At 64.9% G+C, this 54,925-nt stretch carries 60 protein-coding genes and 1 riboswitch (2 of these 61 only partly in view); of the genes, 37 read left to right on the plus strand and 23 right to left on the minus strand.

Annotated elements, in window-relative coordinates; translation table 11 throughout:
• Positions 1–115 carry the 5' end (the start) of a ubiquinol-cytochrome c reductase iron-sulfur subunit gene (petA, locus tag GJ698_RS20100; protein ID WP_154359644.1) on the minus strand. 494 nt of this gene lie to the left of the window's left edge, so 115 of the gene's 609 nt are visible here — the first part of the coding sequence; it begins with the start codon at positions 113–115; its stop codon lies beyond the left edge, outside the window.
• Positions 116–458: 343 nt separating this feature from the next.
• Here petA and mscL point away from each other — a divergent pair, with 343 nt between their 5' ends.
• Genes mscL through GJ698_RS20115 form a run of 3 tightly spaced genes read left to right on the plus strand, consistent with a single transcriptional unit; the run spans position 459 to position 2,797 of the window.
• The gene (gene mscL / locus GJ698_RS20105) at positions 459–896 is read left to right on the plus strand and encodes a large conductance mechanosensitive channel protein MscL (RefSeq protein ID WP_154359645.1); all 438 of its coding nucleotides are present in this window, start codon (positions 459–461) and stop codon (positions 894–896) included.
• 39 nt (positions 897–935) lie between these two features.
• Entirely contained in the window at positions 936–2,099 is a 1,164-nt protein-coding gene (locus tag GJ698_RS20110; protein WP_154359646.1) for a S1C family serine protease, read from the plus strand.
• Positions 2,100–2,107: 8 nt separating this feature from the next.
• On the plus strand, positions 2,108–2,797 hold the full coding sequence (locus tag GJ698_RS20115) for a DUF2461 domain-containing protein (RefSeq protein ID WP_154359647.1): 690 nt from the start codon (positions 2,108–2,110) through the stop codon (positions 2,795–2,797).
• A gap of 66 nt (positions 2,798–2,863) precedes the next feature.
• Here the strand turns inward: GJ698_RS20115 and GJ698_RS20120 are convergent, their stop codons facing one another.
• From GJ698_RS20120 to GJ698_RS20140, 5 genes are all read right to left on the minus strand, one after another.
• The gene (locus GJ698_RS20120) at positions 2,864–3,889 is read right to left on the minus strand and encodes an NAD(P)H-dependent glycerol-3-phosphate dehydrogenase (protein WP_154359648.1); all 1,026 of its coding nucleotides are present in this window, start codon (positions 3,887–3,889) and stop codon (positions 2,864–2,866) included.
• Between the two features lie 39 nt (positions 3,890–3,928).
• Positions 3,929–4,372: an SH3 domain-containing protein gene (locus GJ698_RS20125; protein ID WP_154359649.1), complete on the minus strand. Its 444-nt coding sequence runs from the start codon at positions 4,370–4,372 to the stop codon at positions 3,929–3,931.
• A gap of 72 nt (positions 4,373–4,444) precedes the next feature.
• Positions 4,445–4,918 (minus strand): protein-export chaperone SecB, encoded by a 474-nt coding sequence (secB, locus tag GJ698_RS20130; protein ID WP_154359650.1) that lies wholly within the window; start codon positions 4,916–4,918, stop codon positions 4,445–4,447.
• Positions 4,919–5,088: 170 nt separating this feature from the next.
• Positions 5,089–5,349: a glutaredoxin 3 gene (grxC, locus tag GJ698_RS20135; RefSeq protein WP_154359651.1), complete on the minus strand. Its 261-nt coding sequence runs from the start codon at positions 5,347–5,349 to the stop codon at positions 5,089–5,091.
• Positions 5,350–5,359: 10 nt separating this feature from the next.
• Positions 5,360–5,761, minus strand: coding sequence for a rhodanese-like domain-containing protein (locus tag GJ698_RS20140; RefSeq protein ID WP_371865392.1), 402 nt, complete (start codon positions 5,759–5,761; stop codon positions 5,360–5,362).
• A 100-nt stretch (positions 5,762–5,861) separates the two neighbouring features.
• Between GJ698_RS20140 and gpmA the strand changes: the two genes are divergently transcribed.
• From gpmA to GJ698_RS20225, 17 genes are all read left to right on the plus strand, one after another.
• A complete protein-coding gene (gene gpmA / locus GJ698_RS20145; RefSeq protein WP_154359652.1) occupies positions 5,862–6,608 on the plus strand; it encodes a 2,3-diphosphoglycerate-dependent phosphoglycerate mutase in 747 nt (248 codons plus the stop codon).
• Positions 6,609–6,648: 40 nt separating this feature from the next.
• The gene (locus tag GJ698_RS20150; RefSeq protein WP_154359715.1) at positions 6,649–8,073 is read left to right on the plus strand and encodes a murein hydrolase activator EnvC family protein; all 1,425 of its coding nucleotides are present in this window, start codon (positions 6,649–6,651) and stop codon (positions 8,071–8,073) included.
• Between the two features lie 15 nt (positions 8,074–8,088).
• Positions 8,089–9,561: a S41 family peptidase gene (locus tag GJ698_RS20155; protein WP_154359653.1), complete on the plus strand. Its 1,473-nt coding sequence runs from the start codon at positions 8,089–8,091 to the stop codon at positions 9,559–9,561.
• A gap of 30 nt (positions 9,562–9,591) precedes the next feature.
• The gene (locus tag GJ698_RS20160) at positions 9,592–10,344 is read left to right on the plus strand and encodes a HesA/MoeB/ThiF family protein (protein WP_154359654.1); all 753 of its coding nucleotides are present in this window, start codon (positions 9,592–9,594) and stop codon (positions 10,342–10,344) included.
• A gap of 135 nt (positions 10,345–10,479) precedes the next feature.
• Complete coding sequence (gene gspG / locus GJ698_RS20165) at positions 10,480–10,923, plus strand: type II secretion system major pseudopilin GspG (RefSeq protein ID WP_154359655.1); 444 nt, start codon at positions 10,480–10,482, stop codon at positions 10,921–10,923.
• A 21-nt stretch (positions 10,924–10,944) separates the two neighbouring features.
• Complete coding sequence (locus GJ698_RS20170) at positions 10,945–11,415, plus strand: GspH/FimT family pseudopilin (protein ID WP_154359656.1); 471 nt, start codon at positions 10,945–10,947, stop codon at positions 11,413–11,415.
• Between the two features lies 1 nt (position 11,416).
• Positions 11,417–11,788, plus strand: a complete 372-nt coding sequence (gene gspI / locus GJ698_RS20175) for a type II secretion system minor pseudopilin GspI (protein ID WP_166454912.1) — start codon at positions 11,417–11,419, stop codon at positions 11,786–11,788.
• Positions 11,785–12,441, plus strand: a complete 657-nt coding sequence (locus GJ698_RS20180) for a PulJ/GspJ family protein (RefSeq protein WP_154359657.1) — start codon at positions 11,785–11,787, stop codon at positions 12,439–12,441. The genes gspI and GJ698_RS20180 overlap by 4 nt, the downstream gene beginning before the upstream one ends.
• Complete coding sequence (gspK, locus tag GJ698_RS20185; protein ID WP_371865393.1) at positions 12,438–13,433, plus strand: type II secretion system minor pseudopilin GspK; 996 nt, start codon at positions 12,438–12,440, stop codon at positions 13,431–13,433. The genes GJ698_RS20180 and gspK overlap by 4 nt, the downstream gene beginning before the upstream one ends.
• 29 nt (positions 13,434–13,462) lie before the next feature.
• Entirely contained in the window at positions 13,463–14,698 is a 1,236-nt protein-coding gene (gspL, locus tag GJ698_RS20190) for a type II secretion system protein GspL (protein WP_154359658.1), read from the plus strand.
• Complete coding sequence (locus GJ698_RS20195; RefSeq protein ID WP_154359659.1) at positions 14,695–15,204, plus strand: type II secretion system protein M; 510 nt, start codon at positions 14,695–14,697, stop codon at positions 15,202–15,204. Before gspL ends, GJ698_RS20195 begins: the two co-directional genes overlap by 4 nt.
• On the plus strand, positions 15,201–15,974 hold the full coding sequence (gspN, locus tag GJ698_RS20200) for a type II secretion system protein N (protein WP_154359660.1): 774 nt from the start codon (positions 15,201–15,203) through the stop codon (positions 15,972–15,974). Before GJ698_RS20195 ends, gspN begins: the two co-directional genes overlap by 4 nt.
• A 14-nt stretch (positions 15,975–15,988) precedes the next feature.
• Positions 15,989–18,226: a type II secretion system secretin GspD gene (gspD, locus tag GJ698_RS20205; RefSeq protein ID WP_154359661.1), complete on the plus strand. Its 2,238-nt coding sequence runs from the start codon at positions 15,989–15,991 to the stop codon at positions 18,224–18,226.
• Position 18,227: 1 nt separating this feature from the next.
• Positions 18,228–19,649, plus strand: a complete 1,422-nt coding sequence (gene gspE / locus GJ698_RS20210; RefSeq protein ID WP_154359662.1) for a type II secretion system ATPase GspE — start codon at positions 18,228–18,230, stop codon at positions 19,647–19,649.
• 10 nt (positions 19,650–19,659) lie between these two features.
• Complete coding sequence (gspF, locus tag GJ698_RS20215; RefSeq protein ID WP_154359663.1) at positions 19,660–20,880, plus strand: type II secretion system inner membrane protein GspF; 1,221 nt, start codon at positions 19,660–19,662, stop codon at positions 20,878–20,880.
• Between the two features lie 25 nt (positions 20,881–20,905).
• Complete coding sequence (locus GJ698_RS20220) at positions 20,906–21,505, plus strand: type II secretion system protein N (RefSeq protein ID WP_154359664.1); 600 nt, start codon at positions 20,906–20,908, stop codon at positions 21,503–21,505.
• A gap of 57 nt (positions 21,506–21,562) precedes the next feature.
• Entirely contained in the window at positions 21,563–23,755 is a 2,193-nt protein-coding gene (locus tag GJ698_RS20225) for a patatin-like phospholipase family protein (RefSeq protein ID WP_229260088.1), read from the plus strand.
• Here the strand turns inward: GJ698_RS20225 and GJ698_RS20230 are convergent.
• From GJ698_RS20230 to GJ698_RS20245, 4 genes are read right to left on the minus strand one after another with little or no spacing between them, the layout of a single operon-like run.
• Entirely contained in the window at positions 23,745–24,539 is a 795-nt protein-coding gene (locus GJ698_RS20230; RefSeq protein ID WP_154359666.1) for a hypothetical protein, read from the minus strand. The genes GJ698_RS20225 and GJ698_RS20230 overlap by 11 nt on opposite strands.
• Entirely contained in the window at positions 24,536–25,531 is a 996-nt protein-coding gene (locus GJ698_RS20235) for an alpha/beta hydrolase (RefSeq protein ID WP_154359667.1), read from the minus strand. The genes GJ698_RS20230 and GJ698_RS20235 overlap by 4 nt, the downstream gene beginning before the upstream one ends.
• Complete coding sequence (locus GJ698_RS20240; protein WP_154359668.1) at positions 25,532–25,762, minus strand: hypothetical protein; 231 nt, start codon at positions 25,760–25,762, stop codon at positions 25,532–25,534.
• A gap of 4 nt (positions 25,763–25,766) precedes the next feature.
• Positions 25,767–26,513 (minus strand): helix-turn-helix domain-containing protein, encoded by a 747-nt coding sequence (locus GJ698_RS20245; RefSeq protein WP_154359669.1) that lies wholly within the window; start codon positions 26,511–26,513, stop codon positions 25,767–25,769.
• A 168-nt stretch (positions 26,514–26,681) separates the two neighbouring features.
• Here GJ698_RS20245 and GJ698_RS20250 point away from each other — a divergent pair, with 168 nt between their 5' ends.
• Positions 26,682–27,314, plus strand: coding sequence for an outer membrane protein (locus tag GJ698_RS20250; protein WP_154359670.1), 633 nt, complete (start codon positions 26,682–26,684; stop codon positions 27,312–27,314).
• Between the two features lie 16 nt (positions 27,315–27,330).
• Complete coding sequence (locus tag GJ698_RS20255; protein ID WP_166454913.1) at positions 27,331–27,891, plus strand: outer membrane beta-barrel protein; 561 nt, start codon at positions 27,331–27,333, stop codon at positions 27,889–27,891.
• Between the two features lie 48 nt (positions 27,892–27,939).
• Here GJ698_RS20255 and hslU read toward each other — a convergent pair whose 3' ends face one another.
• From hslU to GJ698_RS20295, 8 genes are all read right to left on the minus strand, one after another.
• On the minus strand, positions 27,940–29,274 hold the full coding sequence (hslU, locus tag GJ698_RS20260) for an ATP-dependent protease ATPase subunit HslU (protein WP_154359672.1): 1,335 nt from the start codon (positions 29,272–29,274) through the stop codon (positions 27,940–27,942).
• Complete coding sequence (gene hslV, locus GJ698_RS20265; protein ID WP_090189186.1) at positions 29,271–29,813, minus strand: ATP-dependent protease subunit HslV; 543 nt, start codon at positions 29,811–29,813, stop codon at positions 29,271–29,273. Before hslV ends, hslU begins: the two co-directional genes overlap by 4 nt.
• A 69-nt stretch (positions 29,814–29,882) precedes the next feature.
• A complete protein-coding gene (locus GJ698_RS20270) occupies positions 29,883–31,184 on the minus strand; it encodes an STAS domain-containing protein (protein ID WP_154359718.1) in 1,302 nt (433 codons plus the stop codon).
• 120 nt (positions 31,185–31,304) lie between these two features.
• On the minus strand, positions 31,305–31,751 hold the full coding sequence (dksA, locus tag GJ698_RS20275) for an RNA polymerase-binding protein DksA (RefSeq protein WP_110846272.1): 447 nt from the start codon (positions 31,749–31,751) through the stop codon (positions 31,305–31,307).
• A 94-nt stretch (positions 31,752–31,845) separates the two neighbouring features.
• Positions 31,846–32,901 (minus strand): CobW family GTP-binding protein, encoded by a 1,056-nt coding sequence (locus tag GJ698_RS20280; RefSeq protein WP_154359673.1) that lies wholly within the window; start codon positions 32,899–32,901, stop codon positions 31,846–31,848.
• 116 nt (positions 32,902–33,017) lie between these two features.
• Positions 33,018–33,953 carry a tyrosine recombinase XerC gene (gene xerC / locus GJ698_RS20285; RefSeq protein WP_154359674.1) on the minus strand — a complete coding sequence of 312 codons (936 nt, stop codon included), beginning with the start codon at positions 33,951–33,953 and terminating at the stop codon, positions 33,018–33,020.
• A gap of 11 nt (positions 33,954–33,964) precedes the next feature.
• Positions 33,965–34,633 carry a DUF484 family protein gene (locus GJ698_RS20290; protein ID WP_154359675.1) on the minus strand — a complete coding sequence of 223 codons (669 nt, stop codon included), beginning with the start codon at positions 34,631–34,633 and terminating at the stop codon, positions 33,965–33,967.
• A gap of 115 nt (positions 34,634–34,748) precedes the next feature.
• Positions 34,749–35,801: a porin gene (locus GJ698_RS20295; RefSeq protein WP_154359676.1), complete on the minus strand. Its 1,053-nt coding sequence runs from the start codon at positions 35,799–35,801 to the stop codon at positions 34,749–34,751.
• Between the two features lie 389 nt (positions 35,802–36,190).
• Here GJ698_RS20295 and GJ698_RS20300 point away from each other — a divergent pair, with 389 nt between their 5' ends.
• Positions 36,191–37,636 carry a tetratricopeptide repeat protein gene (locus GJ698_RS20300; protein WP_154359677.1) on the plus strand — a complete coding sequence of 482 codons (1,446 nt, stop codon included), beginning with the start codon at positions 36,191–36,193 and terminating at the stop codon, positions 37,634–37,636.
• Between the two features lie 8 nt (positions 37,637–37,644).
• On the opposite strand, the gene dapF is transcribed toward GJ698_RS20300, so the two are convergent.
• The 3 genes from dapF to GJ698_RS20315 are packed head-to-tail and all read right to left on the minus strand — an operon-like array spanning position 37,645 to position 40,242.
• Positions 37,645–38,508 (minus strand): diaminopimelate epimerase, encoded by an 864-nt coding sequence (gene dapF, locus GJ698_RS20305; RefSeq protein WP_154359678.1) that lies wholly within the window; start codon positions 38,506–38,508, stop codon positions 37,645–37,647.
• 7 nt (positions 38,509–38,515) lie between these two features.
• Positions 38,516–39,394, minus strand: coding sequence for an LpxL/LpxP family acyltransferase (locus GJ698_RS20310; RefSeq protein WP_154359679.1), 879 nt, complete (start codon positions 39,392–39,394; stop codon positions 38,516–38,518).
• Positions 39,391–40,242 carry a lysophospholipid acyltransferase family protein gene (locus tag GJ698_RS20315; RefSeq protein WP_154359680.1) on the minus strand — a complete coding sequence of 284 codons (852 nt, stop codon included), beginning with the start codon at positions 40,240–40,242 and terminating at the stop codon, positions 39,391–39,393. Before GJ698_RS20315 ends, GJ698_RS20310 begins: the two co-directional genes overlap by 4 nt.
• Positions 40,243–40,415: 173 nt before the next feature.
• Here GJ698_RS20315 and metK point away from each other — a divergent pair, with 173 nt between their 5' ends.
• Positions 40,416–41,582: a methionine adenosyltransferase gene (gene metK, locus GJ698_RS20320; RefSeq protein ID WP_154359681.1), complete on the plus strand. Its 1,167-nt coding sequence runs from the start codon at positions 40,416–40,418 to the stop codon at positions 41,580–41,582.
• A gap of 118 nt (positions 41,583–41,700) precedes the next feature.
• On the opposite strand, the gene GJ698_RS20325 is transcribed toward metK, so the two are convergent.
• Positions 41,701–42,213 (minus strand): hypothetical protein, encoded by a 513-nt coding sequence (locus tag GJ698_RS20325; protein ID WP_154359682.1) that lies wholly within the window; start codon positions 42,211–42,213, stop codon positions 41,701–41,703.
• A 112-nt stretch (positions 42,214–42,325) separates the two neighbouring features.
• A riboswitch (S-adenosyl-L-homocysteine riboswitch) is annotated at positions 42,326–42,393 on the plus strand.
• Positions 42,394–42,421: 28 nt separating this feature from the next.
• On the opposite strand from GJ698_RS20325, the gene ahcY reads away from it, so the two are divergent.
• From ahcY to metF, 3 genes are read left to right on the plus strand one after another with little or no spacing between them, the layout of a single operon-like run.
• Positions 42,422–43,849, plus strand: coding sequence for an adenosylhomocysteinase (gene ahcY, locus GJ698_RS20330; protein WP_154359683.1), 1,428 nt, complete (start codon positions 42,422–42,424; stop codon positions 43,847–43,849).
• A 51-nt stretch (positions 43,850–43,900) separates the two neighbouring features.
• Positions 43,901–44,251, plus strand: a complete 351-nt coding sequence (locus tag GJ698_RS20335; protein WP_154359684.1) for a phage holin family protein — start codon at positions 43,901–43,903, stop codon at positions 44,249–44,251.
• Positions 44,244–45,071, plus strand: a complete 828-nt coding sequence (gene metF / locus GJ698_RS20340; RefSeq protein ID WP_154359685.1) for a methylenetetrahydrofolate reductase [NAD(P)H] — start codon at positions 44,244–44,246, stop codon at positions 45,069–45,071. The genes GJ698_RS20335 and metF overlap by 8 nt, the downstream gene beginning before the upstream one ends.
• Positions 45,072–45,083: 12 nt before the next feature.
• Here metF and GJ698_RS20345 read toward each other — a convergent pair whose 3' ends face one another.
• The gene (locus GJ698_RS20345) at positions 45,084–45,731 is read right to left on the minus strand and encodes a 5-formyltetrahydrofolate cyclo-ligase (protein WP_154359686.1); all 648 of its coding nucleotides are present in this window, start codon (positions 45,729–45,731) and stop codon (positions 45,084–45,086) included.
• 30 nt (positions 45,732–45,761) lie between these two features.
• Between GJ698_RS20345 and GJ698_RS20350 the strand changes: the two genes are divergently transcribed.
• The 10 genes from GJ698_RS20350 to GJ698_RS20395 form a co-directional block, all read left to right on the plus strand.
• Positions 45,762–47,735: a lytic transglycosylase domain-containing protein gene (locus GJ698_RS20350; protein WP_371865394.1), complete on the plus strand. Its 1,974-nt coding sequence runs from the start codon at positions 45,762–45,764 to the stop codon at positions 47,733–47,735.
• 40 nt (positions 47,736–47,775) lie between these two features.
• Positions 47,776–48,495, plus strand: coding sequence for a glutathione S-transferase family protein (locus tag GJ698_RS20355; protein ID WP_154359687.1), 720 nt, complete (start codon positions 47,776–47,778; stop codon positions 48,493–48,495).
• 4 nt (positions 48,496–48,499) lie between these two features.
• Positions 48,500–49,753: a multifunctional CCA addition/repair protein gene (locus GJ698_RS20360; protein WP_154359720.1), complete on the plus strand. Its 1,254-nt coding sequence runs from the start codon at positions 48,500–48,502 to the stop codon at positions 49,751–49,753.
• Entirely contained in the window at positions 49,750–50,421 is a 672-nt protein-coding gene (locus GJ698_RS20365) for a GNAT family N-acetyltransferase (protein ID WP_154359688.1), read from the plus strand. Before GJ698_RS20360 ends, GJ698_RS20365 begins: the two co-directional genes overlap by 4 nt.
• Positions 50,422–50,501: 80 nt before the next feature.
• Entirely contained in the window at positions 50,502–50,822 is a 321-nt protein-coding gene (gene mrtJ, locus GJ698_RS20370; protein WP_371865395.1) for a JDVT-CTERM system glutamic-type intramembrane protease MrtJ, read from the plus strand.
• Positions 50,823–50,840: 18 nt separating this feature from the next.
• On the plus strand, positions 50,841–52,961 hold the full coding sequence (locus tag GJ698_RS20375) for a choice-of-anchor D domain-containing protein (protein ID WP_154359689.1): 2,121 nt from the start codon (positions 50,841–50,843) through the stop codon (positions 52,959–52,961).
• A complete protein-coding gene (locus GJ698_RS20380; RefSeq protein ID WP_229260089.1) occupies positions 52,958–53,446 on the plus strand; it encodes a TlpA family protein disulfide reductase in 489 nt (162 codons plus the stop codon). Before GJ698_RS20375 ends, GJ698_RS20380 begins: the two co-directional genes overlap by 4 nt.
• A complete protein-coding gene (locus GJ698_RS20385) occupies positions 53,443–53,658 on the plus strand; it encodes a DUF4266 domain-containing protein (RefSeq protein ID WP_154359690.1) in 216 nt (71 codons plus the stop codon). Before GJ698_RS20380 ends, GJ698_RS20385 begins: the two co-directional genes overlap by 4 nt.
• A 10-nt stretch (positions 53,659–53,668) precedes the next feature.
• Positions 53,669–54,802 carry a DUF3570 domain-containing protein gene (locus GJ698_RS20390; RefSeq protein ID WP_154359691.1) on the plus strand — a complete coding sequence of 378 codons (1,134 nt, stop codon included), beginning with the start codon at positions 53,669–53,671 and terminating at the stop codon, positions 54,800–54,802.
• Positions 54,796–54,925, plus strand: the beginning of a protein-coding gene (locus tag GJ698_RS20395) for an FAD:protein FMN transferase (RefSeq protein WP_154359692.1). Its footprint extends 770 nt past the window's final position; only the first 130 of its 900 coding nucleotides appear in the window; its start codon is at positions 54,796–54,798; the stop codon falls past the right edge of the window. The genes GJ698_RS20390 and GJ698_RS20395 overlap by 7 nt, the downstream gene beginning before the upstream one ends.

Consider the following 54,925-nt stretch of genomic DNA (forward strand, 5'->3'; position numbering starts at 1 on the left):
GCTGGAAGGTGCTTACCAATGCTCCGGCGGTGGCCAGACCTACTACCCCGCCTGCCGCGCCGGTCGCGACCAGCAATCCGCGACGGCCCGAATCGACCTGCTTTTCGTTACTCATACAAACCCCAATCAGTCAAAGTGCGAACAAAATCTTGAGAACTGTGTACAAACCTGAAGCTGAAAACTGGATAGCACGAAACCTCGCAACCTTACAGGAGAAGGTATGCGTGATGCAACTCTTTACACCAACGTTGCTCGGTTCCCAAGTTTGGCCAGGTTTACACCGTTCCCGGTGCGATGATAGGGGCTCGGGGTATGAGCGGAAATTGATGTAGGTCAATTTATATCGTAATTCGGCTTGCAAATGCGTAAACAGCAAGCGTGTTTGGAATCCAATTGAAAAAATAGTATGATCCAAGCGCAGTTTTGTTCACAATTGACCACACAGCGAGGATGTCAACATGTCAATGATGCAGGAATTTAAAGAATTCGCGATGAAGGGCAATGTGGTCGATCTGGCGGTCGGTGTGATCATCGGCGGCGCCTTCGGCAAGATTGTCGACTCGCTGGTGGCCGACATCATCATGCCGCCGATCGGCAAGCTGTTCGGCGGCCTGGACTTCGCCAACTACTACATCCCGCTGAACGGCCAGGCGGCCTCCCTGAGCTTGGCGGAAGCCAAGAAACTGGGCGCCGTGTTCGCCTACGGGAATTTTGCTACTATCCTGCTGAACTTTATCATCCTGGCGTTCGTGATCTTCCAGATGGTGCGCATCATGAACAAGGCGCGCAACCTGGGCATCAAGCGCGACGAGGCGGCTGCGGCGGCCGTACCGCCGCCGCCACCGCCGGAAGATATCGTGCTGCTGCGCGAAATTCGCGACTCCCTGAAAAAATAATAAAGGACTGCCGCCTCCCGGGCGGCAAGCTGGACTGCGATGCGACGACTCTGGTTATTGTTTGCGCAAACGGTGACCGTCGTATTGGCACTGTATTTCGTCTACACGGCGGTGGGCCGCGAGCGGCCGGCGCCGGTGCGCGTGCAGCAGATGGGCAATACCGACCATCCGGCCGCGATGCTGGAGGCCGGGCCGTCCAGGCCGCCGGCGTCGGCGGCCGGCTCGTACCGGGCGGCGGCGGCGCGCGCCATGCCGGCGGTGGTCAACATCATCACCAGCAAGGCGCCCAAGCGCGGCAAGCATCCGCTGCTGCGCGACCCCTTCTTCAAGAAATTCTTCGACAACCGCGAACGCGACGACGACGATGACGAGTCCAGCCTCGGCTCCGGCGTGATCGTTTCCGGCCAGGGCTACATCCTGACCAACAACCACGTGGTCGAGGGCGCCGACGAAATCGAGGTGGTGCTGGCCGACGGCCGCAGGGCCGCCGCCAAGCTGGTCGGCACCGATCCGGAGACCGACCTGGCCGTCGTCAAGATCACGCTGGACAAGCTGCCGGTGATCGTCCTGGGGCAGGCCGAGCAGGCGCAGGTGGGCGATGTGGTGCTGGCCATCGGCAATCCGTTCGGCGTCGGCCAGACGGTCACCATGGGCATCATCTCTGCGCTGGGACGCAACAACCTGCACATCAACCATTTCGAGAACTTCATCCAGACCGACGCCGCGATCAATTTTGGCAACTCGGGCGGCGCGCTGGTGGACGCCGGCGGCAACCTGCTGGGCATCAACTCGGCGATTTACTCGCAGACCGGCGGCTCGGTCGGCATCGGCTTTGCGATTCCCGTGTCGACCGCCAAGTCGGTGATGGAAGCCATTATCAAGTCCGGCCACGTGGTGCGCGGCTGGATCGGCGTCGAGAGCCAGGAAATCACGCCCGAGCTGGCGGCCAGCTTCGGCCTGCAGCGCCAGAGCGGCGCCATCATCGCCGGCGTGGTGCGCAACGGCCCGGCCGACAAGGGCGGCATCAAGCCGGGCGACATCCTGCTGTCGGTGGACGGCAAGCCGGTGGCCGACACCAACAGCATGCTCAACCTCATCGCCCAACTCGTTCCTGGCGGAAAAGCTAAAATGACGGTCCTGCGGAAAAACAAAGAAACCACGCTGGACATCACGGTCGGCAAGCGGCCGCCCAACGCCAAATAAGGAATGAAATGCATCTGCGTGACCTGACCCAATACCTGCGCGAACTGGCCGACAACAACAACCGTCCCTGGTTCATCATGAACAAGCCGCGCTACGACATCCTGCGCGAAGAATTCCTGCAAGTGGTGACCGACATGATTGCCGAGCTGGGCAAATTCGACCCGCAGGTCAAGTTCAGCAATCCGAAGAAGGCCATGTTCCGCATCAACCGCGACGTGCGCTTTGCGCATGACAAGAGCCCGTACAAGACGCGCTTTTCGGCCGCGGTGGCGCCGAACGACATGCGCCGTCCGAGCAAGGCCGGCGGGCCGACCTACTACATGCAGATCGACGGCAGCGGCAAGATGCTGTTCGGCGCCGGCGAATACATGCCGCCGCCGCACCGCCTGAAAGCGCTGCGCCAGCACATGGTCGACGACGCGGCCGGCTTCCGCAAGGTGTTGAGGAACAAGAAGCTGGTGGCGACGTTTGGCGACATCCAGAACGAAGGCAAGCTGATGCGGCCACCCAAGGATTTCGACCCGGAGCATGAGCACATCGAGTACATCAAGCTGAAGAGTTTCTTTATCTGGACCGAGATCGAGTTGCCGCTAAACAAGCCGGAGTTGCTGGTGCCGACCTTGGCCGCCGGGCTCAAGGACGCCTATCCGCTGGTGCAGTGGATGCGCGGGGCAAAAGAGGAACCGCTCGAAGAGTAACAATCCGGGGTCAGTTCTGCCATTGGTACTTGAGTCCGTGTGCGATTGGCAGAACTGACCCCGGTTTTATTCGCCGCGGGGATCGCGGGAGAGCAGGCGGGCGACCATGGTCTGGGGTTGGTCGCCATCGAACAGCACGCCCGCCACGGCATTGGTGATCGGCATTTCGACGCCGAGCTTGGCCGCCAGTTCGCGTACCGCCTTGGCGCACGGCACGCCTTCGGCCACGTGGCCCAGCTCCTGCACGATCACATCCAGCGCCTTGCCCTGCGCCAGGCCCAAGCCCACGCGGCGGTTGCGCGACAGATCGCCGGTGCAGGTCAGAATCAAATCGCCCATGCCGGTCAGGCCCATGAAGGTCTCATGCTTGCCGCCCAGCGCCACGCCCAAACGGGTGATTTCCGCCAGCCCGCGCGTGATCAGCGCCGCGCGCGCGTTCAGGCCCAGGCCCAGGCCGTCGGCCGCGCCGGTGGCGATGGCCAGCACGTTCTTGACCGCGCCGCCCACTTCCACGCCCACCAGGTCTTCGCTCGAATACACGCGCATATTGCCGCCGTGCGCGGTTTCCACCACGCAGGCGCGCAGCGCCGCCGACTCCGAGGCGATGGTCAGCGCGCACGGCAGGCCCTTGGCCACTTCCTGCGCAAACGACGGTCCCGACAGCGCGCCGCCGGCCACCGCGTCGCCCAGCACTTCGCGGACGATCTGGTGCGGCAGCAGGCCGGTGTCGTATTCAAAGCCCTTGCACAGCCACACCACGTTGGGGATCTGGCGGCCTTGCAGCGACTGCAGCAGCGGCCGCAAGCCGGCCACCGGACAGGCGGCGATCAGCAAACCGCCCGGCTCGGCCACATGGGCCAGCGCGGCGTCGAAACCGGCCGCCACCTGCAGCCGTTCCGGGAAGGTGTAGCCGGGCAGGTAGGGGTTCTCGCGGGCCGCGCCCATGGCTTGCAGCGCGGCGGCGTTGCGGCCCCACAGCAGCACGTCGTGACGCTGGGCCAGCGCCATGGCCACGGCGGTGCCCCAGGCGCCTGCGCCGAGCACGCTCACCTTGCGGGCAGCGCCCGCATGTTTGCTAGTGTTTTCTTGCATGGGATCTCATTCGGCGCATGGAAAGCGCCGCTACGGCAATTATATGCCCCAGACTTCGGATTGTTTGACGTAGCCGACCAGGCCGTCGCGATGACGCACCTTGATCCAGCCGCCAGCCGCCGTTTCCGACAGTTCCAGCAGCACGCCCTTGTCGGCGGTGAACACTGCAGCGGCGGCGTCATCCGGCGTGGCGCGGATTTTCAGGTTGGCCGTGCGCACGATGACGTTGCGCTTCGGACTCAGGCCCTTGGCCTCGGTCCAGGCCAGTTCGCCATTGACGTCACGGACTTTGAGCCATTCGCCGTACGCCAGCACCACTTCCAGCGGTGCGCCGCGCGGCACGACGAACAGCTTGCCCCCCTTGGTGGACGGCGCGTCGTACAGGATGACGGGCGCGGCGCCGACCGTTTTGAAGTCGTAGGCCTGGCTGCCGGCAGCGGCCAGCATCATGGTCAGCGCAGCGATCAAACGGGGAAATGTCATGGCTTGCCTTGAGAGGGTGAAACTCCGCCGGACGAGCGCCCGGCGGCGGTAGTGCTGAGTAATGCTTGCAGCTTAGTGGGTTGCGTCAGCGCTTGGGGCAGCAGCGGCTGCTTCGGCGATGGCTTGTTGACGCTGCTGGTAGAACACTTCGAAGTTGATCTCAGCCAGGTGCACTGGTGGGAAACCGGCGCGGGTGATGGTGTCGGCGATGTTGGCGCGCAGGTATGGGTACACGATGTTCGGGCAACCGATGCCCAGCAGCGGGTCCAGCTGGTCGGCTGGAATGTTGCGTGCTTCGAAGATACCAGCTTGCTTGCCTTCCACCAGGAACGCCACTTTGTCTTTGACTTTGGCGGTCACGGTGATGGTCACGGTCGATTCGAAGATGCCGTCAGCCAGTGGCTCGGCGCCAACGTCCAGCGCGACTTCGATGGTCGGGGCTTCCTGTTCCAGGAAGATGCCTGGCGAATTCGGTTGTTCCAGCGACAGGTCTTTCAGGTAGACGCGTTGGATTTGGAATACTGGTTGCAGATTTTCTTCAGACATGGAACGCTTTCGTTGTAGTGAAAACGAGCGGCTTCATTCACGCAAGCCGCTCTGGATGATGTTTGCTTGCTATGGCTAAACACAGCTCAAATCAAACGCGAAGGCAATTGTATCAAAACCATTATGGTTTCAAAGGATTTCCGGGCGCCGTTTGTCGTATTTGGGGTCTGTTAGCCATTTAACAAGGGTGACAAGCCGCCAGCTTGATCCAGCGCATACAAATCGTCGAAACCGCCGACATGGGTGTCGCCGATATAGATTTGCGGCACGGTGCGGCGGCCGGTCTTTTGCATCATCGTCATGCGTTGTTCCGGGTCCAGGTCGACGCGGATTTTTTTCAGGCCGGTCACGCCCTTGGCTTCCAGCAGCCGTTCGGCGCGGGTGCAGTAGGGGCAGACGGCGGTGGTGTACATAATCACTTCGGCAGTCATTTTGACCTCCTTATTTGGCCAGTGGCAGGCCGGCTTTTTGCCATGCAGCAATGCCACCATCCAGGTTCACGACATCGGCAAAGCCAGCTTTGCCCAGTTTAGCAGCGGCGGCCGAAGCACGGGCGCCACTCTTGCAGACGACGATCACGCTGCGGCTCTTGAACTTGTCCAGTTCGCCGATGCGCTTGTCGAGGTCGGCCAGGGGGATATTCTTGGCGTCCGGCAAGTGTCCTTCGGCGAATTCCTTGGGATCGCGTACATCCAGAATGGTGGTCTTGCCGCGATTTATCAACATCGTCACGTCTTGCGGGGTGCTGCGCTTGCCGCGCTGGGTCACGGCCGGCCACAGCAGGCCGCCAGCCGAAACCAGCACCACGGCGATGAGGAAAATATTGTCAATGAAGAATTTCACAGGATTCCAATGGTTGAACTTAATCTGCGCATTATAAAATAGAAGCCGTTACAGTACTCATTGCACCGGTTTTCCAACTTTTCCTGAAAAGATAGTCCACATGTACAAAATCGTTTTCATGCGCCATGGCGAATCCACCTGGAACCTGTCGAACCGCTTCACCGGCTGGACCGACGTCGACCTGACCGAGAAAGGCATCAATGAAGCCAAGCAGGCCGGCAAGCTGCTGAAGGACGGCGGCTTCACCTTCGACCTGGCCTACACCTCGGTGCTGAAGCGCGCCGTGCGCACGCTGTGGCTGGCGCTGGACGAAATGGACATGATGTACCTGCCGATCAAGAACGACTGGCGCCTCAACGAGCGTCACTACGGCGCCCTGCAGGGCCTGGACAAGGGCGAGACCGCCGCCAAGTACGGCGACGAGCAGGTGCTGGTCTGGCGCCGCAGCTACGACACGCCGCCGCCGGCGCTGGAAGCCACCGACGACCGCGCCTCGTTCAACGACCCGCGCTACGCCGGCCTGTCGAAGGCGCAGATCCCGCTGACCGAATGCCTGAAGGACACCGTGGCGCGCGTGGTGCCGGTGTGGGACGAGGAAATCGCCCCGGCCATCAAGGCCGGCAAGAATATCATCATCTCGGCCCACGGCAACAGTCTGCGCGCGCTGATCAAGATGCTCGACGGCATCAGCGACAGCGACATCGTCGGCCTCAACATCCCGAACGGCACGCCGCTGGTCTACGAGCTGGACGAGAACCTGAAACCGCTGCGTCACTACTACCTGGGTGACGCCGACGCCATTGCCGCTGCGCAAGCCGCCGTGGCCAACCAGGGTAAGGCCAAGTAATTTGTCTTCTTCGTTCCGCCACACCGCAGCCCTGCTGCTGATGCTGTCGCTCGGGGCCAACGCGGCCCCGTTCGGCAAGACGACCGAGCGCAGCAAGCAGAAAGCGGTGGCCGAGGCCGAACGCGCCGGCTTGCAGCAAAAGCTGTCCACGCTCAAGAAGGACATCAGCAAGACCGAAAGCGCCAAGGACGACGCCGCCGACACGCTGGCCGAGTCCGAGGCGGCGATTTCGGACGCCAACCGCGCGCTGCGCGACCTGCAGCAGGAGCAGGGCGACACCAACGTCAAGCTGCAGCAGCTGTCGTCCGAGCACGAGCGGCTGGCGGCCACCGTGGCCCAGCAGAAGCAGCAGCTGGCCAAGCTGCTGCGCGAGCAGTACGTGGCGGGCAATGAAGACCGCATCAAGCTCTTGTTGTCCGGCGACAATCCCAACCGCATCAACCGCGACCTGCAAATGCTGTCCTATGTGTCGCAGGCGCAGGCGCGGCTGCTGGAAGCGTTGCGCACCAACCTGAAGGCCGTCGAGGTCAACCAGGAAGAGGCACAGAACGCCAAGGACGAGCTGGAAGAAATCGCCCAGGAACAATTGCAGCAAAAAGCCAGGCTGGAGCAGGAAAAAGGCCGCCGCGCGGCCCTGCTGTCCACCTTGTCGAAAAAACTGGTGTCGCAGCGCAAGGAAGCCGGCAACCTGGAACGCGACGAGCAGCGCATGACCAGCCTGGTGGACAAGCTGAGCAAGCTGATCGCCGAGCAGGCCGCCGCTGCCGCCGCCGAGAAGAAACGCCAGGAGCAGGTGGCGGCCGCCAAAGCCGCCGCCAAGGCCAAGGCGGACGCCGACGCCCGCGCGCTGGCCAAGGCCAGGGCTGCCGAGGCCGAACGCCAGCGCCTCGCCAAGGCCAACACCACCAAGTCCGGCGCCATCAAGCCGGCCGCGCCGAATCCGGCGGACGCCATCGACGCCGACGAGCCGCCGAAAGTGGCGGCCGTCAAGCCGGCCCCGGCGCCGGAACCGGTGAACGACACGCCGGCCAAGCCGGCCGACATCGCGCTGGCGCCGGTCGCGCCGGCCGGCGCCTTTGCCAGCCTCAAGGGGCAACTGAAAGCGCCGGTGGCCGGCAAGATCACCTCCAAGTTCGGTTCGCGCCGCGGCGACGGTCCGACCTGGAAAGGCGTGTTCATCCGCGCCAGCGAAGGCGCCGAGGTGCATGCGGTGGCCACCGGCCGGGTGGTGATCGCCGAATGGATGCGCGGCTTCGGCAACCTGATCATCATCGACCACGGCGGCCAGTACCTGAGCCTGTACGCCAATAACGAAGCGCTGCTGAAACGCCCGGGCGACGTGGTCAAGCCCGGCGAGGTGATTGCCAGTGTCGGGAATACCGGCAGCAGCGAGGAATCGGGGCTATACTTCGAACTTCGCCACCAGGGCGCGACATTCGATCCGGCCGGCTGGGTCAAGTTTTAAGGTTTGCGGAAAATTATGGGCAACAAAGTCAAGAGCATCGGCCTGATCGGCCTCGGTATGGTGGCTGGTGTTGCCGCCTCCTTCCAGTTTTCCGCCATTGCGCAAAAAGCCGCCGGCACGCCGCTGCCGCTGGAAGAGCTGCGCCAGCTGTCCGATGTGTTCGGCCTGATCAAGACCGACTACGTCGAAACCGTCGACGACAAGAAGCTGCTGACGGAAGCCATTTCCGGCATGGTGTCGTCGCTCGATCCGCATTCGGTCTACCTGGATAAAAAAGCCTTCCGCGAAATGCGCGAGACCGTGGCCGGCAAATTCGTCGGCATCGGCGTCGAAGTGGGCCTGGAGGACGGCTATATCCGCGTCGTCTCGCCGATCGAGGACACGCCGGCGTTCAAGGCCGGCATCAAGGCCGGCGACCTGATCACCCGCATCGACGGCACCCTGATCAAGGGCATGTCGCTGGACGAATCGGTGAAGAAGATGCGCGGCGAGCCGCATTCCAAGGTCAGCGTCACCATCAGCCGCAAGGACGAGGACAAGCCGCTGATCTTCAACGTCACGCGCGAGGAAATCCGCGTGCAGAGCGTCAAGGCCAAGATCATCGAGCCGGGCTATGCGTGGGTGCGCATCTCGCAGTTCCAGGAACCGACCGTCGACGACATGGCGAAGAAGATCACCGCCCTGTACCAGCAGGACCCGCACATCAAGGGCCTGGTGCTGGACCTGCGCAACGATCCGGGCGGCGTGGTGCCGGGCGCCATCGGCGTCTCGGCCGCCTTCCTGCCCAAGGACTCGGTGATCGTCTCGACCAACGGCCAGCTGCTGAGTTCCAAGGAAACCTTCTACGGCCGCCAGGAATTCTACGCGCCGCGCGCCAAGAACGACCCGCTGGCCAAGCTGCCGGCCGGCCTGAAGGACGTGCCGATGGTGGTGCTGGTGAACGCCGGTTCCGCCTCGGCCTCGGAAATCGTCGCCGGCGCGCTGCAGGACTACAAGCGCGCCACCATCATCGGCACCCAGACCTTCGGCAAGGGCTCGGTGCAGACGCTGCGCCAGCTGACCGCCGATACCGCCGTCAAGCTGACCACCGCCCGCTACTACACGCCGAAGAACCGCGCCATCCAGGCGCGCGGCATCACGCCGGACCTGCTGGTCGACGAAAGCGCCGACGGCGATGGCCTGAACCGCCTGCGCATCCGCGAAGCCGACCTGCAGAAACACCTCGGCAACGACAAGAATCCGGAAGAGACCAACAAGCGCGACGTGCTGGAAGACGAACAACGCCTGGCCGCGCTGGCGAAGAAAACCAAGCCGGTGGAATTCGGCTCCAAGGACGACTTCCAGCTGGCGCAGGCGCTCAACCACTTCAAGGGCCTGCCGGTCCAGCTGTCGAAGGCGGACGCCAAGCCGGTCAGCGACGTCGGCGAAACCCAGTCGGATTCCCAGCCCAAGGAACAGCCGCTGCCGAAGGCGCCCGTCACCAAGTAACCGCTGGCGCCCATGCCGCCGCACAGAGAGATGAACGACGCCCAACTGCTGCGCTACTCGCGCCACATCCTGCTCGACGAAATCGGCATCGAGGGCCAGCAGCGGCTGCTCGACGCGCATGCGCTGGTGATCGGCGCCGGCGGCCTCGGTTCGCCGGCCGCGATGTACCTGGCGTCGGCCGGCGTCGGCCGCATCACGCTGGTCGACGACGACACGGTCGACCTGACCAACCTGCAGCGCCAGATCGCCCACACCACGGAGCGCGTCGGCCAGTCCAAGGCCGCGTCGGCGCGATTGACGCTGTTGCAGATCAATCCCGAGATCAGCGTCACCGCGCTGAACGAGCGCGTGGACGACGCCCGCCTGGCCGCACTGGTGGCCGGCGCCGACGTGGTGCTGGACTGCACCGACAACTTCGCCACCCGCCACGCCGTCAACCGCGCCTGCGTGGCGGCGCGCAAGCCGCTGGTGTCCGGCGCCGTGATCCGCTTCGATGGCCAGGTCAGCGTGTTCGATCCGCGCGGCGGCGACCAGCCTTGCTACTCCTGCCTGTTCCCGCAGGACCAGAAGTTTGAGGATGTGGCCTGTTCCACCATGGGCGTGTTCGCGCCGCTGGTGGGCGTGGTCGGCGCCATGCAGGCGGCCGAGGCGCTCAAGCTGCTGATGGGCGTCGGCGGCTCGCTGGCCGGGCGCCTGCTGATGCTCGACGGCCTGCACATGGAATGGACCAGCATCGGCGTCGCCCGCAACGGCGCCTGCCCGGTGTGCGCCGGGATTGCGTAAGACCTTGTAAAGAAACTGTCATAAAGGGCCGGTTTAAGCACTCATTAAGCGCCAAAGCGGATAAATCGGGGCCAGATATCGCCATGGCCTGAATTCCGCCTTATACTCTTCACTCTTTAAATTTGTTCTCAGACTATGAAAAAGCTCTCCCTTCGCCGCCGTGTCCAACGCGGCTTTACGCTGATCGAAATCATGGTTGTGGTGGTGATCATGGGCGTGCTGGCCGCGCTGGTGGTGCCCAAGCTGCTGAACCGCGCCGGCGAATCGAAGGTCGCCGCCGCCAAGGTCGATATCGCGACCATCATGCAGGCGCTCAAGCTGTACAAGCTGGATAACCAGCGCTATCCGACCACCGAACAGGGCCTGCAGGCGCTGCTCGAAAAACCGACGGCCGGTCCGGCGGCCAACGGCTGGAAAGCCGGCGGCTATGTCGAGAAAATGCCGAAAGACCCTTGGGGCAATCCATACCAGTACCTGTCGCCCGGCATCAAGGGCGAGATCGATGTGTTCTCCTACGGCGCCGACGGCCAGCCGGGCGGCACCGGCGACGACGCCGACATCGGTTCCTGGGAAAACTGATCACTGAAGGGACACGGTATCATGCGCACCGGCCAGCGTGGCTTCACGCTGATCGAACTGCTGGTGGTGATGGTCATCCTGGGCATCACGCTGGGGCTGGTGTCGCTTAACGCCATGCCGGGCCAGAAACAGTCCATGCAGCAGGACGCCAAGCGCATTGCGCTGCTGCTGCAGCTGGCGCGCGACGAAGCCATCGTGCGCAACCGCCAGATCGCCTTCGAGGCGGGCAGCGACAGCTACCATTTCATCATCCGCAACGACAACAAGCAATGGGAGCCGGTGGTGCAGGACGACCTGCTGCGCGAACGCGAATTCAAGCAGGCGCCGGTGACCCTGATGCTGGACCCGCCGCCGGCGCTGCCGGAAGCCACGCTGCGCATCGTCTTCGGCCGCGAGCCGGTCGACAAGCCCTTTGTGCTGACCATGGCCGCCAGCGACGGCACCAGCGTCGCCATCCGCGCCGACGGCATCGGCCATTTCACGGTGGACTGACATGCGCCGCTCATCCTCCCCCGGTTTCACCATGCTGGAAGTGCTGGTCGCGCTGATGATCGTTGCCACCGCGCTGATCGCCTCGCTGCGCGCGGTCGGCAGCCTGACCGGCAACAGCGACAGCCTGCGCGCCAACATGATGGCCACCTGGTCGGCCGAAAACCGGCTGGTGCAAATGCGCCTGTCGCACGTGTTCCCGCCGATCGGCAAGACCACCTACGAATGCCCGCAGGGCGACCTGCAGCTGCTGTGCGAGGAAGAGGTCATCGCCAGCCCGAATCCACGTTTCCGCCGGGTCGAGGTCAGCGTGTACGAGATCAACCATCCGGAGCGCCGCATCATCAAGCTGGTCCAACTGGTGCTGAATTCATGACCGCACCTCGCATGACTTCCCGCGCGCGCGGCTTCACGCTGATCGAACTGCTGCTGGCCATCTCCATCCTGGCCGTGATCGCGGTGCTGGGCTGGCGCGGGCTCGATAGCATCATCCGCTCGCGCGCCACGCTGACCGCCGACATGGAGCAGACGCGCGGCATGCAGCTGGCCTTCGCGCAGCTGCAAAGCGATTGCGAAAACCTCGCCGGCAGCGCGCTGCTGCACAACCGTGCCTTCATCCAGGCCGAGGACGGCCGCATCACGCTGGTGCGCATGGTGATGGCGGAAAACCAGCCGACGCAGTTGCAGGTGGTGTCCTACCGCGTCAACGCCGACGGCGTGCTGACGCGGCGCGAGTCGGCCTACACGCGCGAGCTGACGCAGCTGGACAACCTGTGGCAGGCGGCGCTCAGCGACACCGATCCCGCCGCCGCCGTGGCGCTGCAGGCCAGCGTGCAGGGCATGAGCATGCGCTTCTGGGTGCCGAGCGCCGCCGTGTTTCAGACCGCCGCCAACGCCGGCGGCTGGCAGGCGGCGGCCGGCGTGACCACCGCCGGCATCACCGGACTGCCTACCGGAATGGAAGTCTCGCTGACGCTGCAGGGGCGCCAGATCCCGATGGTGAAATCCTTCCTGCTGGGGGCCCTGTGAAGATCCGGCGCCAACGAGGCGTGGCCGTGGTGACGGCGCTGTTGCTGACGACGCTGGCGGTGACCATCGTCGCCAGCCTGTTCTGGCAGCAGCAGGTGCAGGTGCGCTCGATGGAGAACCAGCGCCTGCAGCTGCAAACGCGCTGGATCCTGCGCGGCGCGCTGGACCTGAGCCGCCTGATCCTGAACCAGGACCTGATCGATTCGCCCAATTTCACGCAGATGAACGGTGTGTGGGCGACGCCGCTGGAGGAAACGCGGCTGGACGATTATGTCGAGCGCGAACGCCTGCAGGGCGAAAATTTCAACGCCACGCTGTCCGGACGCATGACGGACGCGCAGTCGCGCTACAATCTTGGCAACCTGGCCAATAACCGGCAGGTGAATCCCGACCAGGTCGCGGTGTTCCAGCGTTTGCTGAGTAACCTGCGGCTGGATGAGGGTCTGGCGCAGGGCGTGGCGGAACTGGTGATGAAATCCCAGAGCATCTCGACCCAGCAGCCGGCCGGCAGCGGTCCGACCAGCGGTACCGGCAGTGGCGTCGGCGTGACCGATGGCACCGGCGGCACCGGTGGCAGCGAACCGCTGGCGCTGGTGCGGGCCGAGGATCTGCTGGCGGTGAGCGGGTTCTCGCCGCCGGCCATCGACCAGCTGCGCGACTATGTGATCGTGCTGCCGGGCCGGCCGACGGCGATCAATGTCAACACCGCGCCGGCCGAGTTGTTGTCGGCGCTGGTGCCGGGCCTGTCGCTGTCGGAGGCGCAGGCCATGGTCAACGCGCGCAAGACGGCGTACTACCTGAATACCGGCACTTTCCTGGGGACGGCGCAGATGGCAGGCAAGAAGGTGGTGGTGCCATATGACGTCCGCAGCGATTTCTTCCTGGCCTACAGCCGGGTGAAGCTGGACCGCGCTTCGCTCGAAACGCAGTCCCTGCTGCACCGGCCGGGCCAGACGGCCGCCACCTCGGTGGAATGGATACGGGAATACTAAAGAACAGCGATGAACGAAAGCGAGATCCTTTGACTACACTATTTATCCGCTATCCGGCCAAGGCCAGCGTCGACAGCGGCGCGGCGCAGACCTGCCCGTTCGCGCTGGTGGGCGATGGCGGCAACCTGCTGCAGCAAGGCGTTTCGCCGCTGGGCAACCTGGCGGACATGGTGGCTTCGGCGCGTCGCGTGACGCTGCTGCTGGCCGCCGCCGATACCACGCTGCTGCGCGTGAAAGCGCCGCCGCTGTCGGCCGCCCGGCTGAAGGCCGCGCTGCCGGCACTGGTGGAGGAACAGGTGCTGGGCGATCCGAACGACTGCGTGCTGGCCGCCACCGCCGCCGATGACGAAGGCTTGCGCACCGTGGCCGTGGTGCAGCGCGCCTGGCTGGAAGTGCTGGTCAAGGCGCTGCTGGCGCAGGGCGCGCAGGCGGTGTCGGTGGTGCCGTCGCAACTGTGCCTGCCGTTCCAGCCGGGCGCCGTGTCGGCCGCGCTGGTGGCGGGCGACGCCGGCTACGACCTGATGATGCGCCAGTCGCAGTTCGAAGGCCTGGGGATGACGCTGCCGGCGCAGCCGCAGGCCGCGCTGCAGACGCTGCGCGCGCTGGCCGGCGAGCAGCCGGTGACGCTGTACCTGCCGGCGGCGCAGAAGGCGCAGTTCGCGCCGCTGGCCGCCGAGATTGCGCATCTGACGCTGGAGGAAGACCATTGGGCCCACTGGGTGGCCGGCGCGCGCGGCGCGGGGCTGGACCTGGCGCCGGCGCTGGGCAACAACGGCGCCTCGGCGCGCGCCTGGCAGCGCTGGCGCTGGCCGCTGAGCATCGCCGTGGTGGCGCTGCTGATCAATGTGGTGGGCGTGAATATCGAGTGGCTACGGCTGCGCGGCGAAGCCAAGGTGGTGGGCCAGTCGATGGTGCAGACCTTCAAGTCGGTGTATCCGAAGGAGCCGCTGGTGGCGGCGCCGATGGAGCAGATGCGCCGCAATATCCGCCTGGCGAAAGCCAACAGCGGCGAGGCCGGCGGCGATGAATTCGTCACCCTGAGCGCGGCCTTCGGCGAAGCGCTGAACGTCCTGCCGCGCAAGGACATCATCGCCACCCTGGAATACAAGGAGCACGCCTTGCTGGTCAAGGTCAAACCGAACACCGTGGACGCGGCGGCGATGCAGCAGCTGCGCGCCGCGCTGGCCGAGCGCAAGCTCGATCTGCTGGAGCCGACCCCGGGCGCCTGGAAGATCCAGCCGCTGGCCGCAGGAGGAAAAGCATGAGCAAGCCGAATCCATTGACCGCGCTGCGCGCGCGCGCCGACGCCTTCTGGCTGGTGCGCACCGAGCAGGAACGCAAGCTGCTGCGCATCGGCGGCATCGTCGTCGGCCTGGCGCTGTTCTACAGCGTCGCCGTCGGTCCCGCCATGGACGGCGCCGACAAGCTGCACAAGGAACTGCCGCAGCTGCACCAGCAGGCCGCCGAGATGCAGGGCATGGCGCGCGAGGCGCAGGCGCTGCAGGGCCAGAACACCATCGCGCCGACGCCGATGACGCGCGATAACCTGAACGCCGGCCTGACCGCGCGCGGCCTCAATCCGCAGTCGCTTAACGTCACCGGCGAATACGCCAAGCTGCAGTTCACCGGCGCGCAGTACGCCGGCATCGTGGCCTGGCTGGACGCGATCCGCACCGAAAGCCGCATCAACGTGGTGGACGCCAGCTTTACCGCGCAGGACGCGGCGGGCGTGGTCAACGGCACGCTGACGCTGCGCCAGGGAGCCCGATGAAACGCTTCATGCTATGGTTGCTGACCATCGCGCTGACGGTGGCCATCACGCTGCTGGTATTCTTTCCGGCGGCGTGGCTCGGTTCCATCGTCGAGCAGCGCACCGGCGGCCGTTTGACGCTGGGGGATGCGCAGGGTACGCTGTGGCGCGGTTCGGCCTTTGTCGGCGGCGCGGCGGGCAATAACGGCCCGGTCACGCCGCTGCTGCCGGGGCGCTTCAGCTGGAAGATTTCGCCGCTGTCGCTGGTCGGCATGGTCGACCTGCAGCTGGAGAATCCGGAGGCGCTGGCGCAGCCGGTGACCTTCCACGGCAGCTGGTCGCGCTGGCAACTGAGTCCGTCGGCGCTGCTGCTGCCGGCCGAAGGCCTGTCCGGCCTCGGCGCGCCATTGAACACGCTGGCGCCGAGCGGCACCATGCGCCTGTCGTGGAGCGGGCTGCAGCTGGCGCTGGAAAACCGCCAGGCCAGCATCGAGGGCCGCACCACGCTGGAGATGAGCGACATGGCTTCGCGCCTGTCGTCGATCCGGCCGCTGGGCAGCTATGCGCTGACGCTGGACTGGCACGGCCAGCAGGCGCAGTTGGCGCTCAGTTCCGTCAAGGGGCCGCTGCTGTTGAGCGGCCGCGGCAGTTTGAACAACGGCCGCCTGCAGTTTTCCGGGCAGGCCGAGGCAGCACAAGGAAGCGAAGAAGCACTGGCCAATCTGTTGAATTTGCTGGGCCAGCGCAAGCCAGGTAGTGACCGTAACGTCATCGCATTAGAGTTCCACTAAGATAAAGTCCGACTATGAAAAATCAGTCCATGAGCAAATCCCGTCTTCCTGCGCTGCGCCGCCTGAGCGCCGGTGCGATGCTGTGCTGTGCGATCAGCGCCGCGCCCACCGCGGCCATGCTGCTGTTGCCATTGCAGGCGCAAGCCGCTGCGGACGACGCTGCGCTGAACTTTGTCGGCGCCGATATCGAATCGGTGATCAAGGCGGTCGGCCACTACACCAACATCACCTTCGTCATCGATCCGCGCGTCAAAGGCACGCTGACGGTGGTGTCGGAAAAACCGGTGACCAAGTCGCAGGCCTTCAGCCTGCTGACTTCCGCGCTGCGCCTGCAAGGCTACGCGGTGGTCAGCGGCGACGGCTTCGCCAAGGTGGTGCCGGAGGCGGACGCCAAGCTGCAGGCCGGCCCGACCCAGGTCGGCGCCGCCCAGGCCACGGCCAAGGGCGACCAGATCGTCAGCCAGATCTTCCACCTGAATTATGAGTCGGCCGCCAACGTGGTGGCGGTGCTGCGGCCCCTGATCTCGCCGAACAATACCGTCAATCCCAATCCCGGCAACAACAGCGTGGTGGTCACCGATTATGCCGACAACGTCAAGCGCCTGGCCAAGATCGTCGCCGCGCTGGACGCGCCGGCCGTCACCGACCTGGATGTGATCCCGGTGCGCTACGCCATCGCCAGCGACCTGGCGGCGATGATCAACAAGCTGATGGACGGTTCCGCCGCCGGCGCCGGCGGCGGCGACACCAGCAAGGTGTCGGTGCTGGCCGATCCGCGCACCAACTCGCTGATCCTGCGCGCGCCGTCGCTGGCGCGCGCCAACCTGGCCAAGTCGCTGATCGCCAAGCTGGATCAGCCGACCCAGGAGCTGGGCAATGTGCACGTGGTCTACCTGAAGAACGCGGAGGCGACCAAGCTGGCGCAGACCTTGCGCTCGGTGGTGTCCGGCGACTCGTCGCAGACCAACAGCGGCACCAGCGGCAGCGGCGCCAATGCGCAAAACGGCGCCAACTCGAATAACTTCAGCAATACCTCGGGCGGCAGCTCCAGCACCAGCGGTTCCGGCACCGGCAGTTCCGGTCCGACCAATCCGCTGCTGAGCGGCTCCGGCAGCCAGCAGCAGAACAGCGGCGGCGGCAGCGCCGGCTACATCCAGGCCGACGCCACCACCAACACCCTGATCATCACCGCGCCGGAGTCGGTGTACCGCAACCTGCGCGCCGTGATCGACCAGCTGGACGTGCGCCGCGCGCAGGTCTACATCGAATCGCTGATCGTCGAAGTCACCTCCGACAAGGCGTCCGAATTCGGCGTGCAGTGGGTCGGCGCGACCGGCAATTCGAACAGCTCGACGCGGGTCGGCGTGCTGCAGTCGTTCACCACCGGCGGCACCACCAACAGCCTGACCTCGATCTATGCCGGCGGCGGCAGCGTCCTGCCGAGCAACGGCGTGTCGTTCGGCCTGTTCAACAAGACCGGCCTGGGCCTGCTGGCGCATGCGCTGGAATCGGACGCCAACGCCAACATCCTGTCGACGCCGAACATGATCACGCTGGATAACGAACTGGCCACCATCCGCGTCGGCCAGAACGTGCCGATTCTGACCGGCCAGTTCACCACCACCTCCGGCACCAACAGCAATCCGTTCCAGACCATCGACCGCAAGGACGTCGGCCTGACGCTGAAAGTGCGGCCGCAGATTTCCGAAGGTGGCACCATCAAGCTGGCGATCTACCACGAGACCTCCAGCGTGGACAAGTCGACGCTGACCGCCGCTTCCGGCATCACGCTGAACAACCGCGTGATCGAGAACAACGTGATCGCCGACGACGGCCAGATCATCGTGCTGGGTGGCCTGATCGAGGACACCGAAGGCGACGGCACCGACAAGGTGCCGGGCCTGGGCAACCTGCCGGTGATCGGCAATCTGTTCAAGTACCAGAGCCGCACCCGCAAGAAGACCAACCTGATGGTGTTCCTGCGCCCGGTGGTCATCCGCAGCAAGGAGCAGAGCATCAGCCTGGCCACCGACCGCTACGACTACATGCGCGGCCAGCAGGAGAACATCCAGCCGCCGGAAGGCGCGCTGGTGAAGGACCTGGGCCAGCCGGTGCTGCCGGCGCTGCAGAACGGCGCGCCGGTCGGCGGTGGCGGCATTGCCGCGCCGGTGCCGCCGGCGCCGCTGCCTTCGCGCCTGCCGGGCGGCGCCTCCAACATTCAGCCAGCGCCTCAACCGGTGCCGCAACAGTAATATGAGCAATCTTCTCCCTTACGCCTTCGCCCGCGATTTCGTGGTGCTGGCCCAGCACAGCGACGATGCCGAAAACACCGTCGACGTGCTGGTGTGCGGCGCCACCGCGCCGGCCGCCATCGCCGAGGTGTCGCGCCGTTTCGGCCGCATCCAGCTGAAGAACATGACGCGCGCCGACCTGGAAACCGCCATCGCCGCGGCCTACGCCAGCTCGGGCGGCAACGCCTCGATGGTGGCGGAGGAATTCGACGCCGACCTCGATCTGACCAAGCTGCTGCAGGACGTGCCGGCCATCGAAGACCTGCTGGAATCGTCCGATGACGCGCCGGTGATCCGCATGATCAATGCGCTGCTGACGCAGGCGCTGCGCGACGGCGCTTCCGACATCCACATCGAGCCGTTCGAGCAAACCTCGGTGGTGCGCTTCCGCGTCGACGGCACGCTGCGCGACATCGTCCGTCCGCGCAAGGCGATCCACGGTTCGCTGATCTCGCGTATCAAGATCATGGCGCAGCTGGACATCGCCGAGAAACGCCTGCCGCAGGACGGCCGCATCACGCTGCGCATCGGTGGCAAGCCGGTGGACGTGCGCGTGTCGACGCTGCCGACCGGCCACGGCGAACGCGCCGTGCTGCGTCTGCTGGACAAGGAGGCCAACCGCCTCGACCTGAACCACCTGGGCATGAGCGAGACCATGCTGCCCAAGTTCGACGCGCTGATCAACCAGCCGCACGGCATCGTGCTGGTGACCGGGCCCACCGGCTCCGGTAAAACCACCACGCTGTACGCAGCGCTGTCGCTGCTGAACGCCACCACCACCAACATCATGACGGTGGAAGACCCGATCGAGTACGACCTGGCCGGCGTCGGCCAGACCCAGGTCAACCCGCGCATCGACATGACCTTCGCCAAGGCCCTGCGCGCCATCCTGCGCCAGGACCCGGACGTGATCATGATCGGCGAGATCCGCGACCTGGAAACCGCGCAGATCGCGGTGCAGGCATCGCTGACCGGCCACCTGGTGCTGGCGACGCTGCACACCAACGACGCCGCCGCCGCCGTCACCCGTCTGCTGGACATGGGCATCGAACCGTTCCTGCTGTCGTCGACGCTGCTGGGCGTGCTGGCGCAGCGCCTGGTGCGCAAGCTGTGCCCGAGCTGCAAGACCTTCGACGGCAAGCTGTGGCACGCGGTCGGCTGCGAGCATTGCGGCCACACCGGCTACCAGGGCCGCGTCGGCGTCTACGAATTCCTGGAGACCACGGAGCAGATCCGCGCGCAGATCCACAACCGCGCCTCGGAGGCCGAAGTCAAGGCCGCCGCCGTGGCCGACGGCATGCAGACCATGCGCGACGACGGCGAACGTTGGCTGGCCGCCGGCATCACCACGCAAGCCGAAATGCTGCGCGTGACCAAGGACTAGGCGACCGACCATGCCCGCATTTCGTTATGAAGCCGTCGATGCCGGCGGCGCCACCAAAAAAGGCGTCCTCAATTCGGACAGCGCCCGTTCGGCGCGCGCCGAGCTGCGTTCGCAGGGACTGGTGCCGCTCAAGGTCGATGCCATCGCCGCCCAGGTCGACGCCGCCGGTGTGGCCAAGAGCCGCGGCTTCGGCGAACGTCTCAGCTCGACCGAGCTGGCGCTGTTCACGCGCCAGCTGGCCAGCCTGCTGGAAGCCGGCCTGCCGCTGGAGCAGGCCTTCACCGCCTTGCTGGAACAGGCCGAGCGGCCCTATTTGCGCGACCTGATCGCCTCGGTGCGTTCGGAAGTGATCGGCGGCGATTCGCTGTCCGCCGTGCTGGGACGTCATCCGCGCGACTTCGCCGAAATCTACCGCGCGCTGGTGGCGTCCGGCGAGCAGATCGGCCAGCTGTCGCGCGTGCTGTCGCGCCTTGCCGACTACATCGAGCGCCGCAACGCGCTGGTGCAGAAGGTGCGGCTGGCGTTCACCTATCCGGCCATCGTGACGGTGGTGGCGTTCTCCATCGTGATCTTCCTGCTGACCTATGTGGTGCCGCAGATCGTCTCGGTGTTCGCCAACACCAAGCAGAAGCTGCCGTTCCTGACCATCGTCATGCTGGCGGTGTCGGACTTCGTGCGCCACTACGGCATCGTGGTGGCCATCGCGCTGGTCGGCGCCTGGACCATGTGGCGCCGCGCGCTGCAGAATCCCGCGCTGAAGCGGCGCTGGCACACCTGGCTGCTGACCGCGCCGCTGTACGGCAAATTCGAGCGCAGCCTGAACACGGCGCGCTTTGCCAGTACGCTGGCGATCACCACCGGTTCCGGCGTGCCGATTTTGCGCGCGCTGGAGACCAGCCGCGACACCCTCAACAACGTCGCCATGCAGGAGCTGGTGGAAGAGGCCAGCGACGGCGTGCGCGAAGGCGTGAGCCTGGCGCGCGCGCTGTCGGCGCAGAAGCACTTCCCGCCTATGCTGATCCACATGATCCGCGCCGGCGAAATCACCGGCGAGCTGCCGGCCATGCTGGACCGCGCCGCCGCCGCGCAGGAAGCCGACCTGGAACGCCGCACGCTCACCATCGCGGGCCTGCTGGAACCGGCGCTGATCCTGGCCATGGGCGTGGTGGTGCTGCTGATCGTGCTGGCGGTGCTGATGCCTATTATCGAAATCAATCAGCTGGTACGCTGATCGTCAGGAATACAACAAGGACACCATGAAGCGCTTGCCCTTAATCGTTACCGTTCTCGCCGTGGTGCTGCTGTCCGCATCGCTGGCTTACTGGGGACTGCAGTTATTCAAACCGCAGCAGCGCGTGATCGCCGCGCCGCCGCCGCCGCCGCCGATGGGCGTCAACCTCGACGCGGCCAAGGGCCTGTTCGGCGGCCAGGTGGTGGTGGCGGTGGTCAGCAACTACCAGCTCAAGGGCGTGGTGGCGGCGCGCGGCGACGACAGCGCGGCCATCATCTCGGTCGACAACAAGCCGGCTGTGGCGCTGGCGGTCGGCAAGGAAGTGCTGCCGGGCGTGACCGTCAAGGAGGTGCACGCCAGGCACGTGATCCTGTCCGAGGGCGGCGTCAACAAACGCCTGGAGTTGCCGAGCGACGCCGGCGTGTCCAGCGGCCCGGCCACGATGCCGGGGCAGCCGGCCCAGCAACCCGTGCAGCCGGTACAGCCGGTGCAGCCGGTGCAGGCCATGCCGCAACCGACCACGGTGCAGTCGCCACCGCAGGCGCCGGCGCAGCCGCAGAATGGTCAACAGCGGCCCATCGCTCCCACGAGCATTCCGCCCATCCCCTCCAACGATCGTCAGTAGGTCCAGTCCATGGTTTTTCTTCGCACACTGGCCGCAGCTTTATGCTGCGGCTTTTTCTTGTCCGCCGCGCTGGCGGCGCCGCAGCAGCCCAACGCCACCTCGGTGGCGCCGGACGCCGCCATCAAGCCGCGTCCCAAGATCGCGCTGGTGCTGTCGGGCGGGGGCGCGCGCGGCTTCGCTCACATCGGCGTGCTGCGCGCCTTGCAGGAGCTACGCATTCCGGTGGACTTCGTGGTCGGCACCAGCATGGGCAGCGTGGTGGGCGGCGCGTACGCGGCCGGCAGCTCGGTCGAGCAGCTGGAGCAGTTGGTGCGCCGCACCGATTGGAACGCCGTGGTGGCGGACCGTCCGCCGCGCGATGAACTGATTTATCGCCGCCGCGAGGAAGACCTGCTGCTGCCGTCGCGCATCGAGTTCGGCCTGCATTCGGACGGCGTGTCGCTGCCGCCGGCCGCCGCCGGCAACGAGGCGCTGGAACTGGCGCTGACCAGCGTGCTGCCGGCCGGCGCGCGCGACAAGCCGGCCAACCTGCTGCAGCTGCCGTTCCGCTCCGTGGCGTCGGACCTGGTGACCGGCGAACTGGTGGAACTGAGCGACGCGCCGCTGTTCCTGGCGATGCGCGCCTCGCTGGCGGTGCCGGGCGTGTTCGCGCCGGTGCGCGTCAACCAGCGCCTGCTGGTCGACGGTGGCCTGGTGCGCAACCTGCCGGTGGACGTGGCGCGCGAGATGGGCGCCGACATCATCATCGCGGTCAACGTCGGCACGCCGCTGGCGCCGGAGAAGGAACTGGTCAGCGCGGTCAGCGTGGCGCAGCAGATGCTGCAGATCCTGACCGAGCAGAATGTCCAGCGCTCGCTGAAGGAGCTGCGTCCCAACGACGTGCTGGTGCAGCCTAACCTGGGCGGCATCGGCTTCCTCGACTTCGGCCGCTACGACCGCGCGATGAAAGAGGGCGAGGCGGCGGTGCGCGCCATGAGCGACAAGCTGGTGAAGCTGGCCTTGCCGGAAGCGCAGTATGCGGCGTATGAGGTGAAGCGCCTGTCGGCGCCGGTGGCGATCGACCAGCCGGTGCGGCTGACCAAGCTGGAAGTGGCGCCGAGTGGCCGCATCAATCCCAAGGAACTGGAAACGCAGTCCGGCCTGAAGCTTGGCCAGATGGTGACCGCCGAGCAGGCGACGGCGGCCGGCAATCAGTTGTTCGGCCGCGGCGACCTGGCGCGCGTGGAAACCGAAGTGCGCGACGACGACAGCGGCCGCAGTGTGCTGATCAAACCGACCGAGGCGGAATGGGCGCACAGCCGCCTGCGCGTGGGCCTGGAGCTGAACAGCGATTTCAGCGAAAACAATGCGTTCGAGATCAAGGCGATGCATGTGCTGTCGTCGCTGAACGACTGGGGCGCGGAGCTGCGCACGGTGGCGCGGGTCGGCACGGCGCGGGTGTTGGGCACGCAGTTCTGGCAGCCGCTGGGCGCCGGATCGCAGTGGTATCTGGCGCCGTCGCTGGAATATGGCTCGGGCGCCACCGATGTGTTCAACGCCACCGGCTTCCGCCAGTCGCGCTACGCCTATGACTACAGCGCCGCGACCATGTCCTTCGGCCGCCAGCTGGGACGCTGGGGCGATCTGCGCTACACCGTCGAGCGCCAGGTCAGCAACAAGCACATGGCGATCCCGGAAGACCTGACCAGGCAGCGTGAATTCCAGACCGTGCAGGCGTTGAGCTTCAACGTCGACACGCTGGACACCATCGCTTTCCCGACGCGCGGTACCTTATTCAGCCTGGATTGGCAGCGCGCGCTGCACAAGGCCGGCACCATCGTGCCGGTGCCGGCCAAGCAGGAGGTGAAGGGCATGGAGGCGTTCCACGTCGGCCGCTGGGCGGGCCACGTGTATGCCGAATGGGCGCGCAGCCAGGGCGGCGCGACCGACAATAACCTGGGCGGCTTCCTGCGCCTGTCCGGCACCACGCCGGATTCGGTGGTGGGCAGCCGCACGGTGCTGGGGCGGGTGGTGATGGCGCGCAGTATCGGCTCGATGCCGGCCGCGCTGGGCGGCGATGTGCGGCTGGGCTTCTCGCTGGAAGCCGGCGGCGCCTACAGCCCGGCCGATCCGCTGCACTGGGGTAAATTGAAGAATGCGGCCAGCGGCTTTGTCGCTGTCGATACGCGCTTCGGCCCACTGTACTTCGGCGCCGGCACCACCAAGGGCGGCAACAGCAGCGCCTACCTGTTCCTCGGTCCTATCTGGTGATTTTCCAGCGGCGCGACGGATAGTCGATCGTGATGGTCTGGTCGGCAAAGCCGGCCAGGCCGATGATGCCGGCCAGCGGTATGCCGATATCCACGCCGGCCTTGCAGTGGCCAAGGACGCCGGTGTCCAGCGTGTACTGGCTGACGCGTATCGGTGTCGTCAGGCGGCTGGTCTCGCAGAGGATCTCGTGGCCCAGGCTGGGCGCGCGCAGCGGCTGGCTGTCCGCGCCGCGCAGCGCTTCGTACAGCGGCTGCTGCAGTGGCGTGAACGTGAACAGCGCCGCGCCGGTGTCGAATAGCGCATCCTGCGGCGGCTGGTCCGGCAGCGTGACCGGCACGACAATATGGCCGCCATCCCATCCTTCGTGGTGCACGTACTTGAATGGTGCGGCGGCGCTGTCGTCGCGCAGCGCGGCTTGCTCTGCGTAGGAAAAGCGCGCATGTTTCAGGTCGATGGTCAGCGTGCCGTGCTCGAAGAAGGCGTTGCCCACGCTGCCCGCGCGCTCGCCGGCATGCACCGGCTGCGGCAGCAGGGCGCGCACCGTATGCGATGCGACTTCGATGTTCACTTCGCGGCCAGGTGTGTCGGCGGGACGGGAGGAGGGGATGAACCGTCCGTTGGCGCCGGTGTCCAGCTGCACGAAGCTGTCGACGCCATCGACTTTCGCGGGCAGGAAAATCGCGGCGTGCTTGAAGGCGCCGAAGCTCACCCAGCGGAAGTCGATCCACTCCGCAGCGCCGGCTGTCGGCGCGGCAAGCAGCAGGGCAATGAGCAGCTTTTTCATGGCTGCGGCATGGCGTTCGAGATCTGCTGGAGCGAGACGTCGTAGCGGTACGGGATGTTGAGGTGGCCGTCGTCGAATTCTTCATGGACGTGGCGGATACCTTGCTGCGTGAGCTTTTCGCAGAAGATGCGCGCGCCGAATTGCAGGTTGAATTCGTCGCGGCGGCCGGCGTCCACGAACAGTAGCTTGAGCGAACGCAGCGCCTCGGCGTAGTGCTCGACCAGATGCACCGGGTCCCATTCCAGCCAACGCCGCCAGACAGCTTCGATGATTTCGCCGGTGTCCACATCGAACGGCAGGTCGAAGCCGTACGGCGAATCCGGATTGGGCGAGTAGCAGCTGGCCATGGCGATGGTGTTGAGCAGCGTGCTGTACGCCGCATCGCGCGGGCGGATGGTGCGCAGGTCGCGCAGGAAAGCGGCAAGGCCGCCTTCGCGCCTTTGCAGCTCGCGCACGCAGGCGATGAAGGCAGGCTTGTAGCACAGCTCAAAATACATATCGCCGCTGTGCGACGCCGCCAGCCCGAACATGTCCGGATGGCGCATCGCCAGCATGACGGCGCCATAGCCGCCGGAGCTTTTGCCGACCACCGCGCGATGCGCCCGCTGCGCCTTGGTGCGGTAGCTGCGGTCGATGAACGGCACCAGTTCCTGCAGCAGGTGATCTTCATAACGTCCGGTGGCCGTGGAGTTGAGATACTGGCTGCCGCCGTAGCGCGTCAGGCAGTCCGGCATGACCAGTATCATCGGCTGCACGGCGCCGCTGGCGATCAAACGGTCCATGCGCTGCGCGATGTTCTCGTCCCATGGCGACTCGTTCATCAGCATGGCGCCGCGACTGTTGAAGCCGACCAGCACATACACCACCGGATAACGCCGCGCGCCATCTTCCTCATAGCCCGGCGGCAGATACACGCCGATCGTGCGGCGCACCGGATCGCCCAGCGCATTGCCGGCCAAAACAGCGCTGTCGATGTCGGCGGTGACGAACATTTATTTGGCCACGACCTTGCGCAGGATTTCGTACAGCGCAAGCAGCAGCGCCACGATGGGGAAGGCGTCCACCACCACCGGCGGAATGGCGCCGATGTGGATCACGCGTTCCAGCAGCGTGTAGACGGTCAGGAAGATGAAGGCCGCAGCCAGCACCCATTGTTTTTGCACGGTGAAGACGCCGGAGCACGTGACGGTGCCGGCCAGACTGATGAGGGTTGCGATTTTCATGCGTTTATTTGGTAGGTGCTGTACGGCGTAGCGCGGTGAACGCTGCGAATTCCCAGGAGCGGAATCCTACCAGTAATGTAAAACCATCGCGTTCCGTTGACGCCAGCCGGCGGTCGCTCTGGTGCAGGCGCGCCAGTTCGCCGGCCATCTGCTGGATGCGGCCCACCAGTTCCTGTGCGCTGGGCAGCGACAGCCGCGCCGGCAGGCACAGCAGCGTCTCGCCGGCGCCGTCGAAACTGCCGCCGAAATAATCGTCCACCACGTGCTCGCGGAAGAACTGCTGCACCGGGCCGTCCGGCAGCCAGCGGAAGGCGTTGGAGACGCGCAGGCGGTAGCGGTTCAGCGGCTTCAGTTCAATCAGGCCCAGACGGTCCAGCTCGGCCAGCAGGACGATGCATTCCGGTTCGGTCAGGTCGTAGGTTTCCAGCACCTGTTCCAGGGTCCAGTGGCCCAGGCAGCAGATGGCCATCAGCAGCAGGTTGGGATTGGCCAGCAGCGACTTTTCCTGCGTCAGCGTGAGGCGGTCGGCTTGCGGCGTGGCGTCGGCGGCGCCGCGCAGCACGTCTTCCATCGGAATGCTGGCGGCCTTGCAGATCTGCGCCAGCCGCGACAGCGACATGTCCTGCTGCCCGAACATGCGCTTGACGCTGGATTCGCTCATCGAAATCCGTTCGGCCAGCATTTTGTAGGTGACGCCGGCGGTCCGCATCTGGGTCCGCAGCACTTGCAACAGCAATTCCGGTGAACTCATATTTCTGCCTTACAAAAATAACAAGGTATCGTAACACGATACCCAGCGGTGTGAAAACCTGCGCTTGGAATAATCCAATAGTACATTGCCTTGGCGTGAAGCACACTGCAAGATGTCGCCCCTCGCAGAAGGGGCGACATCAGGACTCACCTCAAAGTAAGGGAAATCATGGCTTCTATATTGAAACTCTCATGTGGCTTGCTGCTGCTGGCCGCCTTCAGCGCCGGCGCGCAGGAAAGCTCGCCGTATTACGTCGGCGCCGATGTCGGCTTCAGCAGCCAATACAAGGACCTGCGCTGCCGGACCGACAACGACTGCGACGCGCATGGCGATTTCAGCGGACGCCTGTACGGCGGCTACACGCTGGGCAGCAACCAGCTGTTTGGCTTGCGCAATACGAATTCGCTGGAACTCAGCGCCTTTGGCTTTGGCCATGCCCGCAGCGTGATCCAGGCCGCCGATTCTTTTTACCTGAACGGTAAAAGCAAGGTCTACGGCGGCTCGCTGAATTATGTGTCGGGACTGGAACTCACGCAGGGCCTGTCGCTGCAGAGCAAGGTCGGCCTGAGCCTGGCGCGCAGCAGCGTGCAGTACGCCACCATGACCGGCTTCGACAACTACGGCGCCAGCGGCAGCGTGCGGCATAACCGCATCGGCGTGAATTATGGCCTGGGCCTGTCGTATGCGCTGGATAAGAACTGGTCGCTGCATGGCGACTGGCTGCACGTGCCGGTCAAGCTGGGCGCCGGCGACAAGACCAGCGTCAACATGTATTCCGTGGGCGTGGGCTACGGCTTCTAACTTCGTGGAGGATGGGATGAAAACACTTGTTGCGGGACTGATCGCGTTGGGCGTCATGGGCTGCGCCAGCGCCGCCGATGATCAACCATGGTATGTCGGCGCCGATGCCGGCCTGGGCGGCAATTACCGGCAGGACGGCGGCAACGGCCGCGTCTACGTCGGCTATCAGCTGGGCAGCGCGCAGCTGTTCGGCATGGAACTCGTCAACGCGGCCGAGGCGCAGCTCTACAAGCTGCACTTCCGTGCCGACGTGAGCTGGGGCGGCTACGTCACCCGCCGGGAAGTGCGGGTGGACGGCAGCGCGCTTGCCTGGGCGCCGACGCTGAAGGTGAACGACCGGGTCGCGGTTGCGGGACGGTTGGGCGTGGCCTACAACCATGCCAACGTGCGCGAGCCGGGCAGCGAATATGCCAGCACGTATACCAAGGTGGCGCCGCTGGCCAGCCTCGGCGCGTCCTATGCGTTGAGCAACAACGTCAGGCTGCGGGCGGATGTCGGATACACGCAGGTCAAGATCGGCGACAGGGAAAACGTCGATCACGCCATGCTGTCGACCGGCGTGTCGGTCGGCTTCTGAGGATAACCCGAGAGCGGGCGCCACCACCGGCGCCCGCTGACGGTTTAATTAAAGCACGTAGCGCGACAGGTCTTCGTTGACCGCCAGCGCATCCAGGCGCGCGTTCACATAGGCGGCATCGACCACGATGGTTTTGCCGCTGTCTTCGCTGGCCGTGAAGGACAGTTCTTCCAGCAGTTTTTCCATCACCGTGTACAGCCGGCGGGCGCCGATATTTTCGGTGCGCTCGTTGACCGAGTAGGCGATTTCCGCCAGGCGGGTAATGCCTTCCTGCGCGAATTCCAGCTTGACGTCTTCGGTCGCCAGCAGGGCTTCGTACTGCTTGGTCAGGCAGGCGTCGGTCGCGGTCAGGATGCGTTCGAAGTCGGCGATCGACAGCGATTCCAGTTCCACACGGATCGGGAAGCGGCCCTGCAACTCGGGAATCAGGTCCGACGGCTTGGCCAGGTGGAACGCGCCCGAAGCGATGAACAGGATGTGGTCGGTCTTGATCATGCCGTACTTGGTGTTGACGGTCGTGCCCTCCACCAGCGGCAGCAGGTCGCGCTGGACGCCGGCGCGCGAGACATCGGCGCCGCCCACTTCCGAGCGCGACGCGATCTTATCGATCTCGTCCAGGAACACGATGCCGTTCTGCTCGACGTTCTGGATGGCCTTCTGCTTCATCTCGTCTTCGTTGATGAGCTTGGCGGCTTCCTCGTCGATCAGGAACTTCATCGCTTCGGCGATCTTGACCTTGCGCGCCTTCTTGCGCTGCGCGCCGATGCCGGAGAACATCGACTTGATCTGCTCGGTCATTTCCTCCATGCCCGGCGGCGCCATGATTTCCATCTGCGGACCGTTCTCGGCCAGCTCGATTTCGATTTCCTTGTCGTTCAACTCGCCTTCGCGCAGACGCTTGCGGAAGGTCTGGCGCGTGCTGTCGTCCTTCGGCGCTTCGGCGCCCGACGGCGTGAAGCCGAAGTCGCGCGCCGGCGGCAGCAGGATGTCGAGCACGCGGTCTTCGGCGGCGTCTTCGGCGCGGGTGCGCACCTTGGCCATCTCGGACTGGCGGGTCTGCTTGACGCCGATGTCGATCAGGTCGCGGATGATGGTGTCGACGTCGCGGCCGACATAGCCCACCTCGGTGAACTTGGTGGCCTCGATCTTGATGAAGGGGGCGTCGGCCAGCTTGGCCAGGCGGCGCGCGATCTCGGTCTTGCCGACGCCGGTCGGGCCGATCATCAGGATGTTTTTCGGCGTGATTTCATGGCGCAGCGGTTCTTCCACCTGCTGACGGCGCCAGCGGTTGCGCAGCGCGATGGCGACCGCCTTCTTGGCCTTGCCCTGGCCAACCACGTGTTTGTCGAGTTCGCCGACGATTTCCTGTGGAGTCATGTTCATGCTGGATCCAGTGTTTCGATGATGTGGTTCAGATTGGTGTAGATGCACAGCTCACCGGCGATCGTCAGTGATTTTTTGACGACTTCCGCCGGCGACAGTTCCGTGTTCTCGACCAGCGCCTTGGCGGCCGACTGGGCGTAGGTGCCGCCGGAGCCGATGGCGCCAACGCCGTCTTCCGGTTCCAGCACGTCGCCGTTGCCGGTGATGACCAGCGTCGATTCGCTGTCGGCCACCAGCAGCATGGCTTCCAGGCGGCGCAGCACGCGGTCGGTGCGCCAGTCCTTGGCCAGTTCGACCGAGGCGCGCAGCAGATTGCCCTGGTGTTTTTCCAGCTTGCCTTCAAAGCGGTCAAGCAGGGTGAAGGCGTCGGCGGTGCCGCCGGCGAAGCCGACCAGGACTTTGCCCTGGTAGACCTTGCGCACTTTGCGGGCCGTGCCCTTCATGACGATATTGCCCAGCGTAACCTGGCCGTCGCCGCCCAGCGCGACTTCCTTGCCGCGGCGCACGCACAGGATGGTGGTGCCGTGAAATTGTTCCATAGTTACCTCAAAGTAATGATGCAGACTGCGTCAAGACTGAAAAGTGGGGCTGGAAAACGAAATTGCAAGTTAGTACTTGTGGGGATAAATTCTTGCCAAAGAAGCATAACCCAGCAGGCGCAGCAGCGCGGTGACCAGGTGGTTGACGTCGCGGAAGGCGATCTTGCGGCCCGGCTCGGCGTCGGCCAGCGCCTGCAGCACGCCGTGCAGCTGGATCGCGCTCGGGTAGTCGATGCGCGTCAGGCGCGAGCAGTCGAACACCAGCGCCGGATACGCTTCAGCATACTGCCGGATGCCCGGCAGTAAAGGGCCAAGTTGATGTTCTATGATCGGCGGCAACATAAAGCGGTCGGGCGAGGCCGACACGTGTTGCGCCGGCGCCATCGCCACCTTGTGCGGCGGCGCGAACGAGGGCGGCGACACCTCGAAGGTCACGCAGTAGTCCATGGCCGCGTGTTCGAATTCCTTTTCGCGGTTTTGCAGCTGCAGCAGTTCCAGCAGCAGCAGCCACGGCGCTTCGCCATCGTCGCGGCGGCCGACCGCGATGCCGTCGCGCAGCCGCGCCGCCAGCGCCGGCGCGCCGACCAGGATCAGTTCGCGCTGGCCGGCCTGCAACTGGCGCAGCGTGGCCAGCAGCAGCGTGCAGCCTTCGGCGTCCACCGCCGTCACGCGGCTGAATTCGAGGCGCAGCACCGGGCTGGCGTCGGCCTGCTGGCGCAGGCGCTCCAGCTGCGGGGCGATGTGCCCGTCCAGCACGCCGGACAGCGCGGCGGTGGGCGTCAGGCCGGCCCAGTCCGGCGAGGCGGCCGCCAGCTGGGCCGGCGCCTGCCACGGTGGTGGCGAGGTTTCAAAGGTGCTGGCGTAGTCGATCGACAGGTTGTCGAAGGCGTCGTGCTGGCCGCTGGCCTGGTACAGGTCGAACAGCATCCACCAGGCGCTGCGGTCGCTGTTGTGGCCGCTGGTGGCGGCCACCGCCTCGGTCAGCATCTGCTGCGCCACGGCGGCCTGGCCGTTGGCGTACAGGATGGCGATTTCCTCGACCACCGGCGCGCAGTCGTCGGCGGCGGCCAGCGGCAGTTCTTCGCTCAGCAGCAGGGTGGTGGGGAAGTCGTCCGGCACGTCGTTGTCGCCAGCGCTGGCGGCGCGGGCTGGGCGCTGGCTGCCCCAGGCCGGTTCCGGCAGATTGAAAATGTCGGCTTCCATCGCCGATTCGATGGCATCGATCTTCATGGCGGTGGCGCGGGCGATCTCGCGCTGGCGCGCTTGCTGGTGTTGGCGCTCCAGTTCGCTATTTGCGGCCAGCCGTGCCTGCTCGTCGTCGGTCAGCGGCGGCAGCGTGTCGGCTTTTTTGAAGAGAGAGAACAATCCCATCGCCATAGTGTAGCCGGAAGCGCCGCGTTTGCCGCAGCATGTATCAAACGGGAAATGAAAATTTACGTAAAAAAAGCACGCGGTGTCAGGCGCGTGCTTTTTTGTCGGGCGTGGACGGGATTAATCGCCGTACAGCTTCTGCTTCAGTTCGCGGCGTTGCTGGGCTTCCAGCGACAGCGTCGCGGTCGGACGGGCGATCAGGCGTGGAATGCCGATCGGTTCGCCGGTTTCTTCGCACCAGCCATAGTCGTTGGCGTCGATCGCCGCGATCGATTGCTGGACTTTTTTCAGCAGCTTGCGCTCGCGGTCGCGGGTGCGCAGTTCCAGCGCGTGTTCTTCTTCGATGGTGGCGCGGTCGGCCGGGTCCGGCACCAGCACGGTTTCGCGCAGGTGTTCGGTGGTTTCGCCGGCGTTTTTCAGCAGCTCTTTTTCCAGCTGTTGCAGCTTGGCCTTGAAGAAAGCCATTTGCGCTGGGTTCATATAGTCCTTGTCATCCATCTTCAGAATTTCTTCTTCGGTCAGGATGCGCTCGGCGGCGGCGGGGGTCGATTTATTAGTTTTGGTCATAACTTCGCTTACCTTCGATACGACAGAGTTTTCAATCAAATTAATCAGCCCGAATTTTGTGGCTATTTAACCATCCCCACAAAACCGGGATAGTTTATACCAGACATTGTTCTAAACCGCTAATAAAGATGTCTTTGGGCAGATTTTTACCTATAAATACCATTTTGCTGCCGCGAACGTCGTTTTCTCCCCATTTCGCGCCCAGGTCGCTGCCCATAATCTGGTGCACGCCCTGGAATACTACCTTGCGGTCGGCGTCCTGCATGAACAATACGCCTTTGTAGCGCAGCATGCGAGGACCGTAGACATTCACCAGGCCGCCGAGGAATTCGTCCAGCTTGGCGGTGTCGAACGGACGGTTGCTCTTGAACACGAAGGCGGCGATGTCGTCGGTGTGGTGGCTGTGGTGGTGATCGTGATGATCGTGATCGTGGCCATGGTGGTCGTGGCCGCAGTGCTCGTCGTGGACGTGGCCGTCTTCATGGGTCTGCTCGGTCAGCAGGAAGTCCGGGTCCAGTTCCAGCTTGTCGTTGAGGTTGAAGCCTTTCAGGTCCATCACCTCGGCGATCGGCGCGCGACCGAAGTCGGACTTGCTGATCGGCGCGCGCGGGTTGATGCGGGCCAGGCGGGCGGTCAGTGCGGCCAGCTGTTCCTCGGTCACCAGGTCGGTCTTGGACAGCAGGATCTTGTCGGCGAAACCGACCTGGCGCTGGGCTTCCTCGTGCTGGTCCAGCTGGTCCATGGCGTGGCGGGCGTCCACCACAGTGACCACGGCGTCAAGCATGTAGTTAGCGCCCACTTCCTCGTCAACGAAGAAGGTCTGCGCCACCGGGCCGGGATTGGCCAGGCCGGTGGTCTCGATCACCACGCGGTCGAACTGGATCTCGCCGGCTTCGCGCTTCTGCGCCAGGCTGCTGAGGGCGACGATCAGGTCGCCGCGCACGGTGCAGCAGATGCAGCCGTTGTTCATTTCCACGATCTGCTCGCCGGTGTCCTGCACCAGGATTTCGTTGTCGATGTTTTCCTGGCCGAATTCATTCTCGATGACGGCAATGCGCATGCCGTGCTCTTCCTGCAGGATGCGGTTGAGCAGCGTGGTTTTGCCGGCGCCGAGGAAGCCGGTCAGGATGGTGGTGGGAATCATGGACATGGGTAGGTATCGTTTCAAAATGCGTTAATGCAATCGGCTGATTATGCCGGAATTTTTCTGGCGCTTGCAATTCGTCCAATTGAGCAATATCAGCACCGCGGTGCGCCAGCCCACCTTTACTTCACTTTGGCGCGCGGATGGGCTTTATCGTAGACCTCGGCCAGGTGCTGGAAATCCAGCGCCGTGTAGACCTGGGTCGAGCTGATGCTGCTGTGGCCCAGCATTTCCTGCACCGCGCGCAGGTCGCCCGACGATTGCAGCACGTGCGAGGCGAAGGAGTGGCGCAGCATGTGCGGATGCACGTGCACCGGCGCGCCATGGGCCACGCCGTGGGCTTGCAGGCGCTGCTGGATCACGCGCGGCGTGACGCGGCTGCCGCGCGTGCTGAGGAACAGGGCGTCGCCGCCGTCGGCCGGCGCCGGCCGCACCGCCAGCCAGGCGTGCAGCGCATCCATGGCGGCCGCGCCGACCGGCACCACGCGCCGCTTGTTGCCCTTGCCGGTGACGGTCACCTCGCGGTTGCCGATTTCCACCCAGCCGAGGCTGCTTTTGCCGGGCGTGACGTCCAGCCCGGCCAGTTCGGACACCCGCAGGCCGCTGGAATACAGCAGTTCGAACATGGCGCGGTTGCACAGCTCGGCCGGCTCGGGCGCGGCGCCGGCCACGGGCCGGGACGGCGCCACCAGCTGCACGGCGTCGTCCACCGACAGCGCGCGCGGCAGGGTCTTGGCCTGTTTCGGCGCACGCACGCCCTGCACCGGGTTGGCCGCCAGCGTTACGTGCTCTCCGAGCCAGTTGAAAAAGCCGCGCCAGCTGGACAGCTTGCGGGCGATGGAGCGGGGATCGAGTTGCTGCGCGTGCAGCCTGGCGGTCAGGCGGCGCACCGCGTGGTGGTCCAGCGCGGTCCAGTCCTGCTCGCCGGACAGCGCGGCCAGTTCCTGCAGGTCGCGGGCGTAGGCGGCGGTGGTGTGCGGCGACAGCTGGCGCACGCCGCGCAGGTGGGCGAGATAGGCGTCGATCCAGGCCAGCTTGCTGTCCGGCGCGGCGCCCATGATCTCAGGCTTCAGGCCAGCAGCCAGGCCAGCGCGGTGCTGGAGGTTTCGCCGATGTGGATCAGGAAGTCGGTGGCCATCAGCGAGGTGAAGCGGTTGGCGTCCTGCGACCCCATGATCAGCAGGCCGAAGGCTTGCTTGTCGCCCGGCTTGCGCAGCGGGATGATGACGGTGGACACCACGGCGCTCGGATCGTCCAGCCAGCGCACCGCCTCGAAGTCCTTGTTGGCGCCGCAGTACGGGGCCAGCAGGCTGTTGGCGAAGATGCGCGCGTCTTCCGACACGCCCTTGACGAACCATTCGTCGGCGTAGTCCGGGGCGGCGCCCCAGATGCGCAGCGTGACCTGCGGCACCTCGAAACTGTTTTTCAGGCCGCTGGCGACCGCGTGCGGCATCGAGCCGACGTCTTCCGATTGCAGCAGCACCTGGGTCCAGCGGTGGAACTTGTTGGCGATGGCTTCGTTTTCCGACGCCAGGCGCATCAGGTTGCTCATGCGCAGTTCCAGCGTTTTGTATTTGTCGCGCAACACTTCCATCTGGCGTTCCTGCAGCGAGACGGCGCGGCCGGTCAGCGGACTGGCCAGTTTGATTTCACCCAGCAAATCAGCGTGTTCTTCGAAGAATTGCGGGTGGTCGGTCAGGTACTGCGCGACGAGGGTGGAATCCAGTGGAGCGGTCATTGAGGTACTTTGTATGCGAGGTTGGTGTGCAATTCTAAACGAAAAAAAACGGACATGGTGACCCATGCCCGTCATTCCCCAACTCATGCTGGCAGTTTCTGCCGACTGCTCAACCTTAGAAGTTGTGGTGGATACCGACGCTGTAGAAATTAAAGGTGGTGGTCGCGGTTGCTTTGCGGCGGGTGCCGTCCACGTACACATAGGTGCGCGGCGAGAAGTTGTAGTCGTAGCCCAGCGAGAATTGCTTGGTCTTGGCGATGGTGGCGACGTTGAGCGCGTTGTCCGGCGTCTTGCGGCCGATGCCGGCGCGCACCATGCCGGGGCCGATGTTGTAGTTGGCGCCGATCATCCAGGCCTTGGTGATCGGATTGATCGGCACGCTGAAGTCCTGGTCCTGGCGCTGGTAGGTGGCCATCAGCTTGAGGTCGTTGATCGGCTTGAACGAGGCGCCGAGCGACCACAGCTTGGTGGCCACGGCGTTGCGCTCGTAGGCGGCGTAGGCGGCAAACGGGCCCTGGGTGGCGGTGGCGCTGACCGAGTACGGGTACTTGGCCGCCATGCTGTTGGCCGGGAACTGCGGCGCGGCGGCGGTGCCGCGGCCGATGATGATCGGGTTGTTGTTGGCCTCGCGGCTGGCGACGGTGAGGTTCAGCTGGAAGATGTTGGCGACCACCGGCGAGTTGTAGAACACGGCGTTGGAGAAGCGGTTCAGCGAATTGCCGGCCACGCTCATCGGATCGCTGGTGTAGCCGGCCACTTGCAGGTCGGTCTGGTAGCCGGCCACGGCCGGCATGCCGGACCAGGGTTCGAAGGCGGTGCTGGTTTCCTGGAAGGCGCTCAGGCCGCGGCCCAGGCGCAGCGTGCCGAAGTCGCCCTGCAGGCCGACCCGGCTCTGGCCCTGGAACAGCGGGCGCACGGTGTTTTCGATGACGCCGGTGTCCGGCTCGTAGCGGATTTCCAGCTGGAACAGGGCCTTCAGCCCGCTGCCGAGGTCTTCTACGCCGCGGAAGCCCAGCTTGTTGTTGTCGCGCTTGCCGACAGCGGTGATGTCGGTGTCGGTGCGGCGCGACACCCCGGCGTCCAGGGTGCCGTAAATGCTGACCGACGATTGCGCGTATGCGCCGGAGAAAACGCCCGTGAATGCCAGAGCCACCAAAGTTTTCTTCATTTTTATTCCTTTTATAAGTGTATTTCTCATCCCCACCGCTACCTGACCGGTTGCTGGAACATTAATAGGTCGCTGCCGCGATGGCGCTGGAATGGTCGAGTGGAACGGCTTGTTTTGGTCGAAAGCCGCGGAACCAGGGCTTATTGTTGTATTTTCGAAACGTTAATCTGCCAACTTATCGGGCCCGGAGGGGGCCTTGTTTGCTTTCATTCGGGCATCAGAACAGCTCTAGCGTACAGGCGGGGGAGGGGGGCATCGCTTGTGGCAGATCAATCCGCGCGCGCATATTGTTTAGCGTGTGGCGCAGATGGCACGCTACACTAGGATACAAATGGCGCCGCGGACCGCACAGTGGCGCCCCCCGCTTCGATGACTTGCATGCAGAGACAATGGCCAATCGAGAAGAGTTAGGGATCATCAGGGGCGCCCGCGCCGGAGACGCGGACTGCCAACTGGCGCTGGGCAAGCTGTACCTGTTCGGTGGCGCCAGCCTGCCGCGTAATGTGCCAACCGCGCTGCACTGGCTGGAGCGCGCCGCCCGACAGGAGCGCGATGAAGCGTGGCGCCTGATCGGCAGCCATATTCCCGTTGAAATCGCCCGCCACTGCGCGCCGGATGTGCTGCGCTGGTATCAGCGCGCCTGCGACGCCGGCATCGCGGCGGCCGGGCAGGTGCTGGCCCAGCTGGCGCAGCCGCCCGCGCCGGCGCCCTTGTGCCAGCACAGCGCGCCATCCGCCGCGCCGCCGCCGCGCCCGTCCATGTTGGCGCGTCAACCGGCACTACCCTTGCATGGCGACCATGCGCTGAGCGCGCAACAACAGGCCCAGCTGGACCAGCTGTGGCAGCAAAACCACGCGGCGTTTCTACAACAGGCGCGTCCCTTGCTGCGGCCGCTGCTGGCCGCCGCGCCGGCCGACGCCGAAGTGGCGCGCATGGCCGACTGGCAGCCGGCGCCGCAGCTGCTGACCTTGCTGGCGCGCTGCGCCGAACTGCTGCCGCCCACCGGCAGCGACGCCGCATTGCAGCAGTGCCGCGAACTGGCTGCCTACGGCGGTGAACGCAACGCCCAGCTGGCGCTGGGACTGTGGTTCGCGCGCATGGATGGCGAAGGCAAGCGCCAGAGCCAGGGCATCGCCGCCGTCAACTTCAAGCGCGCCATCCGCTGGCTGACGCTGGCCGGCGAGCAGGGCCTGGCGGACGCGTGGTTCGCGCTGTCGCGCATCTACCTGAAACCGGAATTTTCGCAGCGCTGCGTGGCCGAGGCGCAAGGCTATCTGGAGCGGGCGGCGGAGATGGGACATTGCGGCGCGCAGCTGGAGTGCGGCATCTACGCCTGGCGCAACCGCCGCGCCGACGAACACAGCGACGTGCGCGCCGCCTACTGGCTGCAGAAGGCCGCGGCGCAGGGCTGCCCGCAGGCGGAAGCCGCGCTGGAGCGGGTGGCGTGCGTGGCCAAGGAAGCGGACTGGATCACCAGCATCGTCACCTGCCTGACGCGGGAATTATTGGAAAGCCAGCCCTTGCTGGCGGCGCGGCTGGAGCTGGCCGCGCTGTTCGGCCTGAGCCGGGCGGAAGCGTTATTGCTGGATGTGAAGACGGCCGACCACGGCCATTGCCTGGTGGTGGATATCCGCGCCAGCTACGGCCGCAGCAAGCGCCGGCTGGTGCTGCTGCGCACGGCGCGCGAGCGGCAGGCGCTGGACCGCATCGTGCGCCTGTTTGAGTCCATCGACAGCGGGCCGGATGGCTGGGAAGGCAACTACCGCCAGCGCCTGTACCGGCTCAAGACCTGGTTGCCGGCCGGCGTGGCGGACGAGTTGCTGGCCGCTGCCTGAATCACGGCTCAGATTTCGATTTCGCCTTCGAACACCGTCACGGCGGGGCCGGTCAGCCATACCGGCTGGCCTTCGCCGTCCCAGCTGATCGACAGCTGGCCGCCGCGCGCGTCGATGCGCACCGGGCTGTCCAGCAGGCCGCGGCGGATGCCGGCCACGGCCGCCGCGCAGGCGCCGGTGCCGCAGGCCAGCGTTTCGCCGACGCCGCGCTCGAACACCCGCAGCTTGACGTGCTGGCGGTCGATAATCTGCATGAAGCCGGCGTTGACGCGGTTCGGGAAGCGCACGTGGTGCTCGATCAGCGGGCCGGTCAGTTCCACCGGCGCGGCGTCGACATCATCGACCACCTGCACCGCGTGCGGATTGCCCATCGATACCGCCGAAATCAGCACGCTTTCGCGCGCGCCGCCCAGTTCCAGCACCAGCGGCCACAGCGTGTCGCGGCCTTGCGGCTCGCCCTGCAGGCCTTCGGCGTCGAACGGCACGCGGCCCGGTTCCAGGATAGGCGCGCCCATGTCGACCGTGATGCTGCCGTCCGCCTCCAGGCGCGGCGCGATGACGCCGGCCTTGGTCTGCACGGTGATGCTGCGCTGGTCGGTCAGGCCCTTCTCCGAGACGAACTTGACGAAGGCGCGCGAGCCGTTGCCGCACTGCTCCACTTCGCCGCCGTCGGCGTTGAAGATGCGGTAGCGGAAATCGCAGCCGGCCTCGGTCGGCTTTTCCACCAGCAGGATCTGGTCGGCGCCGACGCCGAAGCGGCGGTCGCCCAGCAGCTTCCACTGCGCTGGCGTGAAGTCGATGTGCTGGTTGACGCCGTCGATGACGACGAAATCGTTGCCGGCGCCGTGCATTTTGGTGAATTTGAGTTTCATGGGCGGTTTATTTTTTGCTGTACAGCGAAGGCTCGCCGTTCGGGCGGGTCTTGAAACGTTTGTGGGTCCAGAAGTATTCGGCCGGGGCTTCGCGCACGCGCTCCTCGATGAACTGGTTCATGCGGCGGGTGGCGGCCACCATGTCGTCGCCAGGGTAATTGTCCCACACTGGGTAGAATTTCACACGCCATCCCTGGTAATTCGGCAGGAAGGTGGCGATCACCGGCATCACCTGCGCGCCGGTGGTGGCGGCGATGCGGGCGGTGGCGGTCAGCGTGGCGGCCTCGACGCCGAAGAAGGGCACGAATTCGGCATCCTTCTCGCCGAAATCCATGTCCGGCAGCATGAAGTAGGGCAGCTTGTCGCGCAGCGCACGCAGGATGGGCTTGATGCCGTCCTGACGGGTGAACAGCTTGACCGGCTTGAAGCGGGCGCGGCCGGCGCGCAGCACCTGGTCGAAGGCGGCGTTCTTCTGCGTCACGTACATCGACGAGGCGCTGGCTTCCATGGCGATCGAGGCGCCGGCCACGTCCAGGCAGACAAAGTGCGGGCACAGCAGGATGGTCGGCTTGTCGGTCATCTCGGCAACAGGAATGACGCCGTTCGGTTCGATCTGGATCAGGCGTTTCAGGCGCGCTTCAGGCGCCCACCACAGCACCGCGCGTTCCCACACGCTGCGCGAATAGGCCTGGAAATGGCGGTGGGCGATGTCCACCCGTTCCGCCTCGGTCAGCTCCGGCAGGCACAGGCGCAGATTGGTCAGCGCGATGTGACGGCGCGAGCGCAGCGTCGCAAACAATAAAGTGCCGATGGCGTCGCCAAAGCGGCCCAGCAGCGGCAGTGGCAGCCAGTGCAGCAGCCACATCAATCCCAACGTCAGTTTCATGCGTGTTCTCCCGCCACCGGTGCGGCTATGCCGTGCGGCACCTTGTAGCGGTTATAGCTCCAGTAATATTGCGACGGATTGCGGGCGATCAGGCGCTCCATGGCGCTGTTGATCGCTTGCGCCTGGGCGGCGTTGTCGCCGTCCAGCGTGCCGTCAAAGGGCACGAAGCGTACCACATAGCCGCGTCCTGCCGGCAGCCGCTCGGCGTAGGTGATGATGACGGTGGCGTCGCCCAGCTGGGCCAGCTTGGCCGGCAGGGTCATCGAGTAGGCGTCGCGGCCGAAGAACTTGGCCCACACGCCTTCGCCTTCCTGCGGCACCTGGTCGGGCAGCACGCCGACCGGCTGGCCCTTCTTGAGGAACTTGGCCAGCATGCGCACGCCGGACATGTTTGCCGGCGCCAGCAGCAGGTTCTTGCGCGCGCGGGCGCCTTCGATCAGCGGCTTCAGCGCGGCTTTTTTCGGCGGCCGGTACATCACCATCAGTTCGGTGCGCAGGGCGATTTCCTGCGCGACGATTTCAAAGCAGCCCAGGTGTGGCGTCATGAACACAATGCCGCGGCCGGCGTCCAGTTCGGTCTGCACCAGTTCCCAGTTCTCCAGCGTGGCGTGGCGCGACACGCGGGCCGGATCGGCGCACCAGATGAAGGGCAGCTCGAACATGCTTTTGCCGGCTTCGGCCACGGCGGCCGACAGGTGCTGGCTATAGCCGGCCTGCGCCATGTTGTCGCGCAGGCGGCGGCGGTAGGACGGCGAGGCCCAGTACACCAGCCAGCCCAGCGCGGCGCCGGCCGCGTGCAGGAAGGACAGCGGGAAAATCGAGAGAAAACGGAAGATGGGAACCAGCATGAGAAAATTCTGCCTGTGTTAGAAGCAAGCTTTTTTAAAAAAGCGTAAAATACCACGTTAAGTAGTAACCGCTGAGTTAATGACAACTTGCGATGCGGGATATAAATATCGCTAAAGCGTCGCAAGCCGTGCTGGTATGCGACCGTTTTCTCAAACCATATCAGGAGCTTGCGATGTCTAATGATTATCTTTTCACCTCGGAATCCGTTTCGGAAGGTCACCCAGACAAGGTTGCTGACCAGATTTCCGACGCCATCCTCGACGCGATTCTGGCCCAGGACCCGAAAGCCCGGGTCGCCGCCGAAACGCTGTGCAACACCGGCCTGGTGGTGCTGGCAGGTGAAATCACCACCCACGCCAATGTCGACTACATCGGCGTCGCCCGCGAAACCATCAAGCGCATCGGCTACGACAACACCGACTACGGCATCGACTACCGCGGCTGCGCCGTGCTGGTGGCTTACGACAAGCAATCGCCGGACATCGCCCAGGGCGTGGACGAAGGCGCCGGCCTGGACCTGGACCAGGGCGCTGGCGACCAGGGCCTGATGTTCGGCTACGCCTGCGACGAGACCGCCGAGCTGATGCCCGCCGCGATCCACTACGCGCACCGCCTGGTCGAGCGCCAGTCGCAGCTGCGCAAGGATGGCCGCCTGCCATGGCTGCGTCCGGATGCCAAATCGCAAGTCACGCTGCGTTACGTCAATGGCCGTCCGGTCGCGGTGGACACCGTGGTGCTGTCGACCCAGCATGCGCCGGAAATGCTGCACAAGCAAATTGAAGAAGCGGTGATCGAAGAGATCATCAAGCCGGTGCTGCCGAAAGAGTGGCTGCAGGACACCAAGTACCTGGTCAACCCGACCGGCCGCTTCGTCATCGGCGGTCCGCAGGGCGACTGCGGCCTGACCGGCCGCAAGATCATCGTCGACACCTACGGCGGCGCATCGCCGCACGGCGGCGGCGCGTTCTCGGGCAAGGATCCATCGAAGGTGGACCGTTCGGCGGCCTACGCGGCGCGTTATGTGGCCAAGAACGTGGTGGCGGCTGGTCTGGCGCGCCAGTGCCAGGTGCAGGTGTCGTACGCCATCGGCGTGGCGCGTCCGATCAACATCACCGTGTACACCGAAGGCACCGGCGTGATCCCGGACGACAAGATCGCCCAGCTGGTGATGGAGCACTTCGACCTGCGTCCGAAAGGCATCGTGCAGATGCTGGACCTGCTGCGTCCGATCTACGCCAAGACCGCCGCCTACGGTCACTTCGGCCGCGAAGAGCCGGAATTCAGCTGGGAGCGCACCGACAAGGCCGCCATCCTGCGCGACGCAGCCGGCCTGAAGTAATCACTCTCCGCATGAAACCAAACGCCCCGGACTCCGGGGCGTTTTTATTTGGGCCTTTTGGGCAAAGGAGGTATCGGATTGGGCGGGAGGTACTTACGACGAGGATCTTCGGTCGGGATCATGATATATCCAGTTTTTGATTGGTCATTACTTGCGCGTCACTGCGCAAATGTCGAGTCAACAGTAAATCGTGCAAAAATTTTGCTGTTTCCGAGCCATATTTTCTACGCAACTCCAGTAGCTGCTCTTCAAACTCCGCCACTGGAAAGCCGCTATTGATTTTCATGCGGACAATCATGGAACCTATTTCCATGCCTAGATTGCGGAGCTCGGCGGTCGAGCTTGAGTGCCTCTTCAACTTTTCGGCAACGTCAAGTTGACTGGATATAATTGCCAACAAGGTGCTGGCAGACGTGAACATCGGCCACAGGAAAGTATAGTCGCTGTTTTTCCAGAACACGAGCCCTGTTAGGGCAGCTCCTCCGGATGAGATTGCCACAACGATCTTGCTGATGGTATCCAGCCATACCCAACGTGCCAGCAACGCTGTAATGAGCGTTTCAGCATAGCTGACGTGGTACAGCAGATCTTGCGCCTCGTCCCAAATGACATCGCGTGGATCGATGGCCATGGTCTGCTCCGCATAAAGAAGCTAGCGTATTTGGCAACCGCAAAGCGGGCATTGAGCCAGCGCAAGCGGCAGGATTGTTGTCGCCTTCCGGGCGCAACGATGCTAAAATGCACGTTCCGAGGAGCGCTGCGACGAACTAGCTTTCGCCAGGCTCGGAGATCCAAACCGCGCTCACGTTACTTTTTTCAACACATGAAAGGAGGGCGTGATGAACGCCGTACTCAAAACCGCTCAAGACTACCTGGTCGCCGACATCTCCCTGGCGCCATGGGGCAACAAAGAAATCAAGATCGCCGAAACCGAAATGCCAGGCCTGATGGCGATCCGCGAGGAATTCGCCGCCGCCCAGCCGCTGAAAGGCGCACGCATCACCGGTTCGCTGCACATGACCATCCAGACCGCCGTGCTGATCCAGACGCTGGAAGCGCTGGGCGCCGACGTCCGCTGGGCGTCGTGCAACATCTACTCGACCCAGGACCACGCCGCCGCCGCCATCGCCGCCGCCGGCACGCCGGTGTTCGCCATCAAGGGCGAAACCCTGGACGAATACTGGGACTACACCCACCGCATCTTCGAATGGCCAGCGGACGCCGCGGGCAACCCGGTCTACTCGAACATGATCCTGGACGACGGCGGCGACGCCACCCTGCTGCTGCACCTGGGCGCCCGCGCTGAAAAAGACATCTCGGTCCTGGCTGCGCCTGGCTCGGAAGAAGAGATCTGCCTGTTCAACGCCATCAAGGCCCACCTGGCGATCGACCCGGCCTGGTACTCCAAGCGCCTGCCGCACATCCTGGGCGTGACCGAAGAGACCACCACCGGCGTGCACCGCCTGTACCAGATGCACAAGGAAGGCAAGCTGGCCTTCCCGGCCATCAACGTCAACGACTCCGTCACCAAATCGAAATTCGACAACCTGTACGGCTGCCGCGAATCGCTGGTCGACGGCATCAAGCGCGCCACCGACGTAATGATCGCCGGCAAGGTCGCCGTCATCGCCGGTTACGGTGACGTCGGCAAGGGTTCGGCCCAGGCCATGCGCGCGCTGTCGGCGCAAGTGTGGGTGACCGAGATCGATCCGATCTGCGCACTGCAGGCCGCGATGGAAGGCTACCGCGTCGTGACCATGGACTACGCTGCCGAACACGGCGACATCTTCGTCACCTGCACCGGCAACTATCACATCCTGACCGAAGCGCACATGCTCAAGATGAAGGACCAGGCCATCGTCTGCAACATCGGCCACTTCGACAACGAGATCGATGTCGCGTCGCTGAAGAAATACACCTGGGAAAACATCAAGCCGCAGGTCGATCACGTGATCTTCCCATCGGGCAAGCGCATCATCCTGCTGGCCGAAGGCCGCCTGGTGAACCTGGGTTGCGGCACGGGCCACCCGTCGTACGTGATGTCGTCGTCGTTCGCCAACCAGACCATCGCCCAGATCGAGCTGTACGCCAACACCGCCAAGTACCCGGTCGGCGTGTACGTGCTGCCGAAGCACCTGGACGAAAAAGTGGCGCGCCTGCAGTTGAAAAAACTGAACGCGCAGCTGACCGTGCTGACCCAGGAGCAGGCCGACTACATCGGCGTGACGCAGGAAGGTCCGTACAAGCCTGACCACTACCGTTATTAATCGTTAAGGGCGGGGCCGCTGGCCCCGCTTTTTTTGCAGCGAGAACTTCTTATGCGTTTGGTCCTTACCTGGTTAATCAATGCAGTTGCCTTGCTGGCAGTGCCTTACCTGATGCATTCCGTCGATGTCACAAGCATAGGCGCAGCCCTCGTCGCGGCTCTTGTACTGGGCCTGGTCAATACGCTGATACGACCTGTGCTGCTGTTGCTGACGTTGCCTGTGACCTTGTTGTCGCTGGGCCTGTTCATCTTCCTCGTCAACGGCTTCATGTTCTGGCTGGTGGCGCAATGGGTGGATGGTTTCCACGTCGACAGCTTCCTGTCCGCCGTCGGTGGCGCCGTGTTGTACAGCATTATTTCCTGGGCTCTGTCTACCTTACTTTTGAAGAACTCAGATGGATAATCCGAATTTCAGTATCGAATTTTTCCCGCCGAAAACGGCGGAAGGCGCGGAAAAGCTGCGCGTCACGCGCGCCAAGCTGTCCGAGCTGAAGCCTAAATATTTCTCCGTGACCTTCGGCGCCGGCGGCAGCACGCAGCGCGGCACGCTGGACACCGTGGTCGAGATCCTCGCCGCCGGCGAACAGGCGGCGCCGCACCTGTCCTGCGTGGGCGGCACGCGCGAATCGATCCGCGAGATCCTGGGCGAGTTCAAGTCGCACGGCATCAAGCGCATCGTGGCGCTGCGCGGCGACCTGCCGAGCGGCTATGGCGCGGCGGGCGAGTTCCGCTATGCGAACGAGCTGGTGGAGTTCATTCGCCAGGAGACCGGCGACTGGTTCCACATCGAAGTGGCAGCGTATCCGGAAGTGCACCCGCAGGCCAAGTCGCCGCAGGATGACTTGCTGGCGTTCGAGCGCAAGATCAAGGCCGGCGCGAATGCGGCGATCACGCAGTATTTCTACAATGCGGATGCGTATTTCCAGTTTGTCGAGCAGACCCGCAAGCTGGGGATCGATGTGCCGATCGTGGCGGGCATCATGCCGATTACGAATTACACGCAGCTGATGCGCTTCTCGGACATGTGCGGCGCGGAGATTCCGCGCTGGGTGCGATTGAAGCTGGCCAGTTTTGGCGATGACTCGGCGTCGATCAAGGCCTTTGGGCTGGATGTGGTGACGGCGTTGTGCGAACGGTTGCTGCAGGGCGGGGCGCCGGGGCTGCATTTCTACAGCATGAACCAGGCGGCGGCAACGACCGCGTTGTGGCAACGCTTGGTCTGACCCAGGGGCAGGTCAGGGGCTTCGCCCCGCCGGCCCAGTGGGCCGGGCCCCTGCTGGCCGCATTGCGGGTTGAAGGCCGCTGATTTCGGTGAGCACGCCGTCCAGCGCCACATCGTGTGCATCCGCGGCGAAAACGATTTGCAAGCTGCTGTATGCGATGCCGAGTGCGCGCGGCCGGGGGTGTCGCGCCAAGGTGCGGTCATAGAACCCCCCACCATATCCCAGCCGGTAGCCTTCCGGGTTAAAGCCCAGGCAAGGCACCAGCAGCGCCGGCGGATACGCCGCCTGCAAGCGCAAATCAGCCGGCACCGCCACCCCCATTGCATCTTTGACCATCGCCTCACCGATACGCCAGTCCGCAAACTCCAGCGCCGCATCCTTTTGCACCACCACCGGCAGCAGCAGCCGCGCACCCAGGCGCTCCAACTCCGCATACGCCGCATGCAGATCCGGCTCGTCGCGCAACGGCCAATACACACCCAATGCCGCCGGCCGCGCCGCCTTCCACCACGCCACCACCTGCTCGCCAATCGCCCGGTCCCAGGCCGCGCGCGTGGCGCTGTCAATAGCCCGCCGCGCGGTCAGCAGCTGCCTGCGCAAATCCGCCTTCTGTACTGGTGAGACGGAGGCGCTGCGTGGTATTCTAGGGTCGCTGGTCATATTTGGTTCAAGACTTTAGAGAGTTGCACAGTGATTTCTGCTTCGAAATGGATTGCCGGCGCCTTTGTCGTTGCCTTCACCACGTTTGCCCAAGCCGACGACATCAGCGCAGATAGCCGCAGGGACGACGATTCCTTCCTGCTGTTGCGCGACGCTGTACGCCAGGACGACGCCAGCAAAGTGGATTTCTACGCCGCCCGCCTGACCAGCTATTCCATTCCGTCCTACGTTGATTATTATCGGCTGAAATCCCGCCTGAAGGATGTCACCGCACCGGAAATCCGCGATTTTTTCCAGCGCTATCAGGGCCAGGCCATCGTCGACCGCCTGCGTAACGACTGGCTGCTGGAACTGGGCCGCAAACGCGACTGGGCCACCTTCGACGAACAGTATCCGCTGTTCGTGCTGAACGACGACACCCAGGTCAAATGCTACGCGCTGATCTCGCGCGCGCTCAAGGGCCAGAAGGTCGCCGACGAAGCGCGCGCCTTGCTGACCGCGCCCAGCGTCTACGGCCAGCCGTGCGCCGATTTGATCGCTACCCTGTACCAGAACGGCCAGTTCAACACCGACGACCTGTATGCGCAGCTGCGCCTCTCCGGCGAGCACAATGCCACCGGCCAGGCGCGCCGCATCGTCGCGCTGCTCGACGGCCCGGAAAAGAAAGCCGTGCAGGCGGTGGACCTGCCGACACTGGCCGTCGCCAAGGGCATCGGCGCCGGCAAGGTCGAACACCAGATCTACATCGTCGCCATCGGCCGCCTGGCCAAGACCAGCACCAAGCTGGCGGTGCTGGCGCTGAACAAGGCCGCGCCGAAAATGACGGCGCAGGAACAGCAGCAGGGCTGGGCCGCGATCGCGCTGCAATCGTCGTACACGCTGGCGCCGGAAACCACCGACTACTGGAAGCGCGCCAACGGCGCCCCGCTGTCGATCGACCAGATTCAGTGGAAGACCCGCATCGCGCTGCGCAACGGCGACTGGCGCCAGGTGGAGAACAATATCCGCGCCATGCCGGCCGCGCTGCGCAGCGAGCCGACCTGGGTTTACTGGCTGGGCCGCGCGCTGATGGCGCGTGACGGCGTCACCAGTCAGCCCACTGGCGAGGCGCTGCAGCTGTTCCGCAGCATCTCGGACCAGTCCAACTACTACGGCCAGCTGGCGCTGGAGGAATCCGGCAAGCTGATTACCATTCCGGCGGCCGGCGCGCCGATCACGCCGGCGGAAATCGCGCCGATCGCCGCCAATCCCAACTTCCAGCGCGCGCTGAAGTTCTTCAACATGCGCCTGCGCTTTGAGGGCACGCGCGAATGGAACTGGGGCCTGCGCGGCCTGAGCGAACGCGAACACCTGGCCGCCGCCGAATACGCGCGCCAGAACAATATCCTCGACCGCATGGTCAACACCTCGGAGCGCACCCGCATCCAGGTCGACTACACGCAACGCTTCCCGTCGCCGCACAATGACGTCATGCACCCGGCCACGCAGACGCTGGGCCTGGACAAGGCCTGGGTGTATGGCCTGATCCGGCAAGAGTCGCGTTTCATCATGGACGCGCAGTCGCACGTTGGCGCGTCCGGCCTGATGCAGGTGATGCCGTCCACCGGCCGCTGGGTCGCCAAGAAGATCGGCCTGACCGACTTCGCGCAGGACATGCTGAGCGACGTCCGCTACAACATCATGCTGGGCACGAACTACCTGAACATGGTGCTGGGGAATATGGACGGCAACGAGGTGCTGGCCACCGCCGCCTACAACGCCGGGCCGGGCCGCCTGCGCACCTGGCGCGCCACGCTGACCAAGCCGATGGACAGCACCGTCTTCATCGAATCGATTCCTTATGTCGAGACGCGCACCTACGTCAAGAACGTGATGTCGAATTCGACCTATTACGCGGCGCTGTTCGAAGGGCGGCCGCAATCGCTGAAGGCGCGCCTGGGCACCGTCGCACCGAAAGGCTACACAGAAGCGGAAGAGCAGGAAACCAGCTTCGCTCCACGCTAATTGCAGCGCGCTGATTGTTCACCATACAGGACGTACCACCATGCAGACTACCAAACTTGATCCCAGCCTGACGCAAACCCTGGAAGCGGCGCGTTCGCCCGGCCTGACGCTGGTCATCGGGAATAAAAACTACTCGTCCTGGTCGATGCGGCCGTGGGTGGCGATGGTCGCCTTCGGCATTCCGTTCCAGGAAGTGCGCGTGCTGCTGGACCAGGACGACACCGCCAATCGCATTTGCAGCTACTCGGCTTCCGGCCGCGTGCCGGTGCTGCTGGCCGGCGACGAGATGACCATCTGGGACAGCATGGCCATCTGCGAATATCTGGCCGAGCAGTTCCCCGAGCTGCATCTGTGGCCGCAGGACGTGGCGGCGCGCGCCATCGCGCGCTCGGTGTGCGCCGAGATGCACGCCGGCTTCAGCGACCTGCGCAACTCGATGTCGATGAATATCCGCGGCAGCTATCCGGGCAAGGGCCGCACGCCGGGCACCCAGGCCGATATCGGCCGTATCAGCGAAATCTGGGAAGAGTGCCTGTCGCGCTTCGGCCATCACCAGTTCCTGTTCGGCGAGTTCTCGCTGGCCGACGCCTTCTACGCGCCGGTGGTGCTGCGCTTCCGCACCTATGGCGTGACGCTGGCGCCGGCGCTGGACGCCTACTGCCAGCGCGTGCTGGCCCATCCGGCAGTGGCGCGCTGGGTCAGCGAGGCGCTGGCCGAAACCGAAACGGCGCCCAAGCACGACGCCGACATGCCGGATTGAGATGATGCGTACTTATGTTGTCGGCGGCGCGGTACGCGACGCGCTGCTTGGTTTGCCGGTCAAGGACCACGACCACGTGGTGGTCGGCGCCACGCCGGATGAAATGATCGCCAAGGGCTTCCGCCCGGTGGGCAAGGACTTCCCGGTGTTCCTGCATCCGAAAACGCAGGAGGAATATGCGCTGGCGCGCACCGAACGCAAAACCGCGCCGGGTTACAAGGGCTTTGTGTTCCACACCTCGGCCGACGTCACGCTGGAAGAAGACCTGGTGCGGCGCGACCTGACCATCAACGCCATCGCCCGCGCCGACGACGGCACGTTGACCGATCCGTATGGCGGCCAGCGCGATATCGCCAAGCGCATCTTCCGCCATGTGTCCGACGCGTTTGCTGAAGACCCGGTGCGCATCCTGCGCCTGGCGCGCTTTGCCGCGCGTTTCAGCGACTTTACCGTGGCGCCGGAAACCAATGCGCTGATGAAGCAGATGGTGGCGCAGGGCGAGGTCGACGCTTTGGTGCCGGAGCGCGTGTGGCAGGAACTGTCGCGCGGGCTGATGGAAGCCAAGCCATCGCGCATGCTGGAAGTGCTGCGCGACTGCGGTGCGCTGGCGCGCATCCTGCCGGAGCTGGATGTGCTGTGGGGTGTGCCGCAGCCGGAGAAATGGCATCCCGAAATCGACACCGGCATCCATGTGCTGCAAGTGATCGACTGCTCGGCCAAGCTGGAACGCGAGCTGCCGGTGCGCTTCGCCTGCATGATGCACGACCTGGGCAAGGGCGTGACGCCATCCGAGAACTGGCCGGCGCACCACGGCCACGAAGGCATGGGCGTCAAGCTGGTGGAGGAAGTCTGCAAGCGCCTGCGCGTGCCGACCGAATGCCGCGACCTGGCGGTGATGACGGCGCGCGAGCATGGCAATGTGGGCCGCGCGCTGCAACTGCGCGCCAACACCATCGTCAAGCTGCTGGAGCGCTGCGACGCCTTCCGCAAGCCGGCGCGCTTCGTGCAGATGCTGCAGGCGACCGAATGCGATTCGCGCGGCCGCATCGGTCCAAGCGGCAGCTATGCCGATGCGCCGTTCCCACAGATGGCGCACCTGGAAGCCGCGTTGTCGGCGGCGCGCGGCGTCAACGCCGGCGAGATCGCGCAGGCCAGCGCCGAGCAGCCGCAGCGCATTCCCGAGCGCGTCCACGCGGCGCGCGTTTCCGCCGTCAAGCTGGCGCTCAAGCTGGCCGATGACGACGAGTCGGCTGAATGAATTCGTCCGACCTGTTCCAGAATCCGCTGCGCCGCTGGGGTAAACACCGCAACGGCAAGCGGCCGACGGTGCTGGTCAAGGAACTGCGTGAGCGCGACCGCCGCCGCATGCTGCGGCATTTCCTGGAACTGGAGGATAGCGACCGCCTGCTGCGCTTCGGCTCCGTGCTGCCGGACGAACAGGTCACCAGCTACGTCAACGGCATCGACTTTTCGCGCGACATGGTGTTCGGCGTCTACAACCGCGTCTTCAGGCTGGTGGCGGTGGGCCACCTGGCGTTTGCGCCGCGCGACGAATCGAGCACCGTCACCGACAAGGAGCGGGTGGCGGAATTCGGTGTGTCGGTCAGCCGCTCGGCGCGCGGCCTGGGCGTCGGTTCGCGGCTGTTCGAGCGCGCCGCCATCCACTGCCGTAACAACGACGTGGACACGCTGTACATGCACTGCCTGTCATCCAACAAGACCATGATGCACATCGCGAAAAAAGCCGGCATGGAAATCCATCGCGATTATGGCGAAGCCGACGCCTACCTCAAATTGCTGCCGGCCGATCCCACCAGCATGCTGCAGGAAGCCTTGCACGAGCAGTTCGCGGTGCTGGACTACACTTATAAAGCCAACAAGCGCATCGCCGTCAAATGGCTGGGCCGTCTCATAGGCCGAAAATAATTTAAGCATTCTTAGAACCTTCGCCACATTGGCCGGAATACACGGCCAGACTAGATGTGCAAGCAAAGGTTCTACATTCCGTGTGGTCGATCCCTGAGTTCTATGGACGGCAGCTCCTGCTGCTGCTCGTGCTGTCCCCCGTGCTGGAGGAGGTGGTGGTGCGCGCGGGTTTGCAGGAGTGGCTGATGCGGCGCGCACCGCAGGCGGTGGCGCCGCCGGTGCTGGTGTCGGCGGCGACCTTCGGCCTGCTGCACCTGCGCTCCGGCTGGCCGCATTCGCTGGCGGTGACCGTGCCGGGGCTGGCGCTGGCGCTGCTGTACCAGCGCACCCGCAGCTGGCGCTGGTGCGCCGTCGCCCATAGTGCCATGAACGCCCTTGCCATCTCAGTCTGCGGTCTATAACTTCAACTGGAGAGTGGCATGAATCGATTGATAGCGCGGGTGGCGTCGGCCATCCTGCTGTTTGGCCTGGCATGGCAAGGGGCGCATGCGGCGGACGCCTTGAACGGCAAGAGCCTGTACCTGAATGGGCCGGTGAGCGGCGGCGCAAGCTGCGCTTCCTGTCACGGCCCAACGCCGGCCAATAACGTCAACGGCATCCTGGCAGCGGCCAACCAGCCGTCGGTCATCTCCAACGCCTTCGCCGCCAACCTGGGCGGCATGGGCAGTCTGTTCAACGGCAAGTTCTCGGCGGCGGAAATCGCCGACCTGGCAGCCTTCATCGGCAATCCGGGCGTGACGGCGGCGCCGGTGGCATCGCTGGCGCCAACGACGCTGACGTTCAGCGGCGCCAACATCGGCCAGGTCAGCGCGCCGCTGTCGGCCACGCTGACCAACACCGGCAACGCCACGCTGAACATCGGCGCCATCTCCATCGGCGGTGCGGCGGTGGCGGACTTCGCGCTGGGCAGCGGCAGCTGCGCCAACGGCGCTTCCATCGCGGCCGGCGCCAACTGCACCGTGCAGGCGACCTTCAAGCCAACGGCGGCCGGCGCGCGTGTGGCCACGCTGACCATCACGCACAACGCCACCGGCGGCAGCAGCGCCGTGACGCTGAACGGCACCGGCAACGCCACGCCGCAGGCGACCATCGCCTTGTCGGCGGCCAGCGTCGATTTCGGCAAGCTGCTGACCGGTACGGCGTCGGCGGTATCGACCATCACCGTGACCAACAGCGGCCAGGCGGCGCTCAACTTCACCGCCATCACGCTGGGCGGCGCCAATGCCAGCATCATCACGCGCGGCGGTAGCTGCGCTGTCGGCACTGCGGTGGCGGCGGGCGGCAGCTGCACGGTAACCCTGCAAGCCACGCCAACCAGCGCCGGCGCCATTGCCGCCAGCCTGACTTTTGCATCGAACGCCTCCAACGGCGGAGGCGCGGCCACCGTCAACCTGACCGGCACCGCTGCGGCGCCGGCGCCAGCGCTGAGCGCGACGCCTTCCGCAGTGGCCTTCGGTTCGCAGACCATCGGTGCGGCCGCCGTATCGCAGGCGGTCACGCTGGCCAATACCGGCAACGTGGTGCTGAACATCGCCAGCGTCGGCGTGAGCGGTTCGCCTGCTGTCACCCTGAGCAACAGTAACTGCGGTTCGACGCTGGCCGTCGGCGCCAATTGCGTCGCCACGGTGAGCTTTGCACCGACGGTGGAAGGCGCCGTCACCGCCACGCTGGCGGTGGCATCGAATGCACCGGCGCTGCAAGTGGGCATCAGCGGCGCCGGCACCACGCAAGCGACAGCCAAGCCGGTGCTGTCGGAAACCGGTCCGGTAGTCTTCGCGGACACCCAGGTCGGCAGCAGCGCCGCCGAACACACGACGACGCTGGGCAACACCGGCAACGCCGCGCTGAAGATCTCGACGCTGACGCTAGGCGGCAGCCAGCCGGGCGACTTCGTTGTCGGCGGCACCTGCGCGGCCGGCGCTTCGGTCAGCTCCGGCGCCAGCTGCACCATCACCACCGCCTTCAAACCGACGGCGCCCGGCGCCCGCAGCGCGGACCTGATGCTGGTGACCGACAGCGGCGCCCAGTTCCACCTGACGCTGAACGGCAATGGCGTGGCCGTGGTGGTCACCGCACCGTCGCTGACGATCAGTCCACAGAGCTTCGACTACGGTTCGGTGACCATCGGCGCTGCCGCCGCCACCCGCCGTTTCACGCTGACCAACAGCGGCGCCGCGGCGGTAACGCTGTCGGCTGCCACCTTCAGCGGTCCGTTCGCCGTGGTCGCGGACAGCACCGGCTGCGCCGCCTTCCCGGTGACCCTGCAAGCCGGCGCATCGTGCGATCTGGTGATCGGCTATGCACCAACCAATGCAGGCGCCAGCAACGGCACCGCAACCATCCAGGCCGGCGCCGGCGCAAGCTGGAATATCGCGCTGAGCGGCCAGGGCGTTACCGCGATGCCCAACGCATCGCCCTCCAACCACGGCGGCGGCGGCTGCTCGGCCTCGCAGGACGTGACCGATCCTACGCTGGCCGCGCTGCTGGTGCTGTCGCTGTTCGTCATCGTATGGCGTCGTCGCAAAGGAGACATGAAATGAAATGGAAGATGCTGATGCTTGCCGCCACGCTGGCGGCATCCTCTGCCCAGGCGCTGGAGAAAGGCGCTCCGGCGCCGCAGTTCGACCTGCCGGGCGTGGACGGCGCAATCAAACTGGCCAAGCTGCAGGGGAAAGTGGTGTACGTCGACTTCTGGGCCTCGTGGTGCGGTCCGTGCCGCCAGTCCTTCCCGTGGATGAACGAGATGCAGGCCAAGTATGGCGCCAAGGGCCTGCAGATCGTCGGCGTCAATGTCGACGCCAAGAGCGATGACGCGCGCCAGTTCCTGACCGCGACGCCGGCGCGCTTCGCCATCGCCTTCGATCCGCAGGGGGCGACGCCGCGCAACTACGGCATCAAGGGCATGCCGAGCAGCGTGCTGATTGGGCCGGACGGCAAGGTCCTGCTGGAGCACTCCGGCTTCCGCGAGGCCGATCGCGCCGAGCTGGAAAGCAAAATCCAGTCCGCGCTGGGAGCCGTCAAATGAAGGCCGCACTGGCTGTGATGCTGATGGCGGCACTGAGCGGCTGCGCCTCGCTCGGCAATGTGCAGCCGTGGGAGAAGGGCACGCTCGCGCGCAGCGAGATGACCTTCAAGGACGGCACGTTGTTCAACCGCTACGACGACCATATCTACACCAGCCGCGAAGCCTCGTCCGGCGGCGCCGGCGTGGGCGGCGGCGGTTGCGGCTGCAATTGAAAGCGACGTTATGACGATCAATAAAGAGAGCGGCGTCGCCGCAGCATCCATCCTGACGGCGGCGCTGATGCTGCCGGGCTTGCAGGCGCACGCCGAAGCGCCGCCGACCAATGGCGTCATCAGCGTCGGCTACCTGGATTACCGCGACAGCCAGCCGGGTTTCGACCGCATCAACGTGCATGCGCCATCGATTTCCATCATGGCGCCGGTGGCGGGCGTGTGGAGCGTCAGCGGTTCGCTGGTGAAGGATGATGTCTCCGGCGCTTCGCCGCGCTATCACACGGCGGTCTCGGGCGCGTCGCGCATGAGCGATGACCGCAAGGCCGGCGATGCGTCGCTGACCCGTTACCTGGAACGCGGCAGCGTGACGGTGGGGGCGGCGTATTCGACCGAGCACGATTATGTGTCGCGCGCGCTGTCGCTGCAGGGCACGTATGAAAGCGAGGACCGCAACACCACGTGGAGTGCGGGCATCGGCCACTCCGACGACCGCATCGATCCGGTGAACCACATCGTGGTCAATGAGCGCAAGCGCAGCACCAACTTCCTGCTCGGCGTGACGCAGGTGCTGACGGTGAACGACGTGGCGCAGCTGACGCTGGGCTACGACAACGGCAGCGGCTATTTTTCCGATCCGTACAAGTCGTTCGACAACCGGCCGCGCAGCCGTTCGGAAGCCACGCTGCTGGCGCGCTGGAACCACCATATCGCGGCCACCGGCGGCACCAGCCGGCTGTCGTATCGCTACTACCACGACAGCTTCGGCGTGCGCGGTCACACGCTGGGCGGCGAGTATGTGCAGCCGTTGTCCGACGGCTGGAGCGTGACGCCGGAAGTGCGGCTGTACACGCAGAGTGCGGCCAGCTTCTACTACGACCCGGTGTACGACAGCCGCTTGGGCGCGCCGTTCCCGCCGGGGTACAACGGCACCGGTTATATGTCGGCGGACCAGCGACTGTCCGGTTTTGGCGCGGTGACGCTGGGCCTCAAGGTCAGCAAGCAGATCGACAAACTGTGGTCGGTGGACGCCAAGGTCTCCGCCTACCAGCAGCGCGGCAGCTGGCGCCTGTTCCATGACGGCAGTCCGGGGCTGGATACCTTCCGTGCGCAGACGCTGCAGATCGCCATCAACCGCCAATGGTAGACGCCATCCACCGCTTGCCGTTCGACGCCATGGGCAGCCGTTGCGAGATACGGCTGGCGGCGGCGGACGTCGATAGCGCGCAACGCCTGATGCAGCGGGCGGTGGCGGAGGTACGGCGCATCG

This window comes from Duganella aquatilis (assembly GCF_009674565.1).
In the GTDB taxonomy this organism is placed as follows: Bacteria; Pseudomonadota; Gammaproteobacteria; order Burkholderiales; family Burkholderiaceae_D; genus Rugamonas; species Rugamonas aquatilis.

Bases quoted from the DNA above. Each gene is read 5' to 3' on its own strand.
- mscL (WP_154359645.1), top strand. From the start codon at position 459: ATGTCAATGATGCAGGAATTTAAAGAATTCGCGATGAAGGGCAATGTG.
- GJ698_RS20110 (WP_154359646.1), top strand. From the start codon at position 936: ATGCGACGACTCTGGTTATTGTTTGCGCAAACGGTGACCGTCGTATTG.
- GJ698_RS20115 (WP_154359647.1), top strand. From the start codon at position 2,108: ATGCATCTGCGTGACCTGACCCAATACCTGCGCGAACTGGCCGACAAC.
- GJ698_RS20120 (WP_154359648.1), bottom strand. From the start codon at position 3,889: ATGCAAGAAAACACTAGCAAACATGCGGGCGCTGCCCGCAAGGTGAGC.
- GJ698_RS20125 (WP_154359649.1), bottom strand. From the start codon at position 4,372: ATGACATTTCCCCGTTTGATCGCTGCGCTGACCATGATGCTGGCCGCT.
- secB (WP_154359650.1), bottom strand. From the start codon at position 4,918: ATGTCTGAAGAAAATCTGCAACCAGTATTCCAAATCCAACGCGTCTAC.
- grxC (WP_154359651.1), bottom strand. From the start codon at position 5,349: ATGACTGCCGAAGTGATTATGTACACCACCGCCGTCTGCCCCTACTGC.
- gpmA (WP_154359652.1), top strand. From the start codon at position 5,862: ATGTACAAAATCGTTTTCATGCGCCATGGCGAATCCACCTGGAACCTG.
- GJ698_RS20150 (WP_154359715.1), top strand. From the start codon at position 6,649: ATGCTGTCGCTCGGGGCCAACGCGGCCCCGTTCGGCAAGACGACCGAG.
- GJ698_RS20155 (WP_154359653.1), top strand. From the start codon at position 8,089: ATGGGCAACAAAGTCAAGAGCATCGGCCTGATCGGCCTCGGTATGGTG.
- GJ698_RS20160 (WP_154359654.1), top strand. From the start codon at position 9,592: ATGAACGACGCCCAACTGCTGCGCTACTCGCGCCACATCCTGCTCGAC.
- gspG (WP_154359655.1), top strand. From the start codon at position 10,480: ATGAAAAAGCTCTCCCTTCGCCGCCGTGTCCAACGCGGCTTTACGCTG.
- GJ698_RS20170 (WP_154359656.1), top strand. From the start codon at position 10,945: ATGCGCACCGGCCAGCGTGGCTTCACGCTGATCGAACTGCTGGTGGTG.
- gspI (WP_166454912.1), top strand. From the start codon at position 11,417: ATGCGCCGCTCATCCTCCCCCGGTTTCACCATGCTGGAAGTGCTGGTC.
- GJ698_RS20180 (WP_154359657.1), top strand. From the start codon at position 11,785: ATGACCGCACCTCGCATGACTTCCCGCGCGCGCGGCTTCACGCTGATC.
- GJ698_RS20195 (WP_154359659.1), top strand. From the start codon at position 14,695: ATGAGCAAGCCGAATCCATTGACCGCGCTGCGCGCGCGCGCCGACGCC.
- gspN (WP_154359660.1), top strand. From the start codon at position 15,201: ATGAAACGCTTCATGCTATGGTTGCTGACCATCGCGCTGACGGTGGCC.
- gspD (WP_154359661.1), top strand. From the start codon at position 15,989: ATGAAAAATCAGTCCATGAGCAAATCCCGTCTTCCTGCGCTGCGCCGC.
- gspE (WP_154359662.1), top strand. From the start codon at position 18,228: ATGAGCAATCTTCTCCCTTACGCCTTCGCCCGCGATTTCGTGGTGCTG.
- gspF (WP_154359663.1), top strand. From the start codon at position 19,660: ATGCCCGCATTTCGTTATGAAGCCGTCGATGCCGGCGGCGCCACCAAA.
- GJ698_RS20220 (WP_154359664.1), top strand. From the start codon at position 20,906: ATGAAGCGCTTGCCCTTAATCGTTACCGTTCTCGCCGTGGTGCTGCTG.
- GJ698_RS20230 (WP_154359666.1), bottom strand. From the start codon at position 24,539: ATGAAAAAGCTGCTCATTGCCCTGCTGCTTGCCGCGCCGACAGCCGGC.
- GJ698_RS20235 (WP_154359667.1), bottom strand. From the start codon at position 25,531: ATGTTCGTCACCGCCGACATCGACAGCGCTGTTTTGGCCGGCAATGCG.
- GJ698_RS20240 (WP_154359668.1), bottom strand. From the start codon at position 25,762: ATGAAAATCGCAACCCTCATCAGTCTGGCCGGCACCGTCACGTGCTCC.
- GJ698_RS20245 (WP_154359669.1), bottom strand. From the start codon at position 26,513: ATGAGTTCACCGGAATTGCTGTTGCAAGTGCTGCGGACCCAGATGCGG.
- GJ698_RS20250 (WP_154359670.1), top strand. From the start codon at position 26,682: ATGGCTTCTATATTGAAACTCTCATGTGGCTTGCTGCTGCTGGCCGCC.
- GJ698_RS20255 (WP_166454913.1), top strand. From the start codon at position 27,331: ATGAAAACACTTGTTGCGGGACTGATCGCGTTGGGCGTCATGGGCTGC.
- hslU (WP_154359672.1), bottom strand. From the start codon at position 29,274: ATGAACATGACTCCACAGGAAATCGTCGGCGAACTCGACAAACACGTG.
- hslV (WP_090189186.1), bottom strand. From the start codon at position 29,813: ATGGAACAATTTCACGGCACCACCATCCTGTGCGTGCGCCGCGGCAAG.
- GJ698_RS20270 (WP_154359718.1), bottom strand. From the start codon at position 31,184: ATGGGATTGTTCTCTCTCTTCAAAAAAGCCGACACGCTGCCGCCGCTG.
- dksA (WP_110846272.1), bottom strand. From the start codon at position 31,751: ATGACCAAAACTAATAAATCGACCCCCGCCGCCGCCGAGCGCATCCTG.
- GJ698_RS20280 (WP_154359673.1), bottom strand. From the start codon at position 32,901: ATGTCCATGATTCCCACCACCATCCTGACCGGCTTCCTCGGCGCCGGC.
- xerC (WP_154359674.1), bottom strand. From the start codon at position 33,953: ATGGGCGCCGCGCCGGACAGCAAGCTGGCCTGGATCGACGCCTATCTC.
- GJ698_RS20290 (WP_154359675.1), bottom strand. From the start codon at position 34,633: ATGACCGCTCCACTGGATTCCACCCTCGTCGCGCAGTACCTGACCGAC.
- GJ698_RS20295 (WP_154359676.1), bottom strand. From the start codon at position 35,801: ATGAAGAAAACTTTGGTGGCTCTGGCATTCACGGGCGTTTTCTCCGGC.
- GJ698_RS20300 (WP_154359677.1), top strand. From the start codon at position 36,191: ATGGCCAATCGAGAAGAGTTAGGGATCATCAGGGGCGCCCGCGCCGGA.
- dapF (WP_154359678.1), bottom strand. From the start codon at position 38,508: ATGAAACTCAAATTCACCAAAATGCACGGCGCCGGCAACGATTTCGTC.
- GJ698_RS20310 (WP_154359679.1), bottom strand. From the start codon at position 39,394: ATGAAACTGACGTTGGGATTGATGTGGCTGCTGCACTGGCTGCCACTG.
- GJ698_RS20315 (WP_154359680.1), bottom strand. From the start codon at position 40,242: ATGCTGGTTCCCATCTTCCGTTTTCTCTCGATTTTCCCGCTGTCCTTC.
- metK (WP_154359681.1), top strand. From the start codon at position 40,416: ATGTCTAATGATTATCTTTTCACCTCGGAATCCGTTTCGGAAGGTCAC.
- GJ698_RS20325 (WP_154359682.1), bottom strand. From the start codon at position 42,213: ATGGCCATCGATCCACGCGATGTCATTTGGGACGAGGCGCAAGATCTG.
- ahcY (WP_154359683.1), top strand. From the start codon at position 42,422: ATGAACGCCGTACTCAAAACCGCTCAAGACTACCTGGTCGCCGACATC.
- GJ698_RS20335 (WP_154359684.1), top strand. From the start codon at position 43,901: ATGCGTTTGGTCCTTACCTGGTTAATCAATGCAGTTGCCTTGCTGGCA.
- metF (WP_154359685.1), top strand. From the start codon at position 44,244: ATGGATAATCCGAATTTCAGTATCGAATTTTTCCCGCCGAAAACGGCG.
- GJ698_RS20345 (WP_154359686.1), bottom strand. From the start codon at position 45,731: ATGACCAGCGACCCTAGAATACCACGCAGCGCCTCCGTCTCACCAGTA.
- GJ698_RS20355 (WP_154359687.1), top strand. From the start codon at position 47,776: ATGCAGACTACCAAACTTGATCCCAGCCTGACGCAAACCCTGGAAGCG.
- GJ698_RS20360 (WP_154359720.1), top strand. From the start codon at position 48,500: ATGCGTACTTATGTTGTCGGCGGCGCGGTACGCGACGCGCTGCTTGGT.
- GJ698_RS20365 (WP_154359688.1), top strand. From the start codon at position 49,750: ATGAATTCGTCCGACCTGTTCCAGAATCCGCTGCGCCGCTGGGGTAAA.
- GJ698_RS20375 (WP_154359689.1), top strand. From the start codon at position 50,841: ATGAATCGATTGATAGCGCGGGTGGCGTCGGCCATCCTGCTGTTTGGC.
- GJ698_RS20380 (WP_229260089.1), top strand. From the start codon at position 52,958: ATGAAATGGAAGATGCTGATGCTTGCCGCCACGCTGGCGGCATCCTCT.
- GJ698_RS20385 (WP_154359690.1), top strand. From the start codon at position 53,443: ATGAAGGCCGCACTGGCTGTGATGCTGATGGCGGCACTGAGCGGCTGC.
- GJ698_RS20390 (WP_154359691.1), top strand. From the start codon at position 53,669: ATGACGATCAATAAAGAGAGCGGCGTCGCCGCAGCATCCATCCTGACG.